Raw genomic sequence first — 57,671 nt, 5'->3', positions numbered from 1 at the left:
AGCCGCGACCCACACGGTACCACCGGACATGTTGGCAGGATAGGCAAAGTATAAGAACGCGCGCCCTGCTAAAGCTGGATTTAGGAAGTTTCGTCCAGTACCACCGAAAATCTCCTTCGCCACAACAATACCGAAAGTGATACCTAAAGCCGCTTGCCATAGTGGAATTGTCGGAGGAAGGATCAGCGCAAAGAGTATAGAGCTGACAAAAAAGCCTTCATTTACCTCATGCTTTCGCACAATAGCAAACAGAACTTCCCAGAAACCACCAACGATAAACACCGTCGCATAAACCGGGAGAAAGTAAGTAGCACCAAGCCACATTTTACTTCCCCACCCCGCTTGTGAAACCGCATCTAACGAGCCCCATACCCAACTCAGTTGCCATGAAGAAACAAGCGCTTGCTGAGCTGAGGCTTGATCCATTCCATACAACAAGGCATCACTCGCTTGCTGGCCTATGTTGTACATACCCCAGAACATGGCAGGGAAGACAGCCAACCACACCATGATCATAATACGTTTTAAATCGATGCTATCTCGAACGTGAGTCATGCCCTGGTTTACCTTACCAGGCGTGTAAAAAATGGTTTCGACAGCTTCGAAAAGTGGGTAGAACTTGTGATACTTCCCACCTGGACCAAACTTAGGTGTCGCTTTCTCAAAGTAATCTTTAAGGCTCATAACACTCCTCCTTTATCTAAAAGATGGTACGCACATGTGTAAAAAGCGATCGTTTTTTAATCTCTTCGTCTTCCTTCTTCGTATTTCACCTTGTTCGCCACTCTTCTGTCTCCTCTTTAAATCCAGCGAACAGTTTATCCAACGAAAAAGGGACCGCTCATGGACACACTCGCCATTGACCTAGCTAGATTCCAATTTGCCTTTACTGTCTCTTTCCACATTATTTTTCCAGCTTTTACGATTGGTTTGGCAAGTTATCTCGCTGTATTAGAGGGCTTGTACTTAAAAACGGGCAACAAACAGTACATGCAAATCTATAAGTACTGGCTCAAAATCTTTGCCATCAGTTTTGGTATGGGTGTGGTGAGTGGCATCGTGTTGAGCTATCAATTCGGTACTAACTGGAGCGTGTTTGCCGACAAAACAGGCCCAATCCTAGGCCCGCTAATGGGTTATGAAGTTTTTACTGCGTTTTTCCTCGAAGCGGGGTTTTTAGGCGTGATGCTTTTCGGTATGGACAAGGTGGGTAAGAAGCTTCACTTCGCCGCGACTTGTATTGTCGCATTCGGGACGTTTTTGTCTGCGTTTTGGATACTTTCGGTTAATAGTTGGATGCAAACACCAGCGGGCTACAGTATCAACGAAGCCGGACAGTTTATCCCAGAAGACTGGTGGGCGATTGTCTTCAACCCTTCCTTCCCTTACCGGCTCGTTCATATGTTGCTCGCCGCTTACCTTACTACCGCCTTTGTTGTAGCCGGCGTTGCCGCTTATCACTTGCTAAAAGCAAACCATAACCCTCTAGCCAGAATTATGTTCTCGATGGCAATGTGGATGGCTGCCATCGTGACACCAATTCAAATCGTTGCTGGAGACATGCATGGATTAAACACCCTTGAACATCAACCCGCCAAAGTCGCCGCGATGGAAGGGCACTATGAGTCTCACCAAGGCGCGCCATTGATCCTCTTCGGTATCCCTAACGATGAAGAAAAACGCATGGAATACGCACTGGAAATCCCCAAACTCGGTAGTTTGATTTTAACTCATGACCTCAACGGTGAAGTGAAGGGATTAGATGCTTTTCCAGAGGAGGAACACCCTCCTGTATCTATCGTTTTCTGGTCTTTCCGAGTAATGGTCGCGCTTGGTTTTGGCATGCTTGTTATTGGTTTGTGGAGCCTTTGGCTAAGAACACGTCGCAAACTTTTTGATTCGAGGGCACTTCAACGTATTTGTGTGCTGTTTGCCCCAGCGGGGTTCATTGCAGTTTTAGCAGGCTGGATAACTACCGAAGTCGGTCGCCAGCCTTACACCGTATACGGTCTTTTAACCACAGCCAATTCGGCATCGCCTATTGATGCCGCCGCGGTGAGCGTCTCCCTGACGGCGTTCATCGTGGTTTACTTTGTGGTTTTTGGAGCTGGCTTCTTCTATCTCCTACGTTTGATGCGCAAGTCTCCAACTCGATATGAAGAAGGTCTAGATAGCCGACTTCCTGATGGCACGAAAACTGATGCCATCACACATTCTAACCATCTAACCTAGGAGCTAACTCATGGATTACGCATTAATTTGGTACGCTTTGATTGGGCTCGCCGTTCTGATTTATGTCGTGTTAGATGGCTTTGATCTCGGTATTGGTATCCTATTCCTCAGCGCTAATGACGATGAAGAGCGCGACATGATGATGAACAGCATCGCTCCTGTTTGGGATGGGAATGAAACTTGGCTAGTTCTTGGCGGAGGTGGGCTTTTTGCCGTGTTCCCCCTCGCCTACGCGGTCATTATGCCAGCACTCTATGCTCCCCTGATTTTAATGCTGCTCGGGTTAATTCTGCGCGGGGTTTCTTTTGAGTATCGCTTCCGAACACAACGCGGAAAGTTTTTATGGGATAGCGCTTTTTTCATTGGTTCACTCACCGCGGCATTGATGCAAGGCATTATGCTCGGAACCCTGCTCCAAGGTATAGAGGTTAGTGAACGAGCATACGCAGGTGGATGGTTTGATTGGCTTTCACCATTTAGCGTATTTTGTGGCCTGGCGCTTGTTTGTGCTTATATTCTGCTCGGTTCATGCTGGTTATTAATCAAGCTTCCAGAAGAGCTGATGGGGCGCTATTACGTGGTCGCGCGACGATGGGGACTAGCGATGGTAGCCTGTATATTCATCGCCAGTTTGTGGCTGCCATTGAGCCAAAATATCGTATTTGAACGTTGGTTCTCATTACCAAACTCACTACTGTTTTTCATCTTACCAATTATTGCAGCGGCACTTATTTGGCAGCTATTCAAAGCCTTACTCGACCACAAAGCCGTCCGAGCCTACATTCTTGCGATCGGCCTGTTTCTTGTGTCCGCGATGGGTTTCGGTGTCAGTACATTCCCTTACTTGGTCCCATTCGCACTCACTTATCAAGACGTCGCCGCGCCAGACAAAAGTTTGGCATTTTTACTTGCCGGTGCGGTGGTATTACTTCCTCTGATCATAGCCTACACGGCTTATTCGTACTGGGTTTTCCGCGGCAAGATGAAACGTGGAGAAGGATATCACTGATGAAACTAAAACCCATTTTGTGGTTCATTGGCATTTGGCTGGCAAGCGTTGTCGCCTTGTTTATCATCAGTTCGTTGATACAAACTGCGATATTGTAGGCCCAGAGTCGACTGCACCACATCTGAAGCCATTGAGGTCTATACTCAAGCAAGAGTAAAACAACGGAGTGTTTTTATGACCTTAAAGCGGTTTCTGGTAACTTTGATTCCTTTGACGGTTCCACTGTTTTCACCAAATGCATTGGCCGTAGACAAGCAGATGTCATCCGCCATGAAAAGTAAAATTCGGTCTATTTGCTCCGCAACAGACGAGCAGGGCCATTGGCAACTTGCTGAGGCAACTCCTGACGCCAGACGCTCACTCAACATGGTGCTTTATCAAATGAATGCCGATGATAAATTGAAAGCAATTCATGAGGTGAGAACGAAAATGGTCGGCGGCACCCATTATGCGTTTGAGTTCGAGTTGCAAGATGGTCAAGTCTGGAATGCAATTGTATTACACAGTGCCCGAGGCGATTACATGATCGAAAGACACGCAAAGAAAGGCGAACTCTGCCCTAAATAGCAATAGACACTACGACTCTACAGCCGACACAATAAAGTCGACTGATTCAGTCGCCTTTATTGTTGGTATGTTTAGGTATCGCTTCAAAAGCTTGGGAAAAGTAATAGCTTTCAACCTGAGGCCTAACTAAATCACAAGCTAACCCAAGGTCATCATTTTTTGTGAAAGGTAAATGTTCTGATAGAACCTCTTTTGACTTTTTATCAACCGTTTTAAAAGATTCAATAATTCTTAGAGGAACGTGAAACTGATGATCTCTCACGAGAAAGAAATAGTATTGGAGATGCTCGCCATATGTCGCAGCGTTATTAATCTCGCTACCAATTTTCACAGCTTCAACACGACTGCCTTCACAATCAAATTTAAACACATTGGTAATTTCTGCTTCCATAGAGCCTGGTACATAAACGATATAGCCAGCACTGAGCTCATGACCAATTAATACATAGCTCTCGTCGCGCTCATGCAGTTGATACGCAAAAGAATGAAATGCACTACAAAGTAAAATGAATCCAAGCCGTTTCTTCATTTTGTCTTCAACTCATCTATGACTTTACGTACGAAGTTTGCCTTAGCATCCGTATATTTTTCGATGGTAATTTCAGCTTGTTCCATCAAAGAAAGTTTTAGAGAAACATGAGGAAAGTGCGCAATACCTAGTACCATATCGATAATAGGTTTGGCAGGCATATCCAAAATGGCAGTACTGCCAATATGCTCGATTTGAGTTGACATCATCTCCGTCACTAACGCCAGTTCAGATCGGCTGCGTGCAAAATCCTGTCGACATGCAGGATCATGCTTAACAACACCTACGTTGTAATTGGCTAAACCTAATTTCATCCATCCCTCTCCTAATAAATCCAAATATCATAAGAAGGAAATTATCCAATCACCAAAGTAAAAGCCAAACTTCCGGCACACCCGACACTAATTACTCAACAAATAGAGTCATCTCTGGTGTACTTTTGGTTTGGCTTTTTACTGTTAAACCGTCTCGGTTTTCGCCTCTATCTTCTCATTCACTTTATCGCAAATGTACTCTCCAATCGGCATTGCAGATGTCGCTGCGGGAGAGGGTGCGTTGCAAACGTGTAGGCTTCTGGCGCTCTCGGCAAACAAAAAGTCATGAACCAAGGTTCCGTCGGATAACACCGCTTGTGCGCGAATACCCGCAGGATATGGTTTGAGATCTTCTACCTTGATGCTAGGGCAATATTTGTTGACCAACTTGAGGTAGCCCGGCTTCCACCACGAGTTCTTAAACTCATCCAGTCCGGTTTTTAGATACTTTTGTGTCACCTTCCAGAAACCGGAGAAACTGAGCATTTGCATGGTATCTTGCAAGCTGAAGTTAACCTTGTCGTACCCTTCCCGCTTCCAGCCTTGAACCGCATTTGGACCAACAGTCACACTGCCATCAATCATGCGAGTCAGGTGGACGCCCAAGAATGGCAAATCAGGGTCTGGAATTGGATAAATAAGATGATTCACCACTCGGTCGTGTTTGCTATCTAAGCGGTAGTATTCACCACGATAAGGGATGATTTGGAAATCGGTCGGAATAGACATCATCTTAGTCATGCGATCCGCCATCAAGCCACTGCAAGTAACCAAGAACTTGGTATTAAGCTGCATCGTTTGACCGTCTGAAATGCAGGTCAGTTGGACTTCTTCATCCTTCTCTTCGGCAGCCACCACTTTGGTTCTCAGGCTGATTTGACCGCCGAGCTTTTTGAACTCTTCCGCCATCTGCTCAGTGACCAAACGATAATCAACAATGCTAGTGGTTTTGACATAAATCGCACCCAAGCCAGTGATGTTTGGCTCAGCCAGTTTGAGTTGAACTTCATCGAGTAGCTTTACGTCGATGCCGTTGACATGGCAGCGCTCATAGAGGGCATTCATGCGTTCGACTTCTTGCTCATTGGTCGCAACCAATAACTTGCCACAGTTCTCCACCGGAATATCGTGCTCAGCACAGAACGAAATGGTTCGCTCTACCCCACGCTTACAAAAATCCGCTTTTAAGCTGCCCGGAGCGTAGTACACCCCAGCATGAATCACGCCGCTATTGTGTCCGGTTTGGTGCTTGGCAAAACCGGACTCTTTCTCAACCAATAAAATGGATTTGTCTGGATGACGTTGCTGTAGTTGCCATGCTGTCGACACACCAACGATACCGCCACCAACAATGATGTAGTCATAGACTGATTTCATACGACCTCTTATAAAACCGATAGTTGAGATTGTTGCAATTTGAACTTGCGACCACTGTAAATGAACACCGCGACAAATACCGCACAGCTTGCCACACGAACCAACATTGGGATATCGTGCCAAACCAGCAATGTACCCACCACTACCAACAAGAGACGCGTCAGAATGTTTAGAGGACCTTCCAAGTAGCCTTCAATCGCACCAATCAATGCATAGGTTCCGATGATGGCGAAGAAGCCCACGGTAATTACCGACGTTACATCCCAACTTACTAAGCCTGTGTAAGCAATCAGCAGCGGTACAAGATACAAACCTTTAGCGATTTTCCATGCCATCAAACCGGTACGCATTGGCGGTGTTTTAGCGATGGTTGCCGCAGCAAAGGCGGTCAAACACACTGGAGGCGTTACGTTGCTGTCTTGCGATAACCAGAAGATGATGAGGTGAGCAGCCAGCAATGCCAAGCCTACCGCTTCCATACCCAAACTTTGCTCTAGTAGGGTTTCCATAAAGTCAGCAGGTACTAGCGCCACCATTTCTTTCGCGGTTTCCAACGCCATTGGCGCATTAAGCAGTTCCAGCTTTTCTGGCGCCGCCAACATAAAGATGGCTTTTGCTTGTTCAGGCAATTGACCCGATACCATCAATTCAAGCAATTGGTTTTCTGCAATCAACTTGTAAAGCGCAGGGGCAGACAGTGTTCCCAATACAATATACGCCGCTGTTACAGGTAAACCCATACCCAAAACAAGAGAAGCGAGTGCAATCAGAACGATCATGATGAACAAGTCGCCATTCGCCCAACCGTCGATCATCAGTGAGAACGTGTTGCCGATACCCGTTGTGCTGATCACATTGATCACCAGACCAATACCCACCAGCAATACGGCAGTTGTCGCCATGTTTTTCGCGCCTTGCGAAAGTGCTTCGATGATCGCTTTTGGTCCCATCTTGTGATCTTTCGAGAACCAAGACGCCACCACTACTGAAATGATCGATAAGCCAGCAGCGTAAGTTGGCGTAAAGCCTTGAACCAACAAAGTAACCAATACCGCCAGTGGGATAAGGTTGTGCCAACCGCTGATCAACACTTTCAATAGAGATTCATCGCTGGTCGTGATTTTTTGAACACCGCTGCGTTTGGCTTCTATACGCACAAAGAACGCAACAGACAAGAAATAGATAAGAGCAGGAATGAAAGAAACTGCGATGATATCGACATAAGGAATTTGCGTGTAAGACGCCATGATGAAAGCACCCGCGCCCATCACTGGTGGCATCAACTGACCACCTGTCGACGCCGCAGCTTCAACCCCCGCTGCAAAGCGCGAAGGGAAACCCGCTTTTTGCATCAAAGGAATACTGATAACACCGGTGGAAACCGTATTTGCCACACTTGAGCCCGATACTGAGCCCATCAATCCCGAACCAATCACCGCAATAAAACCGGGACCACCGATGATTTTGCCTGCCGCAGCTCGTGCCACATTGATGATGTAATCACCTACACCAGAACGAACGAGAAACGCACCAAACAGAATGAACATGAATACGAATGTCCAACTGATGCGCGAAATAGAGCCAAACATACCCTCAGAAGAATAGAAACTGCGGTAGAGCAAGGTTTCCATGCTCAAACCCGGGAAATGGAAAATGCCTGTTGCCCACTTACCCCAAAGCACAACGTAACTCAGACACACCACAATCAGCACTGGAATAAACCAGCCCATGGTGCGTCGGATAAGCTCAATCACAATCAGGATTGCCATGATGGCGAAGACCCAATCGCTGGTCACGAACTTCACGCCACGTTCGTAGAGCGCATCTTCGGCATAGGGAATGTAGAGCAAACACGCGACCGCACCCATAGCAATTAACACATCGATACCGAGTGCAATCTTACTCTGCTTGAGAGAGATATGAGCCGGATACCAAAGCGCACAAATCACCGCAAAGCCAGCAAAGTGGGTAGCGGATATCCATAACTCTGGTAACGTCGATAAGGTGTTAAACCAAATGTGCAAAGCAGACAACACAACGCCAAACACTGTAATTGTGGTGGTTACCCACGGAAAATCAGTGCGCGTGGGCAGCTCAAACTTCTGCAATTCCTTTTCTATTGAGTCGCTCATCTCATACTCCAAGCTCTGGCGGCTTTTTCCATCTTAGAAATCGGTAGGGATAAAATGCCCCGAGCCGAAACTCGGGGCCAAGTTAGCGTTATTTCGCCATTAGATCTGATGGGATTTCGATGCCCATTTCTTTGTAGTAACGTGCCGCACCTGGGTGAAGAGGCACTGGCAAGCCAGCGATCGCTTTCTCAATCGCCATTGCTTTGGTTGCTTTGTGGATTCCTTGTAGGAAAGGCAGGTTCTCGTAGATCGCTTTGGTTAGCTGGTAAACGTCTTCTTCCGAGATATCTTCACGAACTGCCAAGAAGTTTGGCTGTGCAATGGTGGTAATCGGCTTATCTAGACCCGGGTACGTGTTCGCTGGGATCTCGTACTTCGTCCATAGGTTGTAATTGCCGTTCGCCTCTTTGATTTGTTCGTCAGTAAACGAAAGAATCGAAATGTCTTTACCCAGCGCAGCAAAAGCTTGAGTAACCGCACCAACAGGTACACCTGCAGGCGTGTTCATACCGTCAATGGTGCCGTTTTGAAGTGCGCTCGCACTACCGCCGTAGCCCATGTAAGCAAGATTGAATTTATCAGGGTCGACCTTCAGGCCTTTCATGATTTGGCGACCAGAGTTTTCAGTACCTGAGTTCTTCTTACCGATAGAGAACTTCTTGCCATCTAGGTTGTTCAGGTCAGTCACTGTGCCCGTTTTTGCTAGGTCAGAGCGAACAATAAAGTGCTCAACGTTTTGCCACAGCATAGAGACTGAACGCAGCTGCTCTTGGCGACCGCTTTTCTCATAAGGACCTTCACCAGACCAAGCCCATGCACCGTAAAGACCTTGTAGAATCGCGAACTGTGCTTCGTTTTCGTTCAGCAGTTTGACGTTTTCACCAGAGCCCGCAGAGCTGATTGCAGAAAGGGAGAAGTGGTGCTTTGGTGCCAATTTCACTTTGCTTAACGTCGCCAACGCTACGCCCACAGGGTAGTAAGTACCACCTGTCGATGCCGTTGCAAGAATGTAGCTACGATCTTCTGCCGCAGCGTTAGCAGCAATACCAAAAGAAGTCACAGCGACAGCCAAAGCTTTTACCAGCTTATTCATTTTCATTATTACTCTCCGTGTAGTCGTTTCACGATTGGGGATTTACATCATGTTAAACCTTTATTAACAACACATTCCCTAGAGCAATTGAAATGCCAACTTTTAAACCTTTGTATTTATTGAACTAAGAGCTGAAATACATCAAAAATGAGCAAGATTCTGCTGATTTGATAGCAAAGCAATGAGCAAGATCTTGCCTATCTAAGATGAGAAGGTTGTACGCCTAGATCGCAAAAGGTTAATAAAATGTGATCAAGACAAAATAAATGCACGATTCACTAATAAGCAATATTTTGCCGATGCAATTTTGGATTGAACTGCAACTAATGAGCATCTTAACAATAAGAAGAAAAAGCGTATCATTCTAAACTGCTCACTTTATCAGCTAAGGTTTATAGCCTAAACGACTTCAAATAGCACAAAAATACAGCAAAGCAAGCCATGTTACAGAAATGAAAAGTCATTTATTCTGATTTTCAATTTAAAAAGCAGCTCGATCCACCAGTTCAGAAACAAACATTGACCGTATCAACTTATTTTCTACTTCGGGGTTGTACCAATAGCCCTATGTTCGTTAGTGTAACAACACACCAAGGCAAACGTATTCCTTGGTATTTTTTCGTCATTAAGGATTACCCATGTCAGCAACTGCGCAATCACAATTCGCTTTAAAACGCCCATCTGGCGTTGCTGCTGCGATCCTCCTGCTCTCTCTGAAACTGATTCAGAGCTGACAGGCTATATCTAAACTTTCTGTCAGCTTGAGAAGAAGCTGACGGGAACACCACATACTCCTCCCATTCCTTTCAGTTTCTTCCAAGCGAAACATAAGAGGAATAACAATGTTAAGCGCACGCAATATCGCCGCTTTGGGCTTCATGACTTTCGCCATGTACTTAGGCGCAGGTAACCTGATCTTCCCTCCATTTTTGGGTTACCAAGCAGGTGAAAACTTTCTGAGCGGGATGTCTGGCTTCCTCTTAACGGGTGTTGGTCTGCCTGCGATGGCACTGGTGATGGTGGCTATCGTAAACGGTTCAGACAAATTAACCGCTGCCCTGCCTAAACCTTTGGCGACAAGTTTTTGGGTGATGGTATTTATTGTGATTGGCCCTGCGTTCGTAATCCCACGTGCGATTACCGTCGCTTATCAATTCAGCTTTGCGCCAATGTTTGGTGATGCCGCTTTGGTGCCTTTCACTATTGCCTTCTGTGCTATCACCATTCTATTTGCTCTATATCCGGGTAAGTTGGTCGACAACCTAGGCAAGATCTTAACGCCTGCCTTGATGGTAATCTTGATCATCATGTCTGTGACGGCTTTGGTTTCTCCTGCAGGTGAGCTAACTGCCGCAACGGGACCATACGTATCTGGCGCATTTGCTGAAGGCTTAACCCAAGGTTACATGACCATGGATGCATTAGGTTCTATCGGTTTTGGTTGGATTATCTTCCGCGCGATTCGCAGCATGGGTGTGGATTGCCCGAAAGCCACCGCAAAATACACGCTAATCGCAGCTTTGATGTACGCGGTTGCCATGGCGTTTGTTTACATCTCATTGGCTTACATTGGCTCGACAAGCTCATACTTGGGTTCTGAGTTCAGCAATGGTGGCGACATTTTAACGGCATTCACCTTCAGCCACTTCGGCGCGTTTGGTTCACTACTACTAGGTGCCGTGATGGTATTGGCGTGTTTGACTACTGCTATCGGCGTAACCACCGCAGGCAGTGAGTTCTACGACAACACTTTCAGCAAAGTGAACTACAAAGGCTGCGTTATCACGACCATGGTATTGGCTGGTTTGATCGCCAACGTAGGTCTAGAGCAACTATTGGCTATCACATTGCCAGCGGTTGTGGCGCTTCACCCAGTCGCGATTGCGTTGATGATCATGGCACCAGTGCGCAACAAGATGTCGCAAATCATGGTGGTAGCAACCGCATTCACTGCTCTAACGTTTGGTTGTGTTGATGCGCTGCACATCCTAGGTTACATGCCAAGTTCCACTGATGAGTGGATGGGTAATTACATGCCTCTGTACAATGACTTTGCTAGCTGGATTGTGCCTAGCGTATTTATGATGATTGTTGGTCTGCTGTTTACGACGAAAACCAACCAAACCGAACAATTCGAGCTGGTGAATGAATAGCCGTTTAACATAAGACATCGCTCAATAAGTGCGTTACTATGTAGCTCGCTTATTGATATCAGGCAAAGGAGTTGCCTGAATGAAAGATTGATATGGGTCGCCTATGGATAATCAGTATCTAGACATCAGAACACTGAACTTTATCGTTATTCTGTTCTCTTGCATTTACTCTATTAGTCTGCTTTGTTATCAATACACTCAGGGTAGAGTCAAAGGCTTAAAAACCTTCTCGATATCACTACTGTTTATTGGTTTAGGCCCTTTTTTACTTGGCTTTAGAGGCTCTGCGCCAGACTGGCTGACCATCGTCATAGCCAACACTCTCATATTAGTCGGCTTCTTGCTTACGCTATATAGCGTAAGCATTTTTCGTCAATATCCTTTAAAATTGGCTCACTGTCTTACCTTGTTAACACCTGTTTTCAGTGGTTCATTTTACTATTTCACCTTCCATGACCCTTCTATCAAAAGCCGCATTATTTATCTGAGCATGTATATTTGTATCGTCACCTTCTTTAGTGGTGTCGCCATGCTTAAAGGTACCCAAAAGGACTTAAAGCTCCCTGTTAAAGCAATGGCTTACTCTTTCTTTGGATTTAGTTTTTTTATGGGATTTAGGGCGCTTTGGAGTACTTTTTCAGGTGAGTTACCAAGTTTTATGGTCGCAGGCCTTATCCATCAGCTGACTTTCTTATTTAGCATCTGCCTGATCGTTGCTTTGAGCTTTAGTATGCTGTGGTTAATTAACGGACGCTTGGTGCAATCCATAAATGATCTCTCTCATTTAGATGCACTCACAGGGCTATATAATCGTCGAGCCATGGAAGAAATCGTTCCAAACTTGGTTAGTAAAGCACATAAAAAAAGCCAAGCAATCAGCATTATTATGACTGATGTCGACAAGTTCAAAGCGATTAATGATCACTATGGTCACACGGTTGGCGACTCCGTCATGGCAACGATCTCCACTATTTTTAAAAAGCATCTTCCTGAGTCAGCCTGCATTGTGCGATTTGGTGGTGACGAGTTCATGATTGTTTTGCTCGAAAAAGCACAACAAGCCAAAATTGTCGCAGAGCAAATTCGCCTTGCGGTCGAAACTGAAACCGCTTTGCAATCATTTAAAACTGAAGTGACCATGAGCTTTGGTATCAGTCAGTTATCTGAGGGGCAATCACTTCAAGAGGCGCTTGCTGAAGCAGACGAAGCGCTATATAGCTCTAAACATACTGGAAGGAACCTCGTTACCTTGTTTGGAGAAGGGAAAGACCTAAATTATAAGTTTGTCCCAGCTCCAGTCAAAAGCGCATAACGTGTTTGTTATGCCAGTAATTTCGAATTAGCTAGAAATCGCACTAAGTATAGTCGGAGCGATTCAAACCAAACTTCTGCATCTTTTGGTTAAGGGTTCGACGTGGTAAATCCAACTCCTGCATCACCTCATTGATGCGTCCATGATGCCTAACTAAAGAATCATGTAGCACCTTACGTTCAAAGTTATGTAGCTGAATCGCCAACGGCACGCCCGCATGCGTCTCTTCGGTTGTTGAGGATGGTCGACTGGAGAGAATTTCCATTACGGAGACGGTTTCATCCAATGCAAAACGCATCGCTACATTCCTAAGCTCACGTACGTTACCAGGCCAAGAGTAAGCAAGAATGGCCTTTCTATCGGCTTCACTCAGTGGGCGGCTCTCAGGGTTACTTTTCAGAGCAAAGTGTTCGAACAAGATCAACGCATCATCTTCTCGCTCAGTTAGCGGTGGCAAATAGATCTGCGCCACATTAAGACGATAGTACAAATCCTGACGAAACTCGTCATGATCATTGAGATCTTCTTTCGCGGCGGCGATCACTCTCAAATCAACTGAGATCTGTTGGTTGCCCCCAACGCGCTCTACCGTATGTTCCTGTAATGAACGCAACACTTTCACCTGCATGGACAGCGGCATACTCTCGATTTCATCAAAGAATAAAGTGCCTTTATCCGCGTATTCCAACTTACCAATGCGCTTTTTACCCGCTCCGGTAAATGCCCCTGCTTCATGCCCAAACAGCTCACTTTCAAACAGGTTCTCAGGAATAGCGCCACAGTTGATTGGCACAAAATGATAGGATCTGCGTTGGCTTTCATTATGCAAACTGGTCGCCACCAGCTCTTTACCACAACCTGTTTCGCCGTAAATGATCACGTTAGTATCAATGCGTGCTAACTTGGCTACTTGTTCTCTAAGCTGTTGCATCACTCGGCTTCGCCCAATCAACACCTCTTCTAAGCCGCTAACGCTAGATAGGTACTCTTGGCGATCTTGAGTAGACGTTTGTGCGCGATAGCTCTCGACCGCTTCGGTTACTCGTTGGGATAAACGCTCAGGTTGGAAAGGTTTCTCAATAAAATCGAACGCACCGTTTTGTAACGCCCCTACTGCCATATCGACGTCACCATGTCCGGTGATCAAGATAACTGGCGTTGGGATGTGATTAGCAATCAGGCTTTCTAGTATCGACAAGCCGTCGGTGTCCGGCAGGCGAACATCACTGACAATCGCATCAAATTCTTGGCTAAGAATGGCCGCTTTGCCCTCTTCGCCTAGACTGAATGCGGTCACGTCGAACCCCGCCAGTTGCAGCCACTGACTGGTAGCCTGACGAACAATGTCATCGTCTTCGATAAGTGCAATTTTAGGGGTGTCGTCAAAAGCCATGAGTTACTACCGTAGGTGGAATAGAAATCGCTCTTTGCTAACGGTAGCAAAAACCACTGAGGAGAAAAGGAGCTAGATCTCACTTCTTGCTTACAAGTCTTTAACATCCAATCAGTTAGGCGCACTCTTTAATGACTCTCGGTGAGAACGCACTAGCTGAACGGAGTCAGTATGCAGCGCAAAAGGAATGGCAAAACGTGGCTTGTGGTCGTAATTGCAGCAGTGCTGATGTTGTCTTGTTATAGCGCCAGCAGAGAGGTTGCTCGTCAATGGTTGAGCGTACAAACTCAAACCGAAGCTCAACAAAAACTGCTCGACTATATCGGTGAAGTTCGCCGTGCACTCAAACGTTTCTACCACTTACCTTACCTCGTCACCAATAACCCAGAAACCATCGCTTTTGTGAAAGGGAATCTGACTTATTACGAACCGTTGCAAACCCAACTGACTCAACTAGATAAAGCCGCCAATACGGAAGGTTGGCTAATCCTGTCTAACTCTGGCGAAGTATTGGTCTCAAGTTTGATCGAAGAGCGCTTTAGCCTGTCTGACCGAAAAGCCATTGTGGAACAAATTCACAACCAAGGCGGCGGTGTTTCCTTGGTGAACAAAACCAAAGGTTCGAGCCCATTGTATTATCTTGCAGCCCCTATCTACGATGGTCTGGATATCGCTGGCATTGTGGTGGTGCAAATCAACCTTAGCCTATTGACCGAACAGACCATTACTAGCCAAGACATCATTACGTTGCAGAACCGTCAGCAACGCTTTTTCCTATCGAGCAGCTCGCTCTATAACGCAGACTGGTTTAACGAACCGAGCAACACCGTTCAGTTAGAAACGCAACGCTTATACGACAACACCAACATCAGTGTGTGGACGCTCAACCAACAGCGTTATTTTGCACACACCGTTAAATTAGATGATTTGAATTGGTACGTCAGCTACCTCACCCCTTCTAAGCCGATTCAACAAACCATCAATGTGATTGGTTGGAGCGTAGCAGCGCTGCTCTTATTGGTTGTATTGCTCGTCATCATTGGCTTACAACGACGACAAAAGCACATCAATCAACAACGAATTCAAGCTCTGTTGGAAGAGTCCCAACGCCGCTTGAAACAGATGATCAATAAAACCCACGTTGGTTTGCTATTGATTGATGAACAAGGGCAACTGTTCGACCTCAACCCAATGGCGAAACGTTTGTTCTGTTTACCAGAAAGCGTCAATCGACACGCTTTTGCTTGGGAGTTATTCGACGCTGGCAATCCCAATTCCACAACACTTAAGTTACTAAAGGACCTGCCTAAGCATAAAGAGCTCGCAGAGATCAGCACGGTCGAAACCATTGCCAGACGCAGTGACGGTAGCGTCTTCCCTGTCTTGTTCTCACTGACCAGTTTCCCTTGGCATGGCGAGCAGTATTTCCTTGCGACGATCATCGACATCAGCAAGCGGAAAAAAGCCGAGCAATCACTGCAACAGGTCAACCAAGAACTGGCGCAGCGAGTTGAAGAGCGAACTCAAGCGCTAAAAGAAGCACAAAGCCAGTTGATTGAATCGAGCAAAATGGCCGCCTTGGGTCGCATGTCGAGCGCGATCACTCATGAGCTCAATCAGCCACTGACGGGCTTGCGCACCCTGCTCACCACGAACGAGCTACTAGCGGAACGCGGTGAAACCGAGATGATGAAAGCCAACAACGTATTGGTGCAGAAGCTGATTGATCGCATGGCAAGCATGACCAGTCAGTTAAAGACGTTCGCCTACAACAAACCAGAAAGCCTACAGGCGATTTCTCTTACCTCCGCACTCGAAGAGACCTTACGCGTTTATCAATCCCAATTAGACAAGGTGGATGTGCGTGTGCGCGTTCCTCATGATTTACCTAATATCATGGGTGAAGAACAACGACTGCTTCAGGTGCTCGGTAATCTTGTCTCGAATGCGCTAGACGCAATGAACAATACCACCAACCCGCAGCTCAGCTTGATCGTCAACCCAACCAGCAATCAGGTCGAACTGATCATCAGTGATAATGGCTGCGGCGTGTCGGATGAGATGCTTGAATCCATGTTCGAACCCTTCCAAACCTCAAAGAAAATTGGTGAAGGATTGGGGCTGGGTTTAGCGATTACGGCCAACAATATGCGTGATATGAACGGACAAATTACTGTGCATAAGAATGAACAAAATGGGCTGACTTTCACTTTATTGTTCAAATCAGCCTAAGGTGATATTGATTACAAAATCATCATTAGAACTAGGCATCCCCGCTGTTTGAGAAAAACACGATCTCGATACAAGAATCCCTCCTTGACCTACACTATTCTCAAGCAAATAAGACGAATAACTTCCGAACGATAAAGAGTGAGAAACATGATTAAGTTTCCTGAACATTTTCTTTGGGGCGGTGCCATTGCTGCAAACCAAGTAGAAGGGGCGTACAACCTTGGGGGTAAAGGGTTATCGACATCAGACATGCTGCCAAACGGTATTTTGAGTCCGCATCAAACCCGTGAAGAGCGTACACCGGGTATCAAAGACGTGGCGATCGACTTCTACAATCGCTACCCAGAAGACATCGCGCTGTTCAAAGAGATGGGCTTTAACTGTCTGCGTCTCTCTTTGGCATGGAGCCGCATCTTCCCGAACGGGGACGAACTAGAACCTAACGAAGAAGGTTTGGCGTTCTACGATAAAATTTTTGACGAACTTGCCGAGCACAACATCCAACCTTTCGTGACATTATCTCACTACGAAATGCCTTACGCACTGGTCGAGAACTACGGTGGTTGGGGCGATCGTCGCGTCATCGAATTCTTCGAACGTTATGCTCGCACCGTGCTGGAACGCTACAAAGACAAAGTGAAGCTGTGGTTAACGTTCAACGAAATCAACATGTCTCTACACGCACCATTTACTGGTGTTGGTTTGCAAGAAGACGCCAGTGAACAAGAGATTTACCAAGCGATTCACCACCAACTAGTCGCCAACGCAAAAGCGGTAAAACTGTGTCAGCAAATCGTACCAAACGGCAAGATTGGTAACATGCTGCTTGGCGCAATCAACTACCCATATACCTGTAACCCTGATGACGTGCTTGCTGCAATGCATGAAAACAACAAGTGGTTGTTCTTCGGTGATGTGCAAACACGTGGTCAGTACCCTGGCTACATGAAGCGTTACTTCCGCGAAAACGGCATTGAAATTCAGATGGAAGCAGGCGACTTAGAAGAAATTGCGTCTGCGAGTGTCGACTTCATCTCATTCAGCTACTACGCAAGTGGCTGTGCAAGTGCAGACCCGAAACAGAAGGAAGTGGGTAACATTGTCGATAGCGTACCAAACCCATATCTTGAGAAGAGCCAATGGGGCTGGTTGATCGATCCAAAAGGCCTGCGCATTCTGCTGAACTTCCTTCACGATCGCTACCAAAAACCACTGTTTGTCGTAGAAAACGGCTTAGGTGCACGTGATGAAATCGATGAAAACGGTGAGATTCAAGATGATTACCGCATCGCTTACTTGAACGACCACCTTGTGCAAGCACACGAAGCGATTCTGGATGGCGTTGAGTTGATGGGCTTTACCAGCTGGGGGCCAATCGATTTGGTCGCGAACTCAACCGCTGAGATGAGCAAACGTTACGGCTTTATCTATGTCGATCGTTATGATGATGGGCAAGGAACGCTAGAACGTAAACGTAAGAAAAGCTTTTTCTGGTATCAAGACGTGATTCGTACTTCAGGCGGTTCATTGAAAAGCTAAGCCTGTTGTCTAGGTACAAAGTGCAACTAGGCATTCGCCTAAACCATCAAGCCCTGCAATTGCAGGGCTTGAATTTTAAGGTGTTTATTCATTTAGAGATTAAACTGCAATCTCTCCACCGTCTTCACGGCGAATAACCACTGTCGCCGCTCGTGGGCGCACAGAAACACCAGCAGGCGTTTCTTCGGCTGCATCTTCACTGTATGGCCAGTTGCCTGGGTGCTGAATATTCACAAACAATGATTTGTAATCAGGGCTGATGGTAAAGCCTGTTACTTCACAACCATTTGGTCCGACAAAGAAGCGTTTCAATTCAGCTTGATTATCCGCACCAATCACAGCTTGATCACCATTCTCATCTGTTAGCTTAGATGGAACAACAGCCAACATTTGATCATTGGTGTAAGACGTGACTTCATCTGCGCCGTTATCAGTCTGAATCCACAAAATACCACGGCCATCAAACGCTAATCCGTCTGGGCTCGCAAACTGGTTTAACTCATTCAAGCCAGAACGGTTGGTATCTGCATCACCATTTGCTGGCGAACCAAACACAAAGATATCCCAAGTAAAGTCAGTTGCTGAAGCACCTTCATCCCAACGGATAACATGACCAAACTTATTATTCAAACGTGGATTCGCAGGATTGGTTTCATCTGTACGGCGCGTATTGTTCGTCAATGTTAAATATACTGAACCCGTGAATGGATCAACCGTACACCACTCTGGTCGATCCATTGGTGTTGCCCCAACTAAATCCGCCGCACCCGCAGTATTGATGATAATTTCAGCCAGTGAATCAAAGTGATCCGCTAACGTACCACCAGCGGTTGTTACGCTATCAAGCGTTAATGGTAACCAAGTACCTGTGCTGTCTTCATTGAAGCGCGCCACATACAGTGTGCCTTCGTCCATGTACTTGTCACCCATCGCCAAGCGGTTATCAGGGTTAGCATCTGCTGGATCCCACGCTGCCGCAGATTCAAATTTGTATAGGTATTCAAAGCGAGAATCGTGACCAGAATAAAATACCACTGGTTTGCCTTCTTCAAGCTTACCGAAAGTACAGCCCTCGTGACGGAAACGACCTAGCGCAGTACGTTTCTTCGCACGTGAGTTTTGCGTGTAAGGGTCAATCTCGACAATGTAACCGTGACCATTGGCTTCATTACGGTAATCATCCATCGCACTTGCTCCTGTTGGAGCCACATTAAAGCGAGAGAACTCATCAAGACGCTCTTCTGCATTACCTGCTAATGTCTCCCACAAGTAGCGTGTGCTTTGGTCATCAACACCAATGCGATCTTGCTCTTCTGTACGAGTCCCGGCGTTAACAAAGTAACCAGGCCAGTTCTCTTCACACGTTAAGTAAGTGCCCCACGGCGTGTAGCCGTTGCCACAGTTGTTTAACGTACCACGCGCTTGGCTGCCATCTGGTGAGAAACGAGTGACAGTTAAAGATGTGTGGGCTACCGGGCCAGACAAATCCATGACTGTCGCACCAGTATAACGACGGTTTAGTGGGTCAGTATCAACCAACTTCCACATGTTGTCTTCCAGTTGAATGCGAACCACTGATACACCGTGCGCGTAAATCTCTTTGCGCACTTCATCTACAATGGTACGTACGCCATTTTCAACCGTCGGACCGTTTGGATGCAGTGCTGATGTGTCGATGTACTCGTGGTTAATACATAGCAAGCCATCTGTAGTGCTATCGTTCAATGGGAAAAAATGCATGCCGTCATGGTGCATGCCTAGCGCATTTAACTGATCGGTACTGGTGTTGGTACCATCATTTTGCCATGCGCTGCCTTGTGCATTAAGTGGTGTTCCCCAAGGTACTAGTACTTGTGCGGTGTAGCCTTGTGGAATTGAAACTGCGTCAGTGAGTGAGCCAGGGATAGATTCAAAGTTAAGAACGGCTTTAGATGCGCCCGAACCACTGCTTACTGTACTCCCTGAGTCAGACGAGTTACAACCAGCCAATCCGAAAGCACCAAACGCTGTCATCGCACTGATACCTAAACCACCTTTCAGAATGCTGCGTCGAGATAGGCTCGCTTCTAATACTTCTTCAAATGGTTTGTTTTCACTTTGGTTATAACGCGTCGCGTCAAAGGTTTCCTTGCTCATTTTTACTTTCCCGATCTTATAGTTTAATTAATAAATAAGTGATTAGTTGAACGGCAAGAAGTTTGGATAAGAAAAATGACAAAAGTGCTTAAAACATATGAAACTTGTGTTTCAACAATACTGCAAACCAACCAACACAGCTAACGAAGCAATTAAATTCTGGTCACATAATCACCAACTGTATCGCTTCATTCTGATTTTACTTGGGCTAAAGTATGATAGAAGGTATAAGGTGTACGAAATCAAATCATCTACGAGAGATAATCATGAAATTAGACAAGATCGATAACAAGAGCCGTCGTATCCGTAAAAAGCTGTTCTTAGGTGAGTTCGCAATCCTAGGTTTCGAGATCAGCTGTGAAACAGACATTAACGACTTCGACCGTTACGATGCATTCGTTGATGACTTTATCGACTACATTGACGAGCTTGGTCTTTGCTTCGGTGGCGGTGGTCTAGAACTGTTTGAAGGCTTCCTATGTTCTACTAACCGTTACGGCAGTGCGACTGAAGAACAGAAAGCGCAAGTTATCAAATGGTTAGAAGCACGCCCAGAAGTGAAAAGCGCGCAAGCGGGCGAACTAGTTGACGCCAACTACCTGTAACTAAAGGGCAACCTGTAATACGCAGAGCTCAATAAATGGTAGAGAAAGCTGGTCTTAAGACTGGCTTTTTTATTTTTGGAAGAATGCGATATTAAAAATAGGGTGCTTGGGAAGTTGCGCGGAGTGATTTTGGCGTTTTTGAGCTGGCAATCAACGGGAAACTGCGTTCCACAGCCAGCTCGTGCCTTTAGGTATAATTAACTATGATTTTTTAGCTGGGGCGTCTTTCGTGTCTTTCCAGTATTGAATACGCACACGATGTAGCTGAGCTCTTCTAGTCTTTTTCATAGTAAAGTCCCTCATCTTATATAAGTAACGCTCCTCATGGAGCTTATTGTCTAAGGTCGTATCCCCTTCAATCTATAAGGGAATCAATCATTTAACCGTGACCAATTTCACAACATAATGATAATTACCGATTTCTTGCAGCCTGTTTTTACTGGCAAACGGCATATTATCTATCTGACACAGTTAACTTACTCACCAGATATGACAGAAAAATGGCAATCAAGTTCCCTACTTATACTGTCATTGAATCTTAATAAGGATTAACAAGGTGGGCATTTCAGATTTACCATACTGTTTATAAAAACCGCAAGATTTTTTATTTCTTTTCAAACAAATCTCTACTCAAGATCAATTCACTTTCATCTTTATCGTCTCCCTTTTAACGCATTGTGATCCAGTTCAATCCACAGAACTCGGAACAAAAAGCGCTCATTAATACATTCACCACCAAACTTGTGCGAGATCTCTTACAAGAGTTGTAAGCAAATAGATTAACCACGTCTAAGAGCAATGCCAGAAAAAACATTAAACATATGATTTAACAGTAATATTTAAATTCACTTAAAATAATAAGTAAAAATAATTTAGAAAAGTTAATTGAGTCAAATCAGCAAAACATCAATACTCAATTTGTCGACAGGATGTTGGCGGGAACAGGAAAAAAGCCTAAAGGATTGGGTATCTTCAGGATGAAGATTTGATAGCTTAGGATGAGTTGTCAGCAAGGATGTAGTTAAGCTCTAGGATAGAGTTCGCCCGTCAGGATGATAGGCAAGAATGGACACCGCTAGGAAGGCGATGAACAAGGAACTCGGTTAAAGGACTTAGCCACAATCAAGGATAGATGCAGGGAGCACCTATTAGTAGCTGGATTGCTGCGAAAAAGAATAAGCCCCGTCTGGGAAACCAGGCGGGGTTTTATTTTGTCTGTAATGTATTGATAAAGATTCATCTTTATCGTTTAAGTCTTCTCTGTTTTCATAAAACACCGTGCTATCATTTTCTTTACGTCTCCCAACAAAGCTCTCAGAAAATCACACACTATGCTTAATCCTGTTTGGTTACATACATTTAAGACATTGATTGAAGTCGGTCATTTTACGCAAACGGCAGAAAAACTTTTTATGACTCAGCCTGGCGTCAGCCAACACATCAAAAAATTAGAGCAAAGTTGTCAGCATGCCTTGATCAAGCGCGAAAACAAAAGCTTCGAATTAACCGAGCAAGGCAGGATTGTCTACGCATATGCGCTCGAGTTAGAAGATAGAGAGAAGAAGCTGCTCGAAGAGCTCAGTTTTGATGATGCGTTTTCAGGCCACTGTAAACTGGCTTGTTCTGGTGCAATGGCGTTAATGTTGTATGGGCCCATTTTGGAGAAGCAAAAACAGCACCCGAGCTTATCGTTACATTTAGAAGCCGCGCCAAATCAATCTATTCTCAACGCTATAACGCAAGGGCACATCGATATTGGTATCGTGACTGATGTTCCCAACAAAGGTCTGTTTCACAGTGAGCGAATTGGTAAAGAGAGGTTGTGCTTGGTTCTGCCAAAGCATTATCAAAATAAGCAGATAACGCCACAACTCTTGCATGACTGTGGTGTCATTAGCCACCCTGATGCCGAGCATTACATGACGCTGTTTTTTGACCAGTGTGAAGAACCACAGCTCCAAGAAATTAAGATGAGCGATTTACCATTATCCGGCTACGTAAATCAATTGAGCCAAATTTTGCTACCTGTCAGCAAAGGACTTGGCTTCACCGTGCTGCCTCAAAGTGCGGTCGACAATTTTCCACTAAAAGACACGTTATACATTGCTCAACTGAAAAACACTGTATGTGAAGAGCTATTTCTGGTTCGTAAGCGCAGTCGTGCTCTACCTCTGCGCTATCAGACCATCAAAGAAGTGTTATTGGATGTGGTCGGTGGTGCGCATCAATGATGTTAGCCACTCTTCGCTGGTAATGCGTTTATCTTGGCAATCCACCCAATAGGGTTTGCCAGATAACCAGCTCTTTGACGCGACCTCTTTTATAAACACTTCTACAGAATCAACGTCATCTTTGGCGTAATCCCATTTATTGCGCATGTGTTCTGCCGCTTCTTGATTAGTGTACGCCTTGCCGTTACGGATAAAGGTGCAAGAGGATTGCTCAACTCGTTTTATCAACGTCGAGATATCTTGCTCTACCCCTGCTAGTGCAAAGGTAGGCAGAATGCTTAATGTAAGTAACAACGTCCACTTTGCTTTCATCGCACCTTTATCCTTATCCCTGACCACGTAACTACTAATAGTAACTACTGATAAGTGACTTAACTATTCTGGTGTTTGGCTGTTTAGCTCAGCAATTATTGCCACCATGCCTTAGCAGGCTGAGGCTCCGCAATCGCCAAGCGTTGACCAATCTCAGGGCTCACTAACGTTACACCGCGCTCTTCACTAATGTCTAACGCGCGTTGCATCGGTTCATTCCAATCGTGCATCGACAGATCAAACGTGCTGTTGTGAATCGGCATCATCACTTTACCCTGCACATCAATGTGTGCTTGAACACTTTGCTCAGGGAACATGTGAATGTCTGACCAAAGTTCATTGTATGCACCTGTTTCAATCATGGTGAAGTCAAACGGACCGTACTTTTCGCCAATCTCTTTAAAGCCATTGAAGTAACCAGAGTCACCACTGAAGAACACTTTGTGTTGTTGTGCATTAATAACCCAACTGCCCCACAGTGTCGTATCGCGGTCTGTCAAACCTCGACCAGAGAAATGCTGAGTCGGAGTCAATGTATATTCAATACCGTCGACAGAATGTGACTCCCACCAATCTAGCTCGATCACTTTCTCCTTCGGCACACCCCAATTCACCAGTAATTGGCCAACTTTTAACGGTACCAAGAAAGTGCCCACCTTGTCGCCTAGCACTTTAATAGAAGCTTTATCTAGGTGATCGTAATGGTCATGACTGATCACCACCACATCGATAGTTGGCAAATCTTCTATCGTGATGGGGGTTTGGTGAAAGCGTTTTGGCCCTGCCCATTGTACAGGAGACGCGCGATCACTGAATACAGGGTCGGTCATCACCAGTTTTCCATCGAGCTTCATTAATACGCTTGAGTGACCCAGACGATAGATGACGTCATCTTGCTCTTCTAACAGTTGCCGCGCTGTGATCGCATGCACTGGAATTTCAATCGTTGGTGTTGGGTTAAGGCGCTCAGTCGTAAAATACGCTTTCATGATTTCGAACATGTCGCCCAAACCGCTTTTGTATTCCAACTCTGTATTTGCAAATTTGTCCGGGTATGTTGGCGCTTTTTCAGTATCAACATTAGAACAAGAAATCATTGATGTACCCATCGCGAACGCTCCTACTGTGGCTAGCAAAGTTTTTTTCATAAAAAGTTAACCCGAACAAAAGTAAACTACACGGTGCAGTTTACATTCTAATTATCAAAAGTAAACTACTTAGTGTAAAATAGATCAAGAAATGATCGTCTTAACTTAGCAAGCTTATGAATGTAAAAAGAAAAAGTCGTAGCGAAACCAAAAGAGAAGCCATCTTGTGCGCGGCAAGGCAAGCGTTCCAAGAGTTTGGGGTGCAAAACACCAGCATGGATAAGCTCTCTGCAATCGCACAAGTCTCTAAGCGCACGGTCTATAATCACTTCCCTTCTAAGGAAGCGATCGTGACGGAGTTGCTGACTGAGCTTTGGCGTTCGTCAATGATGGAAAGCGATATTAAACGCTTGGCCACTCTGCCACTCAAAGATCAATTGATTGAATTACTCTACAGCGAGATCATTGTGGTGACGGAACCAAACTATATTGAGCTGGCAAAAGTGGCATTTGGGCACTTCTTATTTAAGCCAGAAGATCTCAAAGAACAAGCAGAACAAATGTCGAAACAGGAAACCGCCCTGTACCGCTGGCTTACGGAGAAATCGAACAGTGGCGCTTTGCAAATTGATGATGTACATATAGCAAGCACTCAATTGCACAACTTACTTAAAGGCAGTGCATTCTGGCCGCAGTTAATGGGAATTCGCCCCTCTTTGTCGAATGAAGAATCTAGGCTGTTAGCTACCCAAACGGCGGAACTTTTTTTAAGTCACTATCAAAACAGCTAAAAACAGCGGTCAAATTGGCCGCTTTTTTAAGCGATAATTCGTGACAAAGCGATGAAATTTTTGCTCAATTTTATTTATCTCACCCTTGACAGTCTCATACCGCAAGGCGTGAGCGTTCGATAAAATATTTTTGTCGTGTCGACGATGCTTTTTCGTTTTCATCTCACAAAAAAACGCCCTAAGGTGCGCACCTCTGACGACGTGGTTGTTCAACCACAATTCTAAATCGTTGAAGTAAGTAGGTTATGTCATAACATGATCACCTGCCTACTGCATTCTATGCTCTATACTTATATTTTAATTTGGTACTGACTTACTAAGGAATTGCCATGCGTATTGCTATTCTCTCTCGTAATGAGAATTTATATTCAACCATGCGCCTAAAACAGGCGGGTGAAGAACGTGGGCATCAAATCGATGTGATCGACACGCTTCACTGTTATATGGACATTACGAGCAACAACCCTAAGATCCGCTACAAGGGTGAAGAATTACCGCAATACGATGCTGTTATTCCACGTATTGGGGCATCTATTACGTTTTACGGCACTGCTGTTGTACGTCAGTTTGAAATGATGGGTACATTTTGTGTCAACGAATCTGTCGCGATCAGCCGCTCTCGTGACAAGTTGCGCTCATTGCAACTGCTATCACGTAAAGGCATCGGTTTGCCACGCACTGGCTTTGCTCACCATCCTGACAACATTCAGGACGTGATCAAAAACGTTGGTGGCGCACCTCTAGTAATTAAATTGCTAGAAGGCACTCAAGGCATTGGTGTTGTACTTGCTGAAACAAATAAAGCGGCAGAAAGCGTGATTGAAGCTTTCATGGGTTTGAAAGCTAACATCATGGTGCAAGAATTTATCGAAGAAGCAAAAGGCGCGGACATCCGTTGTTTTGTTGTCGGAAATAAGGTGATTGCCGCAATGAAGCGCCAAGCAAAAGAAGGCGAGTTCCGTTCTAACCTTCACCGTGGTGGCTCTGCACAACTCGTGCGTTTGAGCAAAGAAGAGCGTGCGACCGCTGTAAATGCAGCGAAAGTGATGGGCTTGAACCTTTGTGGTGTGGATATCCTTCAATCTAAAAATGGCCCAGTGGTAATGGAAGTGAACTCTTCCCCTGGTCTAGAAGGCATCGAACTAGCAACGGGTAAAAACATTGCAGGTATGATCTTCGATTTTATCGAGAAAAACGCTAAGCCAAATTCAAACCGTACTCGCGGTAAAGGTTGATTTTTGTTTAACGCACAAGAGAGCCAAAAACCGGCTCTCTTGTTACTCGTCGCTAGGATGACACTATGAATCAGAAAATGATCATTGGGAATGCCGAAGCTATTTGCTTGCCAGAGTTAGGGATTACTCACCTTGAAGCGCGTATTGATACAGGCGCTCAAACCTCTTCATTACATGTAGACAATATTGATTGCTTTGAAAAAGATGGTCAGTCTTATGTTGCATTCGATTTGCACCCAGATGTATACCATTTAGAACAAGTGGTTCGCTGCACAGCGAAACTAAAAGCAAACCGTAAGGTTAAATCTTCTAACGGTACTTTTGAGCACCGCTGCGTGATCACAACGATGCTGCGTATGGGCGACCAACAATGGCCAATCGACATTACGTTGACTAACCGTGAAAAAATGACTTACATGATGTTGTTAGGTCGTCAGGGTATGGCAGACAAAGTGCTGGTTGATCCTAGCCAATCTCACTTATTGGCATCTTAACCCCGTAGCTTCAGATGAGTGATCGAACGTTTTTGTTGAGCATCACTCGTCTGGCTTTATCTTAGCCTACTTCCTACGAAATAACGCAAACAACAATCCCTTCGCTTTAACTTTTGTCACTCGCCAGTGCGTCATTGGCTTAGTCGGCGCTGTATTCAAAATGTGCTGATACGCTTTTTCATCCAAAGTCACTTCTCCCCCATGTGCCAAAAGCAAACATTGCGGATTCATCTCAAACACACGCTTTAATGATTGCCGATATTGATTCGGATGAAATATGGGAAACGGCGCAATCAGATGCTGTTTCACCTGCACCATTAAATCCGCCACATACAGTACATCTTGTTCAGAATGATAAACCGACAGATCTCGGTCGGTATGCCCTAGTGTTTCTAGCACCTGCCAATCATCAAATCCAGGAATAAACTCTCCATCAATAAGTTCAATATCTGGCTTTAGCTTGCGGGAATACCACAGGTTTTGCTTTGGTTTACGCATCCGATTCGCCATCCAGCGTGCTAACATCAAATCGGTCAAATGCATTAGCCAACCGTCTACACCGCTATACCACTGGTTCTCTCGCTTTGCGGCCAATAGCTTGCATCCTGTTAAGTCACGTAGTTTGTGCGCACCACCAGCATGGTCTGGATGCATGTGGGTCACAACAACCAACTTTAGATCAGAAAAAGGACGATGGAGTTGATGTTCAATAAAGTCTTTAAGATGAGGAATGTCTGCTCGACTGGCACCATCAAGCAACAATAATCTATCGGGATATTCGGCGAGATACATGGTCTGAATGTACCCCTGAATTCTGTGCAGCTGCAAAATATGTCCTTATTTTAGTGAGATGCTTCATGACCGAATCCTTACTGGTCAGACCAACTATAACAGCAGAATGGATGCTTCGGTAAACAAATATTCACACGTAGCGACGACAACAAATCATAATCGAGATGATAGATTTTAATCATTAGACTCAAGGGCCCGTTTATCCGTTAATGCGCGCACACGGAGTTCGTGTCAGGGTATGAGGTAAATACCTCATGATTTGCTTTTTTGTACTTTTCCTTCTAATTAATTAAGGAGTTAAGTACATTTTTGTGAGAATCGAGTTGGAAAAAGCAACTAAATTAGACCGCATCCGCGCGGACTACAACGTTCACTACTGGAGCCAAGGTTTCTACGGCATTGATGACCAAGGCGAAGTATATGTATCACCACGTAGTGATCGTGCACATCAAATCCCTTTCAGCGCTATTGTAAATGAGCTAGAAGCGAAGCAGTTAAATCTGCCTGTATTAGTACGCTTCCCGCAAATCGTGCACCAACGTGTGCATGGTATTTGCCACGCATTCAACCAAGCAATTGAAGAATACCAATATCCAAACAAATACTTGTTGGTGTACCCAATTAAAGTAAACCAACAACGTGAAGTGGTGGATGAAATTCTAGCGAGCCAAGCTCAACTAGAAACCAAGCAGCTTGGTCTTGAAGCGGGTAGCAAGCCAGAATTGTTGGCGGTACTTGCATTGGCTCAACAAGGTAGCTCCGTAATCGTGTGTAATGGCTACAAAGACCGTGAGTATGTGCGTCTTGCACTGATCGGTGAAAAGCTGGGTCACAAGGTATTCATCGTACTAGAGAAGCTTTCTGAGCTGGATCTGGTACTAGAAGAAGCGAAAAGTTTGGGCGTAAAACCGCGCCTTGGTTTACGCATTCGCCTCGCCTCTCAAGGCGCAGGGAAATGGCAAGCAAGTGGCGGTGAAAAATCGAAGTTTGGTTTATCAGCATCGCAAGTGCTTAGCGTTATTGAACGTCTTAAACGCGAAGGCAACCTAGACGCGATGCAACTGGTTCACTTCCACCTTGGTTCACAGATGGCAAACATCCGTGATGTACGCAATGGTGTGAACGAGTCTGCACGTTTCTACTGCGAACTACGCGCACTCGGTGCAAACATCGAGTACTTCGATGTGGGCGGCGGCTTGGCAGTGGATTATGACGGCACACGCAGCCAATCATCGAATTCGATGAACTACGGCCTTGCAGAATACGCACGTAATATTGTGAACACAGTGGGCGATGTGTGTCTGCAATACGAACAACCAATGCCAGTGATCATTTCGGAATCGGGTCGCTCGCTAACAGCGCACCACGCTGTATTGATTTCTAACGTAATTGGTACCGAGTCGTACCTACCGGAAGAAGTACATGAGCTTGATGAGGACGCTCCGCTTTTGCTACAAAACATGTGGCGAAACTGGGAAAACTTGCAAGATGGTACAGACGCTCGTGCGTTAATTGAGATTTACAATGATACCCAAAGTGATTTGGCAGAAGTGCACTCTCAATTTGCTACAGGTGTGCTTAACTTGGAACAACGTGCGTGGGCAGAACAATTGTCACTGCGCATTTACTTCGAATTAAGCCGAAAGATGAGCACTAAGAATCGCTTCCACCGTCCGATTCTGGACGAGTTGAGCGAACGTCTTGCGGATAAGTTCTTCGTGAACTTCTCTCTCTTCCAATCTCTACCAGATGCTTGGGGTATTGATCAGGTGTTCCCTGTTCTGCCACTTTCTGGTCTTGGCGAGGCGGAAGAACGTCGTGCAGTGATGTTGGACATCACATGTGACTCTGATGGCGCGATCGATCACTACGTTGATGGTCAAGGCATCGAGAGCACGCTACCTGTACCAGCTTGGAGCAAAGACAAACCGTACTTAATGGGCTTTTTCCTAGTAGGCGCATACCAAGAAATCCTTGGTGACATGCACAACCTATTTGGTGATACCCACAGTGCTGTAGTCAATGTTGATGAACATGGTCAATTTGAGATCAGTTACATCAACGAAGGTGATAGTGTAGAAGACATGATGCGCTACGTTCATATCGACGTGGATGCGATTCGTGACAATTATAAACAATTGGTTTCACAGCGAGTTGAAGCCAATGAACAAGCACAAATCCTAGCAGAACTAGAACAAGGTCTAGCAGGATACACCTATTTAGAGGACTTCTGATATGAATGATTTGTTTACTAAAACTGATTATTCGCTTTACTCCAACTCTATGTCGTTTTTACGTCTGCCGTACATTCGTAACCCGGTATCGGCAGACGCAGACGTTGTGGTGTTGGGAGTCCCTCTGGACATGGCAACATCTGGGCGTCCAGGTGCGCGTATGGGTCCAGATGCAATTCGCCGTGCCTCAGTCAACTTGGCATGGGAAGGTAAGAAGTTCCCTTGGAGCTTCAACGTATTGGATAAACTGAAAGTGATCGACGCAGGTGATCTCGTGTTCGATTGCGGTGATGCGGAAGATTTTACTTACCGCCTTGAAGCGGCAACCAGTGAAATTCTAAAAAGTGGTAAAACCATGTTGGGATTGGGCGGTGACCACTTCATTACGCTACCTATCCTGCGTGCCTATGCGAAGCATCATGGCCAAATGGCGTTGATTCACTTTGATGCTCATACGGACACCTATGCAAATGGCAGTTCATACGACCACGGTACGATGTTCTACCATGCGCCGAAAGAAGGTTTGATCTCAGCGAAGAACTCAATACAAATCGGCATTCGTACGGAGTACAAACAGCAAGATCACGGCTTCAATGTGATTAATGCGATGCAAGCGAATGACATGTCGGTGAACGAGATCCTAGAAGAAATTCGTCGCACCGTCGCAGACAAGCCAGTATATGTCACTTTTGACATCGACTGCTTAGACCCGGCCTTCGCACCGGGAACTGGTACACCAGTTTGTGGTGGCTTGAACTCAGACAAAGCGCTGAAAATTATTCGTGGTTTAGCCGGCATGAATATCGTGGGTATGGATGTTGTCGAAGTATCGCCTCCATACGACCACAGTGATGTTACCGCACTAGCGGGAGCAACCATCGCACTAGAAATGCTTTACGCATACGCATCTGAGCGCGAATAGACATAATCATTTCTAAGGGAGCTTCGGCTCCCTTTTCTTTCTGATGCTTTCCTCTACCTTTTATTCACTCGTTTCATCTTGAACTCACCTCAACCGATCAGACGCTTTATTTTTGCACTTTAACCATTAAAACCAGTTACCTATAAGGCTCATTCTATTCACGAAAAGTAAAAAAATTTAACGTAATTAGACAAAGAAATGCACCGCTTTTTGAAAACAAAATCGGATTAGTTTTTCTAATTGAAATCATAGATTTTTATCTTGCTCAACTTCACACTTTTCGATTGCTAATTATACAAGCAAGCACTATTATCTCGCGCAAATACCCCCCGCAACACAAGAATTCAGTTAGCACTCTGTAAAAGAGTGCTAAGGGTTTTTACGTCTTAAATTTTTTGGAGAGATACGCAAATGTCTGCTTCGTTTCCATTAGCGAAACTTACCTTTTTAATCGCTATATTGACTGCCGTGGGTCAAATGACCCAGACAATGTACGTGCCTTCAATCGGTCATATGGCGGGCGAGTTTTTGGTATCTGCGTCATCACTTCAAGCTGTGATGGCTTGTTACCTAATCCCATATGGCTTGTCGCAATTTGCGTATGGCACACTATCGGACCGCTTGGGACGCAAACCGATCATCATCGTCGGGCTGCTTATCTACATCGCGGGTACACTGGTGGCATTATTTGCACATCAATTTGAATGGTTCTTGATTGGTAGCTTTATCCAAGGCTTAGGTATTGGCTGCGGCGGTGCGATGTCACGCACTCTGACTCGCGATTGCTTTGAAGGCTCTGATCTACACAGAGCAAACAGCTTAATTAGCATGTGTGTGATTTTCTCACCATTAATGGCACCAGTATTAGGCGGTTACCTAACAGAAGCTTTCGGATGGCGGTCGAGCTACTTGTTCTTAGCGCTATTTGCTATCGCGGTTGTGATCACCATGATGACAAGCATGATGGAGACGCTACCAAAAGAGAAACGCAAATTCGAACCAGTAGCCAAAAGCTACAAACACGTTTTGTCTGACCGTCGCTTTCAAGGCTTTTTGATTTGCCTGGTTGCAACATTCGCTGGTGTAGGTGTATTCGAAGCGGCGGCTGGGGTGTTGTTAGGTGGGGTATTAGAATTACCTGCAACAACGGTAAGTTTGCTGTTTATATTGCCGATCCCAGGTTACTTGGTGGGTGCGGGCTTATCTAGCTACATCGCAAGACGTCGCTCTGAGCGTCGTGCTTTAAACGTAGGCTTGGTCTCTATTTTTGTGGGCTCTGCTATTGTGCTCATCCCAGGCTTGTTTGGTTTGACCACGGCGTTAACGCTAGTTGGAGGCGCAACCGTGTACTTTTTGGGTGCGGGTATTCTCTTCCCAGCAGCAACAACTGGAGCGATTGCGCCATTCCCATACCATGCAGGAACAGCAGGCGCGACATTGGGTGGCATGCAAAACTTGGGGGCAGGTGTCGCAACTTTGCTCGCGTCACTATTTCCAGCGCATAACCAGATGCCTTTGGGCATTATGATGATGGCAATGTCGGTAATTGCAATGCTTGGGTTAATGTGGGTGAATCGAGCACACAATCACTCAAACGAAGTACCGCAAGTTATCTGATCATTATCAGCTTACTTTCAAAATCCAAAGGGACACACTCAACAAGTGTGTCCCTTTTTTCATATCACACTATATCGATTTCCCGATGAGAATGATTTAACTTTCGAATTGATATTTGTTAAAAATAACAGCTGCTTACACAATGTGTTTTCAGCTTCCTTCAAATTGAGTAGCCAACTCGAAAATATTGAGGATTCTCACTTTTTCGGCATACCCCATAACAAAGAATGGACAACTGAAAACCACTAACAAAATGAAAGCCCAGCCCTCAGGATGAGGCCACTTGGGTGTACAATAAGGATAAAATCAGATGCGTTTCACTTTAACTACGTTGGCCGTCTCGGTCGCGCTTGTCGCCGGATGCAGCAATCAAGGAATCCCCAGCATGACTCAATACTCCCAAACACAGATCGTTGCTCAACAAACTCAAGCTCCGGTTGCGAAAAAAGTCCCTCACGCGATGACTATTCATGGCGATACCCGCGTTGATAACTACTACTGGATGCGTGACGACGAACGTAAAGACCCTGAAATTTTACAGCACCTAGAGAAAGAAAATCAGTACGCAGAAACCGTTCTAAAGCACACTGAAACATTTCAAGATACGCTATTTGAAGAAATTAAAGGGCGTATCGCAAAAGACGACAACTCAGTACCGGTTCGTAAAGGCAACTACTTCTACTCCAGTGAAGTGACCGGAGATAACGAGTACGAAGTCCATTTGCGAGCTAAAGACTTTGCAGGCAAAGACAAACAAATCATTTTAGATGTCAATGAACTAGCAAAAGAACATGAATTTTTCAGTATCGGCGGCCTATACGTTAGTCCGAATGAAAACTTATTGGCGTATGGCGAAGACACATTAAGCCGCCGCGTGTACACCCTTAAGATCAAAGACCTGACAACAGGCAATTACCTACAAGATGAAATCGAAGGGGCCTCAAGCGCTGTCGCATGGCAGAACGATAACAACGCCTTTTACTACATCAAAAAAGATCCTCAGACCTTATTGGGCTACCAAGTTTATCGTCATGTATTGGGCACACCACAAAGCAACGATGAGCTGATTTTTGAGGAAACCGACAGCGCCTATTACACCTCACTAAGCAAAAGCAAAGATGGCGAAGATATTTATATCTGGCATTCGAGTACAGAAACCAGTGGGGTCTCTATCATTGATGCGAACAACCCTAAAGCAAAGGCGAAACCGTTCTATCCTCGCGAAGATGGCATTGAATACAGTATTTCTAAGCTAGGCGATTGGTACTACATTTATACTAACTATCAAGCCGTCAACTTCCGTTTGATGAAAGTTCATCAAAATGACATACATGACCGCTCTAAATGGCAAGATGTGATTGCCGCAGACGACAACACTCAACTTGTCGACTTCGAGTTATTCGATGATCACATCGTCTATGAGCAGCGCTCTAACGGCCTAGCAAGCGTCACTGTACGTCAGCTTTCAACAGGAAAAGAATTCCCCCTCACATTTAATGACGATGCGTTTGCTGCCTATTTGACAGGTAACCTAGAGCTGGATAACGAGAAAGTTCGTATTTATTACAGCAGTTTAACCACTCCAGGAACCTACTACGATTTCGATCTAACAACGGGCGGGTCAGAAATCATGAAGCAAACACCTGTACTTGGTGATTTTAATCCTGACAATTACCAATCAGAACGCATCATGGTCACAGCCCGTGACGGTAAAGAAGTACCCGTTTCTTTGGTGTATCGTAAAGACTTATTTAAGAAAGATGGTACGAATCCACTCTACCAATATGGTTATGGGTCTTATGGCGCAACCATTGAGCCAACTTTCCGCTCGACACGTTTGAGTCTATTGGATCGCGGCTTTGTTTACGCCATTGCTCATATTCGTGGATCTGAAATGCTTGGCCGCCCTTGGTATGAAGACGGTAAAAAACTAACCAAGCAAAACACATTCAACGACTTTATTGATGTGACTAAAGGTTTGGTTGAACAAGGCTACGGCGCGAAAGATAAAGTCTTCGCTGTTGGTGGCTCTGCAGGAGGTCTCTTAATGGGGGCTATCATCAACCAAGCACCAGAACTGTACCGCGGTATCGGTGCACATGTTCCGTTTGTGGACGTGGTAACCACCATGCTCGATGAATCGATTCCATTGACCACCAATGAGTATGATGAATGGGGTAACCCAAATAACAAAACATACTATGACTATATGTTGAGTTACTCGCCTTACGACAACATCAAGGCGCAAAACTACCCGAACATGTTGGTAACGACTGGCTTGCACGACTCTCAAGTACAGTACTTTGAACCAATGAAGTGGGTCGCCAAACTTCGTGAAATGAAGACAGACGATAACGTCTTGTTGTTCAAAACCGATATGGAAGCCGGACACGGCGGCGCATCTGGTCGATTTAAGCGCTTAAAAGAAGATGCGCTAGAGTATGCCTTCTTCCTCGATTTACTCGATAAAAAATAAGCGTATTAATAGAACTGCATCTCTTCTAACAACAAAAATGCCCGCAAGTTGCGGGCATTTTTTATAGACGCACTCTCTAAACAAAGAGTGGGGTTACCTAAGCACAGAATGACTAGCGTCTCTTATAGCCAAAGGATAGCAGAAAGAAAAACGCCTACTCACAACGAGTAGGCGTTAACACAATAAATGTGTTTAGGCAGTAGAAACTGGCCTATTTATTAGAAGTAGTAACGAGCACCTAGAGTCCAGTAGTCGTTCTCTTCATTGTTGTAGTCGTTACCTAGGTCAAACTGGTAACCAGCGAAAGTAACGAATGCAGGAGTTACTGCGTACTCTGCTTGTAGCGCAGTTTCGCTTGAAACTGTCTTGTTGTCTTTGTCGTCTTCTACACCTTCGTAGTTAACGCTGAACGTCCAATTGTTGACTCCGTACGCTAGTAGGCCCTCAATCTGAGTAGTTTCTTCACGCATCTCGTAGAAGTATTCGTTCATGCCGTATACAACAGCTGCGTACAGACCAGAGCCATACTCACCGTAATTTACAGAAACAAGGTGTGATTCAGCAGTTTTAGTACCTAGACCAGAATTCTCAACATCACCGCCGCTGTATACGTAGCCTAGACCAAAGCCCGCAACAGAGCCGCTCAGTGCGATTTGACCACGTTGGTCATACTTGCTGCCTTTAGAAACGTATTCTGGAAGACCTGTGTTAGGGTTTTGTTGTAATGATAGGCCTCTATCATCATTTTCACCTTGCCAACCAAGACCTAGGTTGAAAGCAAAACCTTCGCCAAACTCAAAGCTTTTACGGTAGCTGATCATTTTTTCAGCACGACCAGTACCTAGATTGTTGTGATTGTCGTACAAAAAGTCGTTCGCGAACGCGATTGGTAGATCCGCAACGCCAGCGACATCGTAGTACGGAGACCACTGTGTACCTCCCACTAAACGGCCAAACTGCTGGTGGGTCGCGCCGATGTAGCCCAAACGAGTTGAAAACGACTGGCTACCACCATTTAGGTAGTTAAGTGCCCATTCGCCTTTAGCGTCGATAGTGATACCGTTGCCAATGTCTTTCTTGCCCGCAACATTGATACGTGGAGACACTTGGTGAACTTTTACTTCTTCTTCGAAATACTCACCCACGCCAACTGAAACGTGACCGCCGATCGATAAAGATGTACCATCGCTGTTGTAAACTTCTGCTGCGAAGGCCTGTGAACCACATGCTAGTGCCGCCACTGCAACGGCTAGAGTTTTCATTTTCATTGTTAACATCCGTATAGTTGTTTGTACCGGTTCGCTTAGAAACAGATTAAATCCGAATCAATCGCAACGAACACATAACAAAGTAGTAATGAAATAGAAATGAAACAAACACTTTCTTATGCAACCAGTGGTATTAATGCTCACATTTTGAACTTAGTCACAAAAAAATAGGGAACTTTTCATTCCCCATCATAAAATTTGTGGCTTTTTACGTGTCACATCTCCCAACGTGCGAGTGGCTTCTCAGTTTTGATACCCTTACTGCCCCAGCGGTCAATAACATCAATTTGCAGTATGCGGCTCGGTTTAATAAGCGATGTCAAGGTTTTCGACGGTCGTTTATCCGTCACTAACCATAGCGTTTTATCTTGTTCAAACTGAGCTTTTAAAGATAATTTGTCTTCTTCTGTCCACTCGAGTTCCGGCTTAAATTCGCGCCCAACCACAAACAATTGGTTGCCAGAGGCAAAGTCCTCTAGTGACTCACTCATCAGTACCACTGAATCGATGCCTTTATCGAAGATCTCTGCCTGTTGTTGGTTGATCAGTTCACGCACATTGAGCATAAGAGCCTGTTGATTCGTTTGAATCGTCTTTTGGTGTTCAGGATATACACGTTGTAGATCCTCTCCAACAATACCCGCCATTCGGATTAAGTTTGTAGGGTTCAGCCATGCGTACTTCGATGTTGACCCGTTTTCCAATGTCAGTACTGCAACTCCTTGAGCTCTAGGAGAAATGGCCTGCGATGCATCGATTTCAATCAAGTGAATGTTGCCCTGTCGAGCGTAAACATAAGTCGGGTCTTGTTTCCAAATCGCACCAAGAGTAATAGCAACCGTCGCGGCTTGACCCGCTTGCTTAACTTGCTCTGTACCTTTATTTGCGAACCAGTTCTCAAGACGCTCAACGCCGTAACGCTTTGGAGGCAGATACTGAGTCTCTATCCCTGTACCTTTCATGAGTTGCTCAGACAACATGTACGTGACGGGAGTGCTGGTTAAAATGTCTTTGGCGCTTGCCAACGATGGAAGTGTTGTCGCTATAACCAAACCAAAAGTTATCGCTAATTTTTTTATCTTCATGTTCATTACTTTATAAAAAGGGTTACGCTTTTTGGATAATTCGGTAAACCGTTGCTGTTAGGAAAAATGCCGCAGAAACAATGATGATGGATGCGCCTGATGGCACTGGTAGCTCAAGCTCCATCGGCAGTATGGTTCCTACTAAACACGCAATGGTTGCCAATAAAGAAGAAAGGAGAACAAAACTGCCCATGCGTTTAGTCAATAACCGAGCCGTTGCACCAGGAATCAGTAGCAATGCACCAACCAATACAGCGCCAATAATCTTTACCGCGGCGATGGTGACCAAGGTGATCATCATGACAAATAAGTAATCATAAAAGCTGGTATTAAAGCCGCGTACACGTGCAATATCCGGGCTAATACAAGTCAGCAAAATGCGGTTAAACGTTGGAATAAGAAGCAGTAATATGATCAAACAACTGATCGCTAAAATAAGGATATCGTTGTCCGTCACAGTCAAGATCGAGCCAAACAACACGTTCTCCAACATGTGAATGTTGATCTTGCGAGCAACGTACATTAACAGCGCAGCACCAACCGCTAACGCTAGTGCAAGAAAAACCCCAACCAGTGTGTCGTAAGGTACATTCGTACGATTACGAACAAAGTGAAGCAACAGCGCAAAAATCATACAAAAGCTAAACAATCCGATGATCGGATTCTCTGGCGGCTCACCGAGCAACACACCAATCGCGATTCCGGTAAGCGCAGCATGCCCAACCGCTTCAGAGAAAAAAGCCAGTCGCTTGGCGATGACTAATGTACCAAGACCACCAAGTAATGGTCCTAATATCAGCGCTGCAACAATTGCGTTCACCATGAAAGCATAAGAAAAGCTATCGCTTAACCATCCAGCTTCAACGCCGCTAACCGCTAACTCTCGCAACCAATCCATTATGCAGCCTCCACTTTTGCTGTGTAGTGCTTGAATAATGTTTCTATACGATCAGGACTTAGTACATCTGAATGGTGCCCTGACGCCACAATTTGACGATTTACAACATGGACCTGCGCATCTAAACGGCGCACTGCGGTCACGTCATGGTGTACTGCCAGTACCGTTTTGCCTTCTCCAACGACTTCATGAATCAAACCTTCAAGATATCGAACACCTTGCTCATCCATGCCAGTTGTAGGTTCGTCTAAAACCAATAAATTGGGCTCATCCAGTAAAGCTTGCGCAAACAAAACACGCTGTTGCTCACCGCCAGAGAGTTGCCCCATACGACGGTCGCTACGCGTTGCCATACCCACGCGATCCAGCTGGGCCAGGGCATGTTGAGTTTGTTTCGTTTTACGTCGCCAAAATAGAGGGATACGGGTTTGGTTAAGCAGTACAAAATCCATCACGGTTAACGGGAGGCTTGCTTCAAACATCGCTTTTTGTGGCACATACCCTATCTTCCCCGATGCAGCTGATGGTTCTGGCCAATTGAGCGCTATGTTTCCCGAAAATGGCGTGAGTCCAAGTACCGAACGAAGCAAAGAGGTTTTACCACCGCCGTTCGGTCCCATAATCACGTGACATTTCGCGTTCTCGAATTCGGCGCTGATGTTCTGCAAAATGATATTGTCGGCGTATTTTAGGCCCACGTTACTTAAGGAAACGGAAGGTCCAGTCATCACGCCTTTTCCCCTGCTCGCTTACTCGCCACAAATTTCATGGCTTCGATTAGTGTTTCCACATTATCTCGCATCTCAACCTCGACTTTATCAGCCTCATACTCACCGTGAGTCATGTGAGAAAAGCGATAAAGCTGCACCCCGGTCGCCTCTTCGATGGTATCAACAAAGCGATTCGGCATATTGAGCTCATAAAACAGAACATCAATGCCCGATTCACGAATTTTCTCTATCGTTTCCTGTAGCTGACTTGCACTTGGTTCTACACCATGAGCAGGCTCAATGACAGCGGCAACGTCAACACCAAACTCCTGAAGGATATATCCGTAAGCATTGTGGGTTGTCGCCACCTTCATACCAGCCGTGTCCAACTCACCAAGAGACAACATTGCATCACGCTTCATCAGGCGAAATGTTTTCGCGTATTTACGAGCATTTTGGCGATAGAACGTAGCATTGTCTGGGTCCAATTGGCTTAGCTCACTCGCGATGGTGTAAACCTTTTGAATGGTTGTTGATAGACCGACAAAGGTGTGAGGGTTCACTGCTCCTTGACCAACAGACTGCCCCATAGCGGGCAATAAAGGCACTTCTTTGTTCGCTTCTATAACCACGAGATCATCACGCTGAGAAGCCTTGATCACTTTCAGTGCAAAATCGTCATGACCAATACCATTGATCACTATTACGTCCATTTCATTTAAGCGCTTAAGATCATTAGGTTGTGGCAAATAGTTGTGAGGATTAAAACCAGCATCAACCAAAGGAACGATGTCCGCCTTCTCACCAACAACGGCTTTAACATAGCTGTAATAAGGTTGAAGCGTAATACCAATACTGAGTTTATCGGCAGCAAAGCCAGTAGAAGACACCGTCAATAACGCGGTGGCTGTAAGAATACGACGTAAAAGAGAGCGTTTGATCATAGTACTTATCAATTATGTTGTCTTAATGGGCGTGAGAATGAGAGGAAGAGTCTGACAGAACGATTTGTTTCCACCCGAAATCGTGGCGTTTAGCTAGATCGCTTAGTCCCTCCACATTTAACGAACGGCTAGAATCATTAAACCAAATATCAGCTTGAGAACTGCGGCTATCCAACAGCATGGAAGCAGAGCCTTGGGCACTGGTCTTCACGCCAATGTAGACACCGTCATCAATTCGTTGCCACTGATGAGAACCTTTACGCTTCCAGTTTTGGTCTTTCACGAACGGAGCAATCCAAAGCACCTCCATATCAGAGATCTCAGGCCAAGTTCCGGTATCTAACTGCAAATCACGAATCTCTTCATGAGCGAGCTTAAGCTCAGCGATCAACCCCAACTCATTTTGATGTAAATCCGTGATTAACACTTGATGAGACTGCATGTCTGGCTTTTCAGTCGCGACCTGATGGTAGGGCATAAGTATGGCTGCTGAACTGAGAATTGCTGCGATTGTCAGTGCGACCCACTTTCCTTCTCGGTTACCATCATCAGGGCGAACTTTCTGTACACTCATTTCTCTTTCAGCTCAACGATATCCACTTCCACCGGGCTTTCATGTCCGGCATCAAATACCAAATAGAAATCTGTTTCAGGGTGAGTAAATTCTGCGATGGAACGCTTATCTGTTTTTTCTTTGGCGATCAGATTGTCGTCGTAATCGTACATTTCGACATCGTAGTCGACCGCTGTCGATCCATCCGAGTAGCCCGCTTCACAAATCACTTTATCTTGCGCCAAGTGACAGCTCATCAGAGGAAAATGTGCAGCAGCGTGAAAGGACGCAAATCCAGAAAAAAGCAAAACCGCTTTTAGAAGAGAAGTGTTATTCATGATAATTCCAAAATGGCCCAGCAATTACTGAGCCTAATTCGATTAGTTAAGTTGAGTTTCAAACGTAAGGTGAACATTGGCACTCGCTTTATCCGCCAATGGATTATCTTTTAATTCACCTTTGTAGTTCGCTTTCATTAAGTAGCGCCCGGCGACTTCTGGCGTGAAGATCACTTTGCCATCTTTATCGCTCACCACATCGATTTGTTCTTGATGGTTTCGGTACATGGTACCTTCACGTGTAATCTCAGCAGTAACGCCCTCTTGTGGCTCTCCGTTAAAGAAAAACTGGAAAGTCACAGGCTCACCTTCAATGATGTCCGATGGATGCGTGATCGGTTTCATCTCCAGCATTTTGCCTTCAATCTCCAACGCTTTGTCCGTTGGCATACCAACCGTAATGTAGCTTTCTGCTCGGGTGTAACTTAGTTGAGTAACCACATCACGCGCTTGCTCAGGAAGCACGTCACCACGCTCAGCTTTGTTTGCTCGCGCCCATTTCACCGTATCACGACGGCCCGCTTTGTATTGTGTGTAGTAGCTCGGCTGATTATTAATCGCGACTTTGTGCGTGCCTTCTTCTGTAAAAAAGAAATCAAACATAGAGCGACGCTTGCCACGAACAACAAAGTTAGGACGCTCAGAGCGACCATCCGGCATCACCACAAATGCCTGATCACTACCCGCAGGCTTATCAAAAACAAACGTTCCGTGAGAGGCAGTAACATCAAATGTCAGCCAGTCACCGCCTTCTTTAGAAACCGTAAAGTGAGAGGGCAGAACCCAACGTGGATGTGCTTGTGCGGTGGTGGTTACAGCCAATCCCATTGCCATTACACTCGCCAATGCCACTGCTTTCATTTTGGTTTTCATTGTTGTGTCCTTTAATCACTTAACTTGATAATTGACGGTGATGACACCCGTCTCTTGTGTTGGTTTAAGCTCATAGCGCACGTCACTGTCCGCTAGCGTTATTTTTTGACGTAAGTAGTTTCGCCCACCGTGTTCACGAACGACCTCGACGTACAACGTGTAATTTCCTTGTTCCAAACGCTCCCCTGCGTCATTGGTTCCATCCCAGACAAAGCGGTATTGACCAGCAGGACGTGTTGCAGAAGTCACCGCATCAACAAGTTCACGATCATAACGACCCGCTTTTCTCCACCAGCTGCGTAGATCTTTTAACCATTCGTCTTTCCCTACCCATAACTGGATGGTTTTAACCGGTTTACGCTGATCGTTTTCAACCCAAACCGCCACATAAGGGCGTGCATACATTGAGGTATCTATCTTTGGAAGTTCGAGTTCGAAGTCGACCTTCGCGTTATCTGGTAGAGGCGCCGCGGAAAGAGAGAAAGGAGTAAAAGCCGCGATCAAAGCGGCTTTACAAAAGTGATTACGGCGGAAAAATCTTCCTGTGTTCAACATAAGTGTTCTCTAAAAAAGCTGTTATGGAACAGCAACAAAATAAATTACGAGCGACAGTAACGTACCAAAGCTCATCCATTGCATTGACGTTCTGAGCGTCTTCTTCTTAGGCAGTAACAAGCACACGCCTGTAAGAACAAAAAACACCATCAAAAGCGCAGTGACGTCGATAAACCACTTCCAAATCCCACCACTGTTGCGTCCTTTATGTAGATCGTTCAGCAGCGCAACAATACCGTAGTGCGTCGTTTCGACGTCTGCTGCACCAGTAGTCATATCAATAAAGACCGTAGCGTTATAACCCGGGCCTTTAAAATCCATAGAAAGCTCTCCGAGTAACAACTCACCTTGCTCAACTTCGGTATACACATCTAGTGCGGAGGGAGTGCCGCGAAGCTCGGTTTCTTTAGTCAAGAAAGCCACCAGCCCTTCACGATTAGGTTGAAAGGTATCTGAATGTGAGAATAAAACTGAGTGCGGAACCGTCAGAGTATGTTGTTGAATGATAGGTTCGCTGCGTTCAAACAATTCGGGGCGATTGAGGGTAATACCAGTTACTGCAAAAAACAGCGTAACTAAGAGAAGAGCCATCGAAATATAGATATGTAGGCGGCGAGCCCAAGTTTGAACACCTTTGCTTTTAAGCAACATAGAAACAATCATCACCAATAAATGTGGGGCATAATTTAGGTGATAATCATTCGTATTGGCATTTAATTTACATTGTTTACTTTAAACAAAAAAATACCCGAGACTGAGCTCGGGTATTTAATAAAAATGTTCGCTATGAGTTCTGCGTCGATTCTACTTTGCGTAGCTGTGATAGATACTTAACCCAACTCTTTGCCTGATTCGATGGCTTAATCTCATTCGCTCTTTTGGCATTAGCGAGCGCATCGTCAAACCGCTTAAGTTTGTAGTAAGCGCGAGTTTTGATAAGTGCAACATCCGCTTTACGACCTCTGACCTTATCGAGCGCGGCAATGGCATCTTTATAATGGCCTTCTTGCACCAACAGTTGAGAATAGTTCCAGTAATACTGCCTATCTAGCTGAGCTGCAATACGCCAGCTATCAATAGACTCTTCCCACTCTTTTGCCATTTGCCAATACGTTGCTTGCTGAGCTTTTAGCTTACTATTCGAGTTTACATCCTCTAGCTCGTTCATCACCAACGCAGCTCTCTCAGGAATACCTCGTTTCGCGTACAATTGTGCCAGCAGCTTTAAGTCATCTTGGCTAAGTTGTAACCCTTTCAGTTTTGCCAACGCCAAAGAGTCTAGGGCACGTTTGTTGTCATCAACCCGTAGGTATAGAGCAACAAGCTGACGCCACCATTCAATTCGCTCAGGTTCAATCACGATTAAGCGTTTGATGGTCGAGATTGCCGGCTTCCACTTTTTCAGTTCTAGCTCAGCAGAAAGCTTTATCGACAATGCGCCAAGCTTGTCTGGCTGACCAAATTTCTCATAACGAGCCATTGCTGAAAGCACTTTTTGCCACTGACTCAGTTGATAATGAGATTGGGAAATACGCAGCCATAGCTCATGCGCTTTTTGACCTTTAGGAATGTTTTTGCTCAAGGCATAGTAATGAGGTAAAGCCTTAGAAAAACGTTGCTCGTTCAGCAGTATATCAGCCAACATTTTTCGGGTTTGCCATGCTTGCTCATCTTGTAGCAAACCACTATTGACTGCCAACTCAAGTTGCTTAATCGCCGCTTGAGTTTGCTCGTTCTGCCAGTAAAAAATACCCAACATTCGAGCGACATAAGCTTGGTCATATCCACGAGAAAGCTCCATAGCTTCAAGAGATGAAATCGCTTCTTTCAGTTTCTCTTCTTGAGCCAAATTATGTGCTCGTTGAACTCTCGCTGCGGTGTATTGGCTTAACTCACTGGCAATGGTTGAGAGTGCACTCAGGCTTAATACCGTACCGATTAAGAATTTTTTCATCATTTGGCTAACTTGAACTCCACTTTAGCGGTTTGTCCGAACTGCTCAATTGACACACCATCCTCAACTTTTGGCTGATACTTCCATTTTTTAAGCGCACGGATTGCTTCCCTTTCAAACATGCGCTCGGGCTCAGCCTCGATCACTTCAATATCTTTTGGTCGTCCAGTTGCATCGATCGTGAAACGCATAATGACATAACCTTCCACTCTACGTTTCAGCGCCTTACTTGGATAGCGAGGATCAACACGATACAACGGCAGTGCTTGCTGGTTGCCCATTGTTCCCTTCAAGTTTGGTGCACTAATCGCGATGCCTTCAAGGGCAGTGTTTAAACCTAAAGCACTGACTGGCGTCATCTGACTCATTGGTTCCATTTGAGTGTCAGCTTGAGACAGATCCATTGGCTCCGGCGCTTGAGGTGGTTCTGGTTGCTCCGGCACTGAACGTTGACGACGCTGCACGTCTGCTTCATTCTCTACCATCACCATATCAAAACGAACGGCTTCTGAAGCTTCTGGTGCACGCTGGTTGCCTTTATCAACCATCCACGCCATAAAGCTAAACAAGCTCACAGAAATTAACAGTGATGCTGGTAGTGCAAGTAACAGCCTGCCCATTAAGGTTTCTCCGCCGCCAATGCAATGTTCTTCACACCTGCTGCCTTTGCAGCGTCCATCACTTTCACGACAGTGCCATTGTAAGCATGCTCGTCAGCTTGGATAACTAACGAAGCATCAGGCTGATCAAGTAAAAGGTGCTCAATAGAGGCCTCAACACGCTCAATATCAACCACTCGTTTGTCAATGTACACATCATTCGCTGCCGTTACTGCGATAAAAATGCCCGCGTCTTTTTGACTTACTACATTAGAAGCCTGAGGGCGATTCACTTCTACACCGGATTCACGTACAAACGAACTGGTCACAATGAAGAAGATCAACATGATGAAGACGATATCAAGCATCGAGGTTAAATCGACTTGAGCTTCATCTTGTTGGTTAGGTCTGCGTCCGAGTCTCACTTTTGACTCCTTAAAGATTGTTCTAACTGGATAGCTTTTCGTTCACACACTTTGCTAAGGCGAGCATGAATAAACATGCCCGCAAGCGCTGCTACCATACCTGCCATGGTTGGCAGCGTAGCAAGTGAGATACCAGAAGCCATCAATTTCGGATTGCTGCTGCCTTGCGATGCCATTACGTCAAACACCGTAATCATGCCTGTCACCGTCCCTAACAACCCTAGCATTGGGCAAACCGCCACAAGTAGCTTAATAGTCGATAGGTTTTGGCGCAGTTCGATTTGCGCTTTTGCAATCCATCCTTCACGGATTTGATGCGCGTACCAAGAGTGGTGCTCTGATCTTGCTTGCCACTGCTCACAAAGCTGTTTTTTTACCCCAGGGAAAACCGTTGTGAGATAAATAACTCGCTCCATAACCAACAGCCAGCACACCGCCACGACGGCGGCCAGCCACCATAGGATTTGACCACCTTGCTGCATAAAGCTCATCAAGGTTGTGGCCCAATCCTCACTGATCAAACCCAATGTGCTGAGTAGGATCTGCTCCATTACGCTGCGTTCTCCGCTAAGGTGTTAGAGTGACTTTTGTTACTCGGCATATCACGCTCAGCTTGTTCTGCAACTAAACCGATGCCTTGTTTTTCTAAGATACTGCGAATATTTTCTGCTTGAGAGCTCAATACGTTGTGCGCTAATAGCAAAGGCATGGCTGAAACAAGGCCAAGTACGGTAGTCACAAGTGCCATTGAAATACCACCCGCCATTACTTTCGGATCACCATTACCAAATTGAGTGATGACTTGGAAGGTTTCGATCATACCCGTTACCGTGCCTAGTAGGCCAAGCATAGGAGCTAGAGCAGCAAGAAGCTTAAGCATCGACAACCCTTTTTCTAGGTGGGTTTGCTCATCAACAACAGCTTCCAAAAGACGTAGTTCTAACGCTTCTACGCTGCGATGCTTGTCTTTCTGGTATACCGCAAGCACGCGACCCAAAGGGTTGTCTCCTGGCTGCACTGGGGTTTTCAGTTGCTTCATGATTTTCTGGCGCGAAATCATCAGTGATGCACCACGTACGAGCGCAATCAATAGGCCGATAGCCAATAAACCAAGGATGATTTTACCGACAACGCCACCCGCATTTAGGCGATCAGCCAAAGTCGGTGAGTTTGCAAGCTGTTCAAGAAGAATGCCACGTGACGGATCAATGACAAGTGCATCAATGTCACCAGAGGAAATAGTATTCGCTGTTGGACCGTTCTCAGGCTGACGAAGATAGTTTACCGCGTCTCCGCGTTGACCATTCCACTTAACGTAGCCAGTCTCATCCAGCAGCGCCATAGAACCAAGACGAACACCATTAACCGTTTGTTCACGACCTTCGCCATTTAGCAGTGTGAAAGAGACGTTTGCCATTTCACCGCTTGCTTTGATTTGTTCTTCCATGCTGCGCCACATCGCCTGAAGTTGGGTCAACGTTGGCAGTGATTTAGCCGCAACAATAGCATCGATATCTTTCTGATATGAGTTTGCATCAACACCGGTTACTGAGCTTTTTAGCTCAGACTCTAGCTCTTTTGCGTTCTGGCGAACGACGCCAAATAACTCACCTAGGCTCCCGGTTTCTAGACGCAACTTTTCTTCTAGCTGTGCCAGTTCTGCTTCATTTTCACCGAAGGTAACACTTAATGAGTCCGCTTCTGCTTGAAGAGCAGCCCGCTCTGCCACCAATTTATTCTTTATAGCCTGTAGCTCTTGCTCTGTTTGCTTAAAACCTGATTCACGCGCGACATTGTGCGATTGCTGTTGACGATTTTCTTGCTGCGCCTTTTGTAACAACGCATCACTAGCAAAAGTTGTATGAGGCATTAATGCGGCTGTCGAGATTAATGCAACCGATAACCATTTTTTCATCATTTATTTGCCCTCCGCAGCGGTTAACGACACTGGCAGAGTTAACATACTCGGCGCGATCTGTTTATTCGCCATAGCGAACGCTTTGTCTAGCTCTGATTTTTGCTCAGAACCCACTTGTTGCCATGCTTGTTGTTGCTGTGACCAGCTCCAAAATGTGTCACCAGATAAGCTACGCGCTACCAAAGACAAACGCCCTAAATAGAGAATGTCCGCCTCCACAGCTTCATTGTCACCCAGGTTAATCTTGCCTTGGTAAACGCCAAGCTTGGTGCCATAATCCATTTCAATTTGGTACGCTTCTAAAATACGACGAAACTTCTCTGCATCTGCAACGTCTGCACGCGTCATCATGGAATCCAGCTTTGCAATTCGCTCCTCACGCTGCGTTTTGCGTATAGGCTTGTCGTTAGCGACGAGCACTTTTAAGCCCTCAAGCATGTGATACATCAAAGGCACGACACCTTGACGAGTTTGAGCAATCTGCTCAATTTGCTCGTTCAAGCTATCAACTTCTTGATTTTGGCTCTCAACAAGGCTTGCAAGATGATCGCGATAAATCTTCAAGTTACCGACTTCCTCTTGCAGCTGCTCAATTTCAGCTTCTAGAGTAAGTGATTTTTCTGCGCTTGCATCAATACGTTTTTGGCTTACCGCCGACGACTGGTTTGTTTTACTCTGCACAGCTTGTGCATCGTTTAAGTTCGCCGCGTGAGCGGGAATCAAAACCGATGATATCAACAGAGCGATACTTGATTTCATTAGATTCATACGAGTTATATTTCTGTGTTCCAAAAACGACCAAAGGGGAAGACTACCCTTCCCCTCTAATAATCAAATTGTTATCAGTACTTGAACTGGATTGTTGCCATGTAGTTGCGGCTTTCTCCAACCACAACCCCACTCGCACCTTTTTGCTCGCTATTCGTGCTACCACCACCTGCGAAGTAGTCGGTATCGAATAAATTCTCGACATTGAATCGAGCAATGATATCCAAGTTTTCATCGTACTTATGTTTGTATGACACGCCCATATCAACGCGAGCGTAGCCATCTTTCTTGAAGGTGTTCTTTGCATCACCGTAGCGATCACCTTCATAAATCAAACCAAGGTTTAAGTTAGTGTTGTCTTGAACCTTGTAGCTAGACCATAGACTTGCCGAGAACTCTGGCACGTCTACAGGGCGGTTACCCTCGAATTTTTTATCCGCTTTCGTCAACTCTGCATCCAAATACATTGCAGAAGCCGTTAGCGACAACTCTGGGGTCACAAAACCTTGAGCCATTAACTCAGCACCTTTGTGAACTTGCTCACCACCTTGCGTTTTCTTGTGTAGGAGATTGCCGCCCGCGTCTTTGCCGCTTTCAACATCCAGCGAGATGTTCTCTAACGTGATATCAAACACTGCACCAGATACAAATAAGCGCTGATCAAACAGTTCCCACTTAGTTCCGATCTCGTAAGAGATACCACGCTCTGCGTCTAGCTTCTCACCATCATTGATATACTTTTTGCCACGACCACTGCTGACTTCACCTTGCGGCATAAAGCTTTCAGAGTACTGAACGTAAACCGAGCCATTCGTCGCTGGGTGGAAAATTACACCAAATTTTGGAGAAACCTGGTTTTCGGTCAGGTCATCATCACGCTTTTCGTCATAACGAACACCTGCAAGCACTTGCCAGTAATCATTAATCGTCATCATATTTTGCGCGTAGATACCCCAAGTATCGTGCTCGCTTGTGGACTGTTTAACTTTCCCTGAGTAGCCAGGACGAGGCACTGTCTGACCGGCTTCTATACTTATAGGGTTGTAATACTTTTGGAAACGGTCATAGGTATACTCTAGATAGTTCGCACCTACCAAAAACGTGTTATCTGTACCAAACAGAGAAAAGTCCGTCGTCACATCTATATATGCAGTATCAAACACCCAATTATCTTTGCGTTCGTTACCAGAATGGTCGATCTTAGTATCTTGGTCATAAGTTTCGAAACCTGGGTAAGACTCCACATCAAAACGCTTAAAGTCTTGACGGTTGTAACCTGCTTTTACGTTCACGTTATCCGTGACTTGCGCATTAATATCGACACCGTAGTTTTCTACTTCGTTATCAATTTCAGACCACTGCGCATCCCAAATGTACTTATCACCGCGAACCGCTTTGCCATCAACAATGTATGCGCCAGAGTCCACGCTACCATCGTCTTTCGTGCGATCGTAATGAGCCGATACCATAAAGTTGTCGGTGATGTCGTACTCAACCACTAGGCCCGCTACCGTACGATCTGTTTCTGGCTCTGTACCATCGCCGTATCTGCGCCAAGAGCCGTAGCTTTCTTTGGCAAAAATTGCGCGCGCACGCAGTGTCTCTGCATCATTTAGTGCGCCACTCACATCAAGCACAGTGCGTGAGTGATCATTCGAACCTAGATCTTGACTCAAACTTGCTTGTGTTTGAGTTGTTGGTTTTTTCGAAACCATGTTTACCAAGCCACCCGGCTCAGATTTGCCGTATAGCAGACCTGATGGACCTTTAAGCACTTCAACACGCTCTAAAAGCTCAATTGGCTGACGGTAATGTGACCAGTGTTGACGACCATCACGAAGAAAACCGTCTGAACTGCTAAGTTCAAAACCACGTAGAGAGAAACGTTCGCGGTTACGGCTTGTACCACCCGCGCTAACACTTGCATCGTTACGTAGCACTTCACCAAGTGTACTTGCACGCTGCTCATCAATTACCGTTTCATCGATAACCGCTACTTGTCCCGGCGTTTCCAGCTGCGTCATTTCCATGCGCATTGCTGTACTGTTTGTATCTGCCTTGTAGCCGAACTCTCGACCTTCTACAACTACATGTTCGTCTGTTTGAACTTCCGCCACTGCAGGTGTTGCTAACACTGCACCGATCACTAACGCCAAATGGCTCTTAGTAAACATATCCTTTCACTCCGATTATTATTTTTCGGGTCACATACTTGTTGAATGCGATTCCCTCTTAATTATTTCGCGGGTGAATATAAGTGATAAGTATTACCATTTGCATTAAATTTACATTCTTTGCATTTGCAAACTTTTGTAAAGTACTCTCTGATGATGCGCCATGATAATGTGACATTAATCACAAAAATTACAACTTAATCATACTTATTGCTTGAACACTAAAGTAACCCTCAGACCACCTTGCTCACGGTTTTTCGCCGTGACTGCTCCACCCATAATACGCATGGATTCTTTGACAATCGCAAGACCTAAACCGTAGCCACCAAGCTTTTTATCTCTAGAAGCATCTAAGCGTGTAAACGGATCAAAAATATCGACCAGCTTGTTCTCTGGAATACCAGGCCCATCATCAGATACTGACATGGTGGTGAACTGCTGCCCTTCTTTGACATAATTTTCCAGAGAAACTTCTATCTGAGATGCTGGTCCTGAATATTTAATGGCATTACCAATAAGATTGTTCAAACAACGAATGACCAGCGTTTCTTCACAAATGGCTTTAGCACATACAGCTTCTGAGCGGAAAGACAACGTCTGTTCTGACTTCAAATCTATTTTGCAACGTTCTACTTGCGGGGAGAGCAAAACTTCTAAATCACAGCGTTTCGTGGCTTTGTCGAAGCGCGCATTTTCCAAGCGACTGAACTCCAATATATCGCTGATCAAATGGTTTAGCTCTTTTGCTTCATCTTCTAGCCTTGCCACTAGGCTTTGCTCACTTTCTCCAACACGCTTTCGCAAAAGATGCAGAACCAAGTTCTGCCTCGCTAACGGCGTTCTCAATTCGTGAGAGACATCTCTTATAAGCAGTCGCTGCTTTTCAGCGAGAGAATGAATCTGTTGCGTCATGTGATCGAAATCTTGCGCTAACTCGTTAAACTCACGCGTGCTCGACTTCAGCTCTTTCACGACACTGACATTAAAATCGCCATTAGATAGCTTTTTGCTTGCTTCTCTCAATCGATCCAATGGTTGCTGTAAGTTACGTGCCATTAGCAGCGAAAAGAGCGCCAAAATAACCACTGCAATCACGACTTTGAGAATAGAGAAATACAGAATGAAGTCATTTGCAGGGTGCAGTCGATGTGGCAATTGAATCACTAAAGTATTGCCATGAACTAAAGGAATATTGATGATGGGGCGATTCACTTTCCCCTCAAGTTGATCATCAATGCTTCTCTTAAATTGAAGTTTGAACTCGAAGTGCGGATGCATCAGACGGTGCGTAACTGGTTGCTGATGTTCATTCAACACAAATAAATAAAAGTTTTGCGCATTTGCCCAGTCAGCAAGTTCGTCCATGTCTCCGTGCTCAATCAATACATTGGCTTGATGTGCAAGGTCTAGCATTTCTTCTCGCACACTATCGGGCACTTTCAACATGGCTTTCACCAGAGCTTGTTCCGCTAAGGATTGCACGACCAAAATACTAATGACAATTGCGGTCATGCAACTAAATAACTTGAACGCTAAGCTATCTTTACGTTTTGCAATAAAAGGTGGACATCGGAGCTTCATTAACGGTTTACAGCCTCTAAATAACTGTAACCTTTGCCACGGAAGGTTTTGATATGTTGCTTGGAAAGCCCCGCTTCAACTAACTTGCGACGTATGTTACTGATGTGCATATCAAGGTTGCGATCAAAAGGACTCAGCTCTTTCTTTAACACTTCAGTTTGAAGCTCTGCTTTTGAAATCACGACTCCTTGGTTTTTTACCAAGTAGCTCAATAGTTCAGCTTCCGTACTTGTGAGGGGTAAGCTATTAAGCTGGTCGCTGATCGTTTGAACGGTACTACACATCGTCTGACGTTGACGTTCCAAGCCAACACGACGAAGAATCGCTTTGATGCGCATTAGAAGCTCAGCGACATTAAAGGGCTTTCCGATATACTGATCGGCCCCCGCTTGGTAACCATCAAGCATCGAGTTTTCATCGTTGAGAGCGGTAAGCATTAGAATAGGTGTCGCGAAGCGCTGACAGATCCTACGAGCAACTTGCATGCCGTTAAGGTTTGGTAACATGACATCAAGCAATACAAGATCTACAGGCGTTTTTTCCATATATTGCAGCGCACTTTCACCGCAATGCACAGAAGATACGATGTAGCCCTCCTCTTGCAAAACCGCTTCTAACAGCTCACACAAAGGAACGTCATCATCGACTATCAAAACTCGTGACATTACCACTCACCATTCAAATAAAAATGGTTCGCATTTTATTACTCATTTACCAATTAAACAACTACACACTCTAAGGCTTTAAGTCCACAGGACTCAGTCCAAGAAGCAGCAACGTACTATTAGAGTTTAATGTTCACTTGTACTAAAGGTTCCTAACAATATGCACCTAGATATATCTTCATAGAAAAAACGAGTACAATCTGGCAACCGCAAAGCAAAAGATAAAGCGAATGGAAACGTTATTAATTGGTCACCGTGGCGTGGCAGGTTCATACCCTGAGAATACAAAAATAAGCATTCAGGCAGCCATTGACCTGGGGTTGAAGTGGGTGGAAGTGGATATACAGCCTACCAAAGATAATGTTTTAGTGGTTTGCCATGATCATACCGTCAATCGATGCAGCAATGGACAAGGGCGTGTTGATGAGCTCACCCTGGAAGACTTAAAAGCATTAGATTTCGGTAGTTGGTTTAGCACAGACTTTTCAGGCGAGAAGATCGTGACACTAGATGAACTGCTCACTTTAGCTACTGAGAATAAGCTTAACTTGAATATCGAAGTTAAAGTAGACAACCATCCAGCGGAAGAAGTGGCGCAGACTCTCGCCAATGCGTTAACAAAAAGTCCAATGCCGCAAGAGAATGTACTCCTATCGAGCTTTAGTCATGACGTCATTAGAGCGATGCACAAATACTGCAGTGGCTACCGATTGGGTGTGTTAAGTGAATTCTTTACGAGAAAAGATAAACGCCTTTTGGAAGAAGTTAGTGCCTATAGCTGCAACCTAAATATTAACTGGGTTCGTACTCGCCAGATAAACAAACTCCAACAAGCCGGTTACAAAGTGATGTGCTATACGGTGAACAATCCAAATAAACTGAAATACCTACCTCAATTAGACGGTATTTTTAGTGATCATCCACAGCGCTTTATGCCATAGCCTATAAGAGCCAGAACATTAAAGGGGACCTTTTATTACCACTCAATCTGAATTGGTGTCCCCATCTCGACAAGCTGGATAAATTCGTCCATCTCCTCGTTGGTAATCGCAATACACCCATTAGTCCAATCAAAACTTTGGATGTAAATCGGCAACTGACTCTCACCGTTTTTTAAGCCATGAATTTTGATGTTCCCTCCAGGGGACACACCTCGGCGCTTCGCTTCCAACGTATCAATCGCATCAGGGTAACTGATATGCACAGAACGATAAAAAGCAGAGTCCTCTATAACATAATCTAGAGTGTATTCGCCCTCTGGTGTGCGATTGTCTCCCTCTTCTTGTTTATGTCCTTGAGGGTTCGCTCCTAAAGCAATTCGGTATTCTTTTAGCACTGCTCCTTGTTCCATCAAATACATTCGACGCTTAGACTTGTCGACTTTAACGAGGTCAACAGCTGCGTGAGTGCCAGAAGCAAACACACAACACAAGAACATAGAGCACCATTTTACTGACATTGTCGTAACGCCTAAGCTAATAAAGTGAACAAGAAAAGAGCGATAATGCTAGTCAGTTAATGCTCGTAAAGCAAACAGTATCTAATGCGGAACCATAAGATAGACTCGCTGAAAGGCGTACTTCTTATCGTTATTTGATACAACAAAAGTCAAAGAGAAGATTTCTCTATTCATTGCGGCTAAGTTGCATTACTTTATAAGCATATTTATTTATAAAGTCCGCACTTTTTGAGAGGGAACCATGATTAACATTGCTTTTTTTAGTGCAAAATCCTACGACGAAGCCTCTTTTAATAAAATTAAAAATAACCGCGATTTTGAATTTCACTATCACGACTTCCGACTAACCGAAAAAACAGCCAAGATGGCGCACGGCAGTGATGTCGTATGTGCGTTTGTTAATGATGATCTTTCAGCTCCTGTCCTTAAACAGCTTTCTCTGGGCGGGACCAAGCTTATTGCTATGCGCTGCGCGGGATATGATAAAGTTGATCAACAAGCAGCCAAAGAACTAGGCTTACAAGTGGTTCGAGTTCCTGCTTACTCACCAGAAGCAGTGGCAGAGCACACGGTTGGTTTAATGATGTGCCTAAACCGCCGTCTTCACAAGGCCTACCAACGCACACGTGACGCCAACTTCTCGCTAGAGGGTCTTGTTGGCTTTAACTTTTTCGGAAAAACCGTTGGTGTTATTGGTACGGGTAAGATTGGTATCGCGACGATGCGTATCTTCAAAGGGCTTGGCATGGAACTGCTTTGCTACGACCCCTACGAAAACCCATTAGCGCTAGAAATGGGAGCCCGTTACTGTTCGCTTGAAGAAATCTACGCTAATGCGGATATTATCTCTCTCCATTGTCCAATGAGTGAAGAAAACTATCACTTATTGAACGAAAAAGCCTTCGCGCAAATGAAAGATGGTGTAATGATCATTAACACCAGTCGAGGCGAGTTGCTAGATTCACTAGCGGCGATAGAAGCGTTGAAACAAGGTAAGATTGGTGCGCTTGGCCTAGACGTGTATGACAATGAAAAAGACTTATTCTTCCAAGATAAATCTAACGATGTCATTGTCGATGATGTTTTCCGCCGTTTATCGGCTTGTCATAACGTGCTGTTTACTGGCCACCAAGCATTCTTGACTCACGAAGCACTTAATAACATTGCCTCTGTGACGCTTGATAACGTCGAAGCCTTTTTCTCTGGTAACGTATCGGGCAATGAACTGATTAACTAAAGCCAGACAATCGAGAAGTATAGTAGAGCGTGTGATCTCAGCTATGCTATACTCCTCGACTATTTAAAATTTGAGCCAAATTACCATGAGCATAAAAACTGATATTCAAAAGCTGCACAACCGTTTAGATACATGCCAACGTAAACTTGATGCGGCACGTTCTCGTGGTGATCACGAAATGATTACAAAGTTCACGGATGAAGTAGAACAGCTTACCAAAAAGCTTAACCAGTTAAAGCACAAGCAAAACTATGAGCTGAACAAAGAACGTAAAAGCTTACTTGATATGCCTTTCTCTCGTGAAATCACCAAAGCAGAACAAGCGGACATCGGCAAACTGAAAAAACGCGTACGCGGCTTAGTAATCGTTCACCCATTAACAAAAGTTGGTAAAGAACTTCGCCTTGATGTGATGACAGGCTTTGCGCCAAAAGAGTTTTAAAACTCGCATTAACATTTATGGAGCCCAAGCATTTGCTTGGGCTTTTTATTTTGTACTGCTTCATTAGATTTCATCGAAATATCAATCCATAAGCTATTAAAAAGGCCAGCGACAAAAGCCACTGACCTATTTCGACCAATATCGTCCGCATTATATCTCAACGTTACGACAGTTGCTGCAACTTGTGCTCCACAACGGGATCATTCGGAACCAACTGCTGAGCGACTTCCAAAAGTTGTACTGCATCTTGCGGGTTGTCATACTCATGCTTAAGTGCAATATCAACAAGTGGCTGAATATCGATTTGTGCTTGATGCTCCTTCACATGTTCTTTCTTTTCTTCAATTAGTACATTATGAGCGGTACTCAGTAAGTTTAAACGATGCTGTGAGCTCGCATTCGCCTTGTTAAGGCACTGATAGTAATCTTCTTTTAAGCGCAGCGTTTTGGTCTGATGACGAAACTGCGCTATATCTATCTTCTGATAACGTATAAAGTCTACGGCCACTTGCTTATAAAAACCGAATTTATTCAAATACGTCGCGTGGGTACCATGTCCCATCCCGAAGACTCTTAAGTGAGTGAGCTCTGGGTAGCGTTTGGCGTGAAGGCGGTCGATTTCATTAGTTGGATCATAAATGATGTAGCCTTTTGCATCGCCAAGGTCAAGGTCGTGATACTTTCCTTCCCAATCAAATTGTTGGGCTAATTCAGTACTTGGCCTATCATCCCATGGCACCAAAACTTTGTTTTTTGTGCTGACCGGGTGAAACATCAATACTTGATCCAACTTTAATAGATTGGAAAAGGCACCAATAGCAAAACCACCGCGGCTAAGTCCATAGCCTAAACGACATTCAAAGGGCTCAAGTAAAGTCGACAGTTGCTCTAGAAAGAAAATTAAATTACGGCTACGAAACCAGTTACTTTTCCCAAGATGCTGAAATGAAATAATATTTACTTTTTGTTTCTGGGCTAAGCGATAGCCCCAAGGCGCAAAGTCTGAGTGTAAGTCCTGTACTTGTAGATTCGTACCAGCAGGGGAAAAGGTGAACAACAACGGTTTATTGCGGTCGACAAACTCATACTTAACAAATACATCATCAAGTAAGTCCTCCCCGGACATCGGTGGCCTGGTTTGCTGTTCTTCACGAGAAAGAGCCAGCCATTCATCCAACCAGTACAGTAACTTCATTAATCCTCCATCTAAATTGCGCCTAGCAATTGTGTTAAAAATCTAGTTTTAGTGTGTGATCATCTCCCCCTGGTTACAGGGGACTCTGATATCAGTCCTCTTTTAAAACAAAGCGTGAATTTGCTTATTAAATTGGTCAATATCTAAGGTTTGATGGCGAACAAACTCCTGCGCCACCAGATTAAAAAATTCTAATTTATCTAATTGTGTGGATTGAGTGCCGTGTCCCATACCGACGACTTTTAAATGGGTAAGCTCTGGATAACGTTTAGCATGGAGACGATCAATGCGATTGGATGGGTCATAAATAATATAACCTTTGGCATTGCCCAAATCTCGATCATGGTAGCCGCTTTCCCAAGCAAACTGCTGAGCAAGCTCAGTACTCGGCCGATCATCCCAAGGCACTAACGCTTTATTTTTAGTGCTAACAGGATAAAACAACAAAAGATGTTCTAGTTTCAGCAAGTTAGCGAACGCGCCAATTGCAAAGCCACCTCGACTTTGCCCATAACCCAAACGACATTTGAAGGGATGAAGCAACTCAGATAGCTGCTCCAGAAAGAAAATCAAATTCCGACTACGGAACCAATTACTTTGTCCTAAATGTTGAAAGGCAATAATGTTTACTTGTTGTTGTATTCCGAGCTCGTAGCCCCAAGGAGAAAAATCCGGAGTTAAATCTTGTACCTGCACATCAGTACCGGAAGGAGAAAATGTAAACAACAATGGCTTGTTAAGATCAACGAGTTCATACTTCACAAACACATCATCAAGTAAATCGTAGCCAGAGATAGGTAAAGCCATCTCTTGTTCTTGTTGAGTAAGAGCTTGCCATTCATCTAACCAGTAAAGTAGCTTCATTTTTTCTCCAAGTACATTTGCAGTATTTAGACTGGGACTCTATCAAAATGCGTTTAAGCATCCCACGTTGAGACTTAACAAAGCTCTATTTGAAGCCCAAATGAGACGTATGGAAATGTCTTCGATTGAAGGTATTACTGCGTAAACTAAACCCAATGTAGGTACGCAAAAACTTGGAGAAAGAGCTAGAGAAAAACCAATTAGAAGTTTCGATAACAGCGGTTAAAAAACAGCAGATACAAAAAAACCGCTGTAAGAACAGCGGTTTTTTTAAAAGTGGCGGAGAGATAGGGATTTGAACCCTAGATACGCTATTAACGTATGCCGGTTTTCAAGACCGGTGCTTTCAAC

52 protein-coding genes (1 of these 52 running past the window's edge) are annotated in these 57,671 nt (G+C 45.0%); 19 read left to right on the top strand and 33 right to left on the bottom strand.

The genetic code is table 11. The annotated features are described in order from the left end of the window. Positions 1-684 carry the 5' portion of an NADH:ubiquinone reductase (Na(+)-transporting) subunit B gene (locus tag R7070_RS00260; RefSeq protein ID WP_054579217.1) on the bottom strand. 561 nt of this gene lie to the left of the window's left edge, so 684 of the gene's 1,245 nt are visible here — the first part of the coding sequence; the start codon lies at positions 682-684; its stop codon lies beyond the left edge, outside the window. Between the two features lie 159 nt (positions 685-843). On the opposite strand from R7070_RS00260, the gene R7070_RS00255 reads away from it, so the two are divergent. From R7070_RS00255 to R7070_RS00245, 3 genes are all read left to right on the top strand, one after another. Continuing rightward, complete coding sequence (locus R7070_RS00255) at positions 844-2,232, top strand: cytochrome ubiquinol oxidase subunit I (RefSeq protein ID WP_054579216.1); 1,389 nt, start codon at positions 844-846, stop codon at positions 2,230-2,232. A 10-nt stretch (positions 2,233-2,242) separates the two neighbouring features. Further along, positions 2,243-3,241, top strand: a complete 999-nt coding sequence (cydB, locus tag R7070_RS00250; RefSeq protein WP_042523399.1) for a cytochrome d ubiquinol oxidase subunit II — start codon at positions 2,243-2,245, stop codon at positions 3,239-3,241. A 174-nt stretch (positions 3,242-3,415) separates the two neighbouring features. Next, on the top strand, positions 3,416-3,808 hold the full coding sequence (locus R7070_RS00245; protein ID WP_042523401.1) for a hypothetical protein: 393 nt from the start codon (positions 3,416-3,418) through the stop codon (positions 3,806-3,808). A gap of 46 nt (positions 3,809-3,854) precedes the next feature. On the opposite strand, the gene R7070_RS00240 is transcribed toward R7070_RS00245, so the two are convergent. From R7070_RS00240 to R7070_RS00220, 5 genes are all read right to left on the bottom strand, one after another. Next, entirely contained in the window at positions 3,855-4,337 is a 483-nt protein-coding gene (locus tag R7070_RS00240; protein WP_033906248.1) for a hypothetical protein, read from the bottom strand. After that, positions 4,334-4,651: a GrpB family protein gene (locus tag R7070_RS00235; protein ID WP_033906247.1), complete on the bottom strand. Its 318-nt coding sequence runs from the start codon at positions 4,649-4,651 to the stop codon at positions 4,334-4,336. The genes R7070_RS00240 and R7070_RS00235 overlap by 4 nt, the downstream gene beginning before the upstream one ends. A 144-nt stretch (positions 4,652-4,795) precedes the next feature. After that, on the bottom strand, positions 4,796-6,028 hold the full coding sequence (lhgO, locus tag R7070_RS00230) for an L-2-hydroxyglutarate oxidase (protein ID WP_256900349.1): 1,233 nt from the start codon (positions 6,026-6,028) through the stop codon (positions 4,796-4,798). Between the two features lie 8 nt (positions 6,029-6,036). After that, the gene (locus R7070_RS00225; RefSeq protein WP_009705104.1) at positions 6,037-8,160 is read right to left on the bottom strand and encodes a TRAP transporter permease; all 2,124 of its coding nucleotides are present in this window, start codon (positions 8,158-8,160) and stop codon (positions 6,037-6,039) included. Positions 8,161-8,248: 88 nt separating this feature from the next. Next, on the bottom strand, positions 8,249-9,259 hold the full coding sequence (locus R7070_RS00220; RefSeq protein ID WP_005374185.1) for a TAXI family TRAP transporter solute-binding subunit: 1,011 nt from the start codon (positions 9,257-9,259) through the stop codon (positions 8,249-8,251). An 836-nt stretch (positions 9,260-10,095) separates the two neighbouring features. Here R7070_RS00220 and brnQ point away from each other — a divergent pair. After that, complete coding sequence (gene brnQ / locus R7070_RS00215; protein WP_047102829.1) at positions 10,096-11,406, top strand: branched-chain amino acid transport system II carrier protein; 1,311 nt, start codon at positions 10,096-10,098, stop codon at positions 11,404-11,406. A 103-nt stretch (positions 11,407-11,509) separates the two neighbouring features. Beyond that, a complete protein-coding gene (locus R7070_RS00210) occupies positions 11,510-12,718 on the top strand; it encodes a GGDEF domain-containing protein (RefSeq protein ID WP_318141068.1) in 1,209 nt (402 codons plus the stop codon). A 43-nt stretch (positions 12,719-12,761) separates the two neighbouring features. On the opposite strand, the gene R7070_RS00205 is transcribed toward R7070_RS00210, so the two are convergent. Continuing rightward, a complete protein-coding gene (locus tag R7070_RS00205; protein WP_318141067.1) occupies positions 12,762-14,111 on the bottom strand; it encodes a sigma-54 dependent transcriptional regulator in 1,350 nt (449 codons plus the stop codon). 171 nt (positions 14,112-14,282) lie between these two features. Here R7070_RS00205 and R7070_RS00200 point away from each other — a divergent pair, with 171 nt between their 5' ends. Further along, complete coding sequence (locus R7070_RS00200) at positions 14,283-16,343, top strand: sensor histidine kinase (protein WP_017635523.1); 2,061 nt, start codon at positions 14,283-14,285, stop codon at positions 16,341-16,343. Positions 16,344-16,490: 147 nt separating this feature from the next. Then, positions 16,491-17,882 (top strand): glycoside hydrolase family 1 protein, encoded by a 1,392-nt coding sequence (locus tag R7070_RS00195; RefSeq protein ID WP_064354480.1) that lies wholly within the window; start codon positions 16,491-16,493, stop codon positions 17,880-17,882. A gap of 99 nt (positions 17,883-17,981) precedes the next feature. Here the strand turns inward: R7070_RS00195 and R7070_RS00190 are convergent, their stop codons facing one another. Continuing rightward, on the bottom strand, positions 17,982-20,018 hold the full coding sequence (locus R7070_RS00190) for a PhoX family protein (RefSeq protein WP_104980344.1): 2,037 nt from the start codon (positions 20,016-20,018) through the stop codon (positions 17,982-17,984). A gap of 266 nt (positions 20,019-20,284) precedes the next feature. On the opposite strand from R7070_RS00190, the gene R7070_RS00185 reads away from it, so the two are divergent. Both R7070_RS00185 and R7070_RS00180 read left to right on the top strand, forming a co-directional pair. After that, positions 20,285-20,623, top strand: coding sequence for a YggL family protein (locus tag R7070_RS00185; RefSeq protein ID WP_054701928.1), 339 nt, complete (start codon positions 20,285-20,287; stop codon positions 20,621-20,623). Positions 20,624-21,954: 1,331 nt separating this feature from the next. After that, the gene (locus R7070_RS00180) at positions 21,955-22,854 is read left to right on the top strand and encodes a LysR family transcriptional regulator (protein WP_054574492.1); all 900 of its coding nucleotides are present in this window, start codon (positions 21,955-21,957) and stop codon (positions 22,852-22,854) included. On the opposite strand, the gene R7070_RS00175 is transcribed toward R7070_RS00180, so the two are convergent. Next, positions 22,822-23,166: a DUF5329 family protein gene (locus R7070_RS00175; RefSeq protein ID WP_213885401.1), complete on the bottom strand. Its 345-nt coding sequence runs from the start codon at positions 23,164-23,166 to the stop codon at positions 22,822-22,824. The genes R7070_RS00180 and R7070_RS00175 overlap by 33 nt on opposite strands. A gap of 95 nt (positions 23,167-23,261) precedes the next feature. Further along, complete coding sequence (locus R7070_RS00170) at positions 23,262-24,275, bottom strand: MBL fold metallo-hydrolase (RefSeq protein ID WP_031780877.1); 1,014 nt, start codon at positions 24,273-24,275, stop codon at positions 23,262-23,264. A 155-nt stretch (positions 24,276-24,430) separates the two neighbouring features. Here R7070_RS00170 and R7070_RS00165 point away from each other — a divergent pair, with 155 nt between their 5' ends. The 3 genes from R7070_RS00165 (at position 24,431) to R7070_RS00155 (ending at position 26,774) form a co-directional block, all read left to right on the top strand. Continuing rightward, on the top strand, positions 24,431-25,045 hold the full coding sequence (locus R7070_RS00165; RefSeq protein WP_025768062.1) for a TetR/AcrR family transcriptional regulator: 615 nt from the start codon (positions 24,431-24,433) through the stop codon (positions 25,043-25,045). A gap of 329 nt (positions 25,046-25,374) precedes the next feature. Next, positions 25,375-26,280 (top strand): 30S ribosomal protein S6--L-glutamate ligase, encoded by a 906-nt coding sequence (rimK, locus tag R7070_RS00160; protein ID WP_005374224.1) that lies wholly within the window; start codon positions 25,375-25,377, stop codon positions 26,278-26,280. Positions 26,281-26,345: 65 nt separating this feature from the next. Further along, positions 26,346-26,774: an ATP-dependent zinc protease gene (locus R7070_RS00155; protein WP_005384193.1), complete on the top strand. Its 429-nt coding sequence runs from the start codon at positions 26,346-26,348 to the stop codon at positions 26,772-26,774. A 66-nt stretch (positions 26,775-26,840) separates the two neighbouring features. Here R7070_RS00155 and R7070_RS00150 read toward each other — a convergent pair whose 3' ends face one another. Beyond that, complete coding sequence (locus R7070_RS00150; RefSeq protein ID WP_054574596.1) at positions 26,841-27,566, bottom strand: MBL fold metallo-hydrolase; 726 nt, start codon at positions 27,564-27,566, stop codon at positions 26,841-26,843. A gap of 323 nt (positions 27,567-27,889) precedes the next feature. Here R7070_RS00150 and speA point away from each other — a divergent pair, with 323 nt between their 5' ends. From speA to R7070_RS00130, 4 genes are all read left to right on the top strand, one after another. After that, positions 27,890-29,800: an arginine decarboxylase gene (gene speA, locus R7070_RS00145; RefSeq protein ID WP_031778854.1), complete on the top strand. Its 1,911-nt coding sequence runs from the start codon at positions 27,890-27,892 to the stop codon at positions 29,798-29,800. Between the two features lies 1 nt (position 29,801). Further along, entirely contained in the window at positions 29,802-30,722 is a 921-nt protein-coding gene (speB, locus tag R7070_RS00140; protein ID WP_005374233.1) for an agmatinase, read from the top strand. 411 nt (positions 30,723-31,133) lie between these two features. Beyond that, positions 31,134-32,339: a multidrug efflux MFS transporter EmrD gene (gene emrD / locus R7070_RS00135; RefSeq protein ID WP_138939801.1), complete on the top strand. Its 1,206-nt coding sequence runs from the start codon at positions 31,134-31,136 to the stop codon at positions 32,337-32,339. Between the two features lie 310 nt (positions 32,340-32,649). Then, positions 32,650-34,815 carry a S9 family peptidase gene (locus R7070_RS00130; protein ID WP_082240176.1) on the top strand — a complete coding sequence of 722 codons (2,166 nt, stop codon included), beginning with the start codon at positions 32,650-32,652 and terminating at the stop codon, positions 34,813-34,815. Between the two features lie 218 nt (positions 34,816-35,033). On the opposite strand, the gene R7070_RS00125 is transcribed toward R7070_RS00130, so the two are convergent. The 19 genes from R7070_RS00125 to R7070_RS00035 all read right to left on the bottom strand — a co-directional run bounded on the left by R7070_RS00125 (position 35,034) and on the right by R7070_RS00035 (position 52,123). Next, positions 35,034-36,083 carry a porin gene (locus R7070_RS00125; RefSeq protein WP_005374238.1) on the bottom strand — a complete coding sequence of 350 codons (1,050 nt, stop codon included), beginning with the start codon at positions 36,081-36,083 and terminating at the stop codon, positions 35,034-35,036. Between the two features lie 215 nt (positions 36,084-36,298). After that, entirely contained in the window at positions 36,299-37,168 is an 870-nt protein-coding gene (locus R7070_RS00120) for a metal ABC transporter solute-binding protein, Zn/Mn family (protein ID WP_025768065.1), read from the bottom strand. A gap of 22 nt (positions 37,169-37,190) precedes the next feature. Beyond that, positions 37,191-38,066: a metal ABC transporter permease gene (locus R7070_RS00115; protein WP_005393560.1), complete on the bottom strand. Its 876-nt coding sequence runs from the start codon at positions 38,064-38,066 to the stop codon at positions 37,191-37,193. Further along, positions 38,066-38,794, bottom strand: coding sequence for a metal ABC transporter ATP-binding protein (locus tag R7070_RS00110; protein WP_017635536.1), 729 nt, complete (start codon positions 38,792-38,794; stop codon positions 38,066-38,068). The genes R7070_RS00115 and R7070_RS00110 overlap by 1 nt, the downstream gene beginning before the upstream one ends. Continuing rightward, a complete protein-coding gene (locus R7070_RS00105) occupies positions 38,794-39,720 on the bottom strand; it encodes a metal ABC transporter solute-binding protein, Zn/Mn family (protein WP_005374249.1) in 927 nt (308 codons plus the stop codon). The genes R7070_RS00110 and R7070_RS00105 overlap by 1 nt, the downstream gene beginning before the upstream one ends. A gap of 22 nt (positions 39,721-39,742) precedes the next feature. Beyond that, positions 39,743-40,294 carry a DUF6162 family protein gene (locus R7070_RS00100; protein ID WP_005374250.1) on the bottom strand — a complete coding sequence of 184 codons (552 nt, stop codon included), beginning with the start codon at positions 40,292-40,294 and terminating at the stop codon, positions 39,743-39,745. Continuing rightward, positions 40,291-40,611 (bottom strand): hypothetical protein, encoded by a 321-nt coding sequence (locus R7070_RS00095; RefSeq protein WP_005374251.1) that lies wholly within the window; start codon positions 40,609-40,611, stop codon positions 40,291-40,293. The genes R7070_RS00100 and R7070_RS00095 overlap by 4 nt, the downstream gene beginning before the upstream one ends. 42 nt (positions 40,612-40,653) lie before the next feature. Beyond that, positions 40,654-41,484 (bottom strand): DUF4198 domain-containing protein, encoded by an 831-nt coding sequence (locus R7070_RS00090; protein WP_005374252.1) that lies wholly within the window; start codon positions 41,482-41,484, stop codon positions 40,654-40,656. Between the two features lie 15 nt (positions 41,485-41,499). Next, positions 41,500-42,039: a DUF2271 domain-containing protein gene (locus R7070_RS00085; RefSeq protein ID WP_017635538.1), complete on the bottom strand. Its 540-nt coding sequence runs from the start codon at positions 42,037-42,039 to the stop codon at positions 41,500-41,502. A 21-nt stretch (positions 42,040-42,060) separates the two neighbouring features. Continuing rightward, positions 42,061-42,690: a PepSY-associated TM helix domain-containing protein gene (locus R7070_RS00080; RefSeq protein ID WP_005374254.1), complete on the bottom strand. Its 630-nt coding sequence runs from the start codon at positions 42,688-42,690 to the stop codon at positions 42,061-42,063. 133 nt (positions 42,691-42,823) lie between these two features. Beyond that, a complete protein-coding gene (locus R7070_RS00075; RefSeq protein WP_017635539.1) occupies positions 42,824-43,996 on the bottom strand; it encodes a tetratricopeptide repeat protein in 1,173 nt (390 codons plus the stop codon). Further along, positions 43,993-44,613, bottom strand: a complete 621-nt coding sequence (locus R7070_RS00070; protein ID WP_005374256.1) for an energy transducer TonB — start codon at positions 44,611-44,613, stop codon at positions 43,993-43,995. The genes R7070_RS00075 and R7070_RS00070 overlap by 4 nt, the downstream gene beginning before the upstream one ends. Further along, a complete protein-coding gene (locus R7070_RS00065; RefSeq protein ID WP_005374257.1) occupies positions 44,613-45,017 on the bottom strand; it encodes an ExbD/TolR family protein in 405 nt (134 codons plus the stop codon). Before R7070_RS00065 ends, R7070_RS00070 begins: the two co-directional genes overlap by 1 nt. Beyond that, a complete protein-coding gene (locus tag R7070_RS00060) occupies positions 45,014-45,568 on the bottom strand; it encodes a MotA/TolQ/ExbB proton channel family protein (protein ID WP_017635540.1) in 555 nt (184 codons plus the stop codon). Before R7070_RS00060 ends, R7070_RS00065 begins: the two co-directional genes overlap by 4 nt. Beyond that, complete coding sequence (locus tag R7070_RS00055) at positions 45,568-46,935, bottom strand: MotA/TolQ/ExbB proton channel family protein (RefSeq protein WP_256900347.1); 1,368 nt, start codon at positions 46,933-46,935, stop codon at positions 45,568-45,570. The genes R7070_RS00060 and R7070_RS00055 overlap by 1 nt, the downstream gene beginning before the upstream one ends. Beyond that, positions 46,936-47,703 (bottom strand): DUF3450 domain-containing protein, encoded by a 768-nt coding sequence (locus tag R7070_RS00050; protein WP_053304675.1) that lies wholly within the window; start codon positions 47,701-47,703, stop codon positions 46,936-46,938. A gap of 74 nt (positions 47,704-47,777) precedes the next feature. Beyond that, positions 47,778-49,877, bottom strand: coding sequence for a TonB-dependent siderophore receptor (locus tag R7070_RS00045; RefSeq protein WP_053304676.1), 2,100 nt, complete (start codon positions 49,875-49,877; stop codon positions 47,778-47,780). 207 nt (positions 49,878-50,084) lie between these two features. Further along, positions 50,085-51,458 (bottom strand): sensor histidine kinase, encoded by a 1,374-nt coding sequence (locus R7070_RS00040; protein WP_017819704.1) that lies wholly within the window; start codon positions 51,456-51,458, stop codon positions 50,085-50,087. After that, on the bottom strand, positions 51,458-52,123 hold the full coding sequence (locus R7070_RS00035; RefSeq protein ID WP_005386018.1) for a response regulator transcription factor: 666 nt from the start codon (positions 52,121-52,123) through the stop codon (positions 51,458-51,460). The genes R7070_RS00040 and R7070_RS00035 overlap by 1 nt, the downstream gene beginning before the upstream one ends. Before the next feature lie 230 nt (positions 52,124-52,353). Here R7070_RS00035 and R7070_RS00030 point away from each other — a divergent pair, with 230 nt between their 5' ends. After that, a complete protein-coding gene (locus R7070_RS00030) occupies positions 52,354-53,064 on the top strand; it encodes a glycerophosphodiester phosphodiesterase family protein (RefSeq protein ID WP_017819703.1) in 711 nt (236 codons plus the stop codon). A gap of 35 nt (positions 53,065-53,099) precedes the next feature. On the opposite strand, the gene R7070_RS00025 is transcribed toward R7070_RS00030, so the two are convergent. Continuing rightward, a complete protein-coding gene (locus R7070_RS00025) occupies positions 53,100-53,582 on the bottom strand; it encodes a murein L,D-transpeptidase family protein (protein ID WP_017819702.1) in 483 nt (160 codons plus the stop codon). A gap of 241 nt (positions 53,583-53,823) precedes the next feature. On the opposite strand from R7070_RS00025, the gene R7070_RS00020 reads away from it, so the two are divergent. Together R7070_RS00020 and R7070_RS00015 are read left to right on the top strand one after the other, a co-directional pair. Further along, positions 53,824-54,819: a 2-hydroxyacid dehydrogenase gene (locus tag R7070_RS00020; RefSeq protein WP_054579202.1), complete on the top strand. Its 996-nt coding sequence runs from the start codon at positions 53,824-53,826 to the stop codon at positions 54,817-54,819. A gap of 85 nt (positions 54,820-54,904) precedes the next feature. Beyond that, the gene (locus R7070_RS00015; RefSeq protein WP_005374274.1) at positions 54,905-55,261 is read left to right on the top strand and encodes a YibL family ribosome-associated protein; all 357 of its coding nucleotides are present in this window, start codon (positions 54,905-54,907) and stop codon (positions 55,259-55,261) included. Between the two features lie 163 nt (positions 55,262-55,424). Here the strand turns inward: R7070_RS00015 and R7070_RS00010 are convergent, their stop codons facing one another. Together R7070_RS00010 and R7070_RS00005 are read right to left on the bottom strand one after the other, a co-directional pair. After that, complete coding sequence (locus tag R7070_RS00010) at positions 55,425-56,456, bottom strand: cytosolic protein (RefSeq protein WP_205391285.1); 1,032 nt, start codon at positions 56,454-56,456, stop codon at positions 55,425-55,427. Between the two features lie 102 nt (positions 56,457-56,558). Continuing rightward, a complete protein-coding gene (locus R7070_RS00005) occupies positions 56,559-57,320 on the bottom strand; it encodes a hypothetical protein (protein ID WP_064354473.1) in 762 nt (253 codons plus the stop codon). Positions 57,321-57,671: the final 351 nt, after the last annotated feature.

Source organism: Vibrio sp. 1557 (assembly GCF_033340175.1).
Taxonomy (GTDB): domain Bacteria; phylum Pseudomonadota; class Gammaproteobacteria; order Enterobacterales; family Vibrionaceae; genus Vibrio; species Vibrio alginolyticus.
Note: the sequence above shows the minus strand (reverse complement) of the source record. Positions and strands in the feature narration are given on the sequence as shown.

Bases quoted from the DNA above. Each gene is read 5' to 3' on its own strand.
- R7070_RS00255 (WP_054579216.1), top strand. From the start codon at position 844: ATGGACACACTCGCCATTGACCTAGCTAGATTCCAATTTGCCTTTACT.
- cydB (WP_042523399.1), top strand. From the start codon at position 2,243: ATGGATTACGCATTAATTTGGTACGCTTTGATTGGGCTCGCCGTTCTG.
- R7070_RS00245 (WP_042523401.1), top strand. From the start codon at position 3,416: ATGACCTTAAAGCGGTTTCTGGTAACTTTGATTCCTTTGACGGTTCCA.
- R7070_RS00240 (WP_033906248.1), bottom strand. From the start codon at position 4,337: ATGAAGAAACGGCTTGGATTCATTTTACTTTGTAGTGCATTTCATTCT.
- R7070_RS00235 (WP_033906247.1), bottom strand. From the start codon at position 4,651: ATGAAATTAGGTTTAGCCAATTACAACGTAGGTGTTGTTAAGCATGAT.
- lhgO (WP_256900349.1), bottom strand. From the start codon at position 6,028: ATGAAATCAGTCTATGACTACATCATTGTTGGTGGCGGTATCGTTGGT.
- R7070_RS00225 (WP_009705104.1), bottom strand. From the start codon at position 8,160: ATGAGCGACTCAATAGAAAAGGAATTGCAGAAGTTTGAGCTGCCCACG.
- R7070_RS00220 (WP_005374185.1), bottom strand. From the start codon at position 9,259: ATGAAAATGAATAAGCTGGTAAAAGCTTTGGCTGTCGCTGTGACTTCT.
- brnQ (WP_047102829.1), top strand. From the start codon at position 10,096: ATGTTAAGCGCACGCAATATCGCCGCTTTGGGCTTCATGACTTTCGCC.
- R7070_RS00210 (WP_318141068.1), top strand. From the start codon at position 11,510: ATGGATAATCAGTATCTAGACATCAGAACACTGAACTTTATCGTTATT.
- R7070_RS00205 (WP_318141067.1), bottom strand. From the start codon at position 14,111: ATGGCTTTTGACGACACCCCTAAAATTGCACTTATCGAAGACGATGAC.
- R7070_RS00200 (WP_017635523.1), top strand. From the start codon at position 14,283: ATGCAGCGCAAAAGGAATGGCAAAACGTGGCTTGTGGTCGTAATTGCA.
- R7070_RS00195 (WP_064354480.1), top strand. From the start codon at position 16,491: ATGATTAAGTTTCCTGAACATTTTCTTTGGGGCGGTGCCATTGCTGCA.
- R7070_RS00190 (WP_104980344.1), bottom strand. From the start codon at position 20,018: ATGAGCAAGGAAACCTTTGACGCGACGCGTTATAACCAAAGTGAAAAC.
- R7070_RS00185 (WP_054701928.1), top strand. From the start codon at position 20,285: ATGAAATTAGACAAGATCGATAACAAGAGCCGTCGTATCCGTAAAAAG.
- R7070_RS00180 (WP_054574492.1), top strand. From the start codon at position 21,955: ATGCTTAATCCTGTTTGGTTACATACATTTAAGACATTGATTGAAGTC.
- R7070_RS00175 (WP_213885401.1), bottom strand. From the start codon at position 23,166: ATGAAAGCAAAGTGGACGTTGTTACTTACATTAAGCATTCTGCCTACC.
- R7070_RS00170 (WP_031780877.1), bottom strand. From the start codon at position 24,275: ATGGGTACATCAATGATTTCTTGTTCTAATGTTGATACTGAAAAAGCG.
- R7070_RS00165 (WP_025768062.1), top strand. From the start codon at position 24,431: ATGAATGTAAAAAGAAAAAGTCGTAGCGAAACCAAAAGAGAAGCCATC.
- rimK (WP_005374224.1), top strand. From the start codon at position 25,375: ATGCGTATTGCTATTCTCTCTCGTAATGAGAATTTATATTCAACCATG.
- R7070_RS00155 (WP_005384193.1), top strand. From the start codon at position 26,346: ATGAATCAGAAAATGATCATTGGGAATGCCGAAGCTATTTGCTTGCCA.
- R7070_RS00150 (WP_054574596.1), bottom strand. From the start codon at position 27,566: ATGTATCTCGCCGAATATCCCGATAGATTATTGTTGCTTGATGGTGCC.
- speB (WP_005374233.1), top strand. From the start codon at position 29,802: ATGAATGATTTGTTTACTAAAACTGATTATTCGCTTTACTCCAACTCT.
- emrD (WP_138939801.1), top strand. From the start codon at position 31,134: ATGTCTGCTTCGTTTCCATTAGCGAAACTTACCTTTTTAATCGCTATA.
- R7070_RS00130 (WP_082240176.1), top strand. From the start codon at position 32,650: ATGCGTTTCACTTTAACTACGTTGGCCGTCTCGGTCGCGCTTGTCGCC.
- R7070_RS00125 (WP_005374238.1), bottom strand. From the start codon at position 36,083: ATGAAAATGAAAACTCTAGCCGTTGCAGTGGCGGCACTAGCATGTGGT.
- R7070_RS00120 (WP_025768065.1), bottom strand. From the start codon at position 37,168: ATGAAGATAAAAAAATTAGCGATAACTTTTGGTTTGGTTATAGCGACA.
- R7070_RS00115 (WP_005393560.1), bottom strand. From the start codon at position 38,066: ATGGATTGGTTGCGAGAGTTAGCGGTTAGCGGCGTTGAAGCTGGATGG.
- R7070_RS00110 (WP_017635536.1), bottom strand. From the start codon at position 38,794: ATGACTGGACCTTCCGTTTCCTTAAGTAACGTGGGCCTAAAATACGCC.
- R7070_RS00105 (WP_005374249.1), bottom strand. From the start codon at position 39,720: ATGATCAAACGCTCTCTTTTACGTCGTATTCTTACAGCCACCGCGTTA.
- R7070_RS00100 (WP_005374250.1), bottom strand. From the start codon at position 40,294: ATGAGTGTACAGAAAGTTCGCCCTGATGATGGTAACCGAGAAGGAAAG.
- R7070_RS00095 (WP_005374251.1), bottom strand. From the start codon at position 40,611: ATGAATAACACTTCTCTTCTAAAAGCGGTTTTGCTTTTTTCTGGATTT.
- R7070_RS00090 (WP_005374252.1), bottom strand. From the start codon at position 41,484: ATGAAAACCAAAATGAAAGCAGTGGCATTGGCGAGTGTAATGGCAATG.
- R7070_RS00085 (WP_017635538.1), bottom strand. From the start codon at position 42,039: ATGTTGAACACAGGAAGATTTTTCCGCCGTAATCACTTTTGTAAAGCC.
- R7070_RS00080 (WP_005374254.1), bottom strand. From the start codon at position 42,690: ATGTTGCTTAAAAGCAAAGGTGTTCAAACTTGGGCTCGCCGCCTACAT.
- R7070_RS00075 (WP_017635539.1), bottom strand. From the start codon at position 43,996: ATGATGAAAAAATTCTTAATCGGTACGGTATTAAGCCTGAGTGCACTC.
- R7070_RS00070 (WP_005374256.1), bottom strand. From the start codon at position 44,613: ATGGGCAGGCTGTTACTTGCACTACCAGCATCACTGTTAATTTCTGTG.
- R7070_RS00060 (WP_017635540.1), bottom strand. From the start codon at position 45,568: ATGGAGCAGATCCTACTCAGCACATTGGGTTTGATCAGTGAGGATTGG.
- R7070_RS00055 (WP_256900347.1), bottom strand. From the start codon at position 46,935: ATGATGAAAAAATGGTTATCGGTTGCATTAATCTCGACAGCCGCATTA.
- R7070_RS00050 (WP_053304675.1), bottom strand. From the start codon at position 47,703: ATGAATCTAATGAAATCAAGTATCGCTCTGTTGATATCATCGGTTTTG.
- R7070_RS00045 (WP_053304676.1), bottom strand. From the start codon at position 49,877: ATGTTTACTAAGAGCCATTTGGCGTTAGTGATCGGTGCAGTGTTAGCA.
- R7070_RS00040 (WP_017819704.1), bottom strand. From the start codon at position 51,458: ATGAAGCTCCGATGTCCACCTTTTATTGCAAAACGTAAAGATAGCTTA.
- R7070_RS00035 (WP_005386018.1), bottom strand. From the start codon at position 52,123: ATGTCACGAGTTTTGATAGTCGATGATGACGTTCCTTTGTGTGAGCTG.
- R7070_RS00030 (WP_017819703.1), top strand. From the start codon at position 52,354: ATGGAAACGTTATTAATTGGTCACCGTGGCGTGGCAGGTTCATACCCT.
- R7070_RS00025 (WP_017819702.1), bottom strand. From the start codon at position 53,582: ATGTCAGTAAAATGGTGCTCTATGTTCTTGTGTTGTGTGTTTGCTTCT.
- R7070_RS00020 (WP_054579202.1), top strand. From the start codon at position 53,824: ATGATTAACATTGCTTTTTTTAGTGCAAAATCCTACGACGAAGCCTCT.
- R7070_RS00015 (WP_005374274.1), top strand. From the start codon at position 54,905: ATGAGCATAAAAACTGATATTCAAAAGCTGCACAACCGTTTAGATACA.
- R7070_RS00010 (WP_205391285.1), bottom strand. From the start codon at position 56,456: ATGAAGTTACTGTACTGGTTGGATGAATGGCTGGCTCTTTCTCGTGAA.
- R7070_RS00005 (WP_064354473.1), bottom strand. From the start codon at position 57,320: ATGAAGCTACTTTACTGGTTAGATGAATGGCAAGCTCTTACTCAACAA.